Annotated in this window: 60 protein-coding genes and 1 pseudogene (2 of these 61 running past the window's edge); 39 read left to right on the forward strand and 22 right to left on the reverse strand. The window is 70.9% G+C overall.

From position 1 onward, the window contains the following. On the forward strand, positions 1–276 hold the 3' portion of the coding sequence (locus ACIA5G_RS07105; protein ID WP_395921269.1) for an Lrp/AsnC family transcriptional regulator. Its footprint begins 201 nt before the window's first position; the window shows 276 of its 477 coding nt (coding positions 202–477); the start codon falls outside the window, past its left edge; it ends in the stop codon at positions 274–276. Between the two features lie 40 nt (positions 277–316). On the opposite strand, the gene helR is transcribed toward ACIA5G_RS07105, so the two are convergent. Further along, positions 317–2521 (reverse strand): RNA polymerase recycling motor ATPase HelR, encoded by a 2205-nt coding sequence (gene helR / locus ACIA5G_RS07110; RefSeq protein WP_395921270.1) that lies wholly within the window; start codon positions 2519–2521, stop codon positions 317–319. A gap of 126 nt (positions 2522–2647) precedes the next feature. Here helR and ACIA5G_RS07115 point away from each other — a divergent pair, with 126 nt between their 5' ends. After that, positions 2648–3040 carry a VOC family protein gene (locus tag ACIA5G_RS07115; protein WP_395921271.1) on the forward strand — a complete coding sequence of 131 codons (393 nt, stop codon included), beginning with the start codon at positions 2648–2650 and terminating at the stop codon, positions 3038–3040. On the opposite strand, the gene ACIA5G_RS07120 is transcribed toward ACIA5G_RS07115, so the two are convergent. Beyond that, positions 3016–3519, reverse strand: a complete 504-nt coding sequence (locus tag ACIA5G_RS07120; RefSeq protein WP_395921272.1) for a DUF6328 family protein — start codon at positions 3517–3519, stop codon at positions 3016–3018. The two genes, ACIA5G_RS07115 and ACIA5G_RS07120, sit on opposite strands and share 25 nt — an antisense overlap. A 126-nt stretch (positions 3520–3645) precedes the next feature. On the opposite strand from ACIA5G_RS07120, the gene ACIA5G_RS07125 reads away from it, so the two are divergent. Further along, positions 3646–4173 (forward strand): superoxide dismutase, encoded by a 528-nt coding sequence (locus ACIA5G_RS07125; protein WP_395921273.1) that lies wholly within the window; start codon positions 3646–3648, stop codon positions 4171–4173. Here ACIA5G_RS07125 and ACIA5G_RS07130 read toward each other — a convergent pair. The 3 genes from ACIA5G_RS07130 to ACIA5G_RS07140 form a co-directional block, all read right to left on the reverse strand. Then, entirely contained in the window at positions 4170–4562 is a 393-nt protein-coding gene (locus ACIA5G_RS07130) for a TIGR03667 family PPOX class F420-dependent oxidoreductase (RefSeq protein ID WP_395921274.1), read from the reverse strand. The two genes, ACIA5G_RS07125 and ACIA5G_RS07130, sit on opposite strands and share 4 nt — an antisense overlap. Positions 4563–4629: 67 nt before the next feature. After that, a complete protein-coding gene (locus tag ACIA5G_RS07135; RefSeq protein ID WP_395921275.1) occupies positions 4630–6477 on the reverse strand; it encodes a DUF2339 domain-containing protein in 1848 nt (615 codons plus the stop codon). A gap of 60 nt (positions 6478–6537) precedes the next feature. After that, positions 6538–7503 (reverse strand): Gfo/Idh/MocA family protein, encoded by a 966-nt coding sequence (locus tag ACIA5G_RS07140; protein ID WP_395921276.1) that lies wholly within the window; start codon positions 7501–7503, stop codon positions 6538–6540. A gap of 130 nt (positions 7504–7633) precedes the next feature. On the opposite strand from ACIA5G_RS07140, the gene ACIA5G_RS07145 reads away from it, so the two are divergent. Both ACIA5G_RS07145 and ACIA5G_RS07150 read left to right on the forward strand, forming a co-directional pair. Continuing rightward, positions 7634–8026, forward strand: coding sequence for a hypothetical protein (locus ACIA5G_RS07145; RefSeq protein WP_395921277.1), 393 nt, complete (start codon positions 7634–7636; stop codon positions 8024–8026). Between the two features lie 49 nt (positions 8027–8075). Next, a pseudogene (locus ACIA5G_RS07150) lies at positions 8076–8423 on the forward strand (tRNA-dihydrouridine synthase); the annotation flags it as partial. Between the two features lie 16 nt (positions 8424–8439). Here ACIA5G_RS07150 and ACIA5G_RS07155 read toward each other — a convergent pair. Continuing rightward, on the reverse strand, positions 8440–8856 hold the full coding sequence (locus ACIA5G_RS07155; protein ID WP_395921278.1) for a hypothetical protein: 417 nt from the start codon (positions 8854–8856) through the stop codon (positions 8440–8442). A 170-nt stretch (positions 8857–9026) separates the two neighbouring features. On the opposite strand from ACIA5G_RS07155, the gene ACIA5G_RS07160 reads away from it, so the two are divergent. After that, the gene (locus tag ACIA5G_RS07160) at positions 9027–9440 is read left to right on the forward strand and encodes a hypothetical protein (protein WP_395921279.1); all 414 of its coding nucleotides are present in this window, start codon (positions 9027–9029) and stop codon (positions 9438–9440) included. 92 nt (positions 9441–9532) lie between these two features. Here ACIA5G_RS07160 and ACIA5G_RS07165 read toward each other — a convergent pair whose 3' ends face one another. Beyond that, positions 9533–10051, reverse strand: coding sequence for a hypothetical protein (locus ACIA5G_RS07165; RefSeq protein WP_395921280.1), 519 nt, complete (start codon positions 10049–10051; stop codon positions 9533–9535). 71 nt (positions 10052–10122) lie between these two features. Between ACIA5G_RS07165 and dusB the strand changes: the two genes are divergently transcribed. Further along, complete coding sequence (gene dusB / locus ACIA5G_RS07170; RefSeq protein ID WP_395921281.1) at positions 10123–11262, forward strand: tRNA dihydrouridine synthase DusB; 1140 nt, start codon at positions 10123–10125, stop codon at positions 11260–11262. Here the strand turns inward: dusB and ACIA5G_RS07175 are convergent. After that, complete coding sequence (locus tag ACIA5G_RS07175) at positions 11183–11584, reverse strand: hypothetical protein (RefSeq protein WP_395921282.1); 402 nt, start codon at positions 11582–11584, stop codon at positions 11183–11185. The genes dusB and ACIA5G_RS07175 overlap by 80 nt on opposite strands. A 92-nt stretch (positions 11585–11676) precedes the next feature. Between ACIA5G_RS07175 and ACIA5G_RS07180 the strand changes: the two genes are divergently transcribed. The 12 genes from ACIA5G_RS07180 (at position 11677) to phoU (ending at position 25914) form a co-directional block, all read left to right on the forward strand. Beyond that, positions 11677–12336 (forward strand): VC0807 family protein, encoded by a 660-nt coding sequence (locus ACIA5G_RS07180; protein WP_395921283.1) that lies wholly within the window; start codon positions 11677–11679, stop codon positions 12334–12336. Between the two features lie 32 nt (positions 12337–12368). After that, the gene (locus ACIA5G_RS07185; RefSeq protein ID WP_395921284.1) at positions 12369–13061 is read left to right on the forward strand and encodes a GntR family transcriptional regulator; all 693 of its coding nucleotides are present in this window, start codon (positions 12369–12371) and stop codon (positions 13059–13061) included. After that, entirely contained in the window at positions 13058–14059 is a 1002-nt protein-coding gene (locus ACIA5G_RS07190) for an ADP-ribosylglycohydrolase family protein (RefSeq protein WP_395921285.1), read from the forward strand. Before ACIA5G_RS07185 ends, ACIA5G_RS07190 begins: the two co-directional genes overlap by 4 nt. After that, positions 14056–14928 carry a PfkB family carbohydrate kinase gene (locus tag ACIA5G_RS07195; RefSeq protein ID WP_395921286.1) on the forward strand — a complete coding sequence of 291 codons (873 nt, stop codon included), beginning with the start codon at positions 14056–14058 and terminating at the stop codon, positions 14926–14928. The genes ACIA5G_RS07190 and ACIA5G_RS07195 overlap by 4 nt, the downstream gene beginning before the upstream one ends. Further along, complete coding sequence (locus tag ACIA5G_RS07200; RefSeq protein WP_395921287.1) at positions 14925–16364, forward strand: purine-cytosine permease family protein; 1440 nt, start codon at positions 14925–14927, stop codon at positions 16362–16364. Before ACIA5G_RS07195 ends, ACIA5G_RS07200 begins: the two co-directional genes overlap by 4 nt. Beyond that, positions 16361–16885, forward strand: a complete 525-nt coding sequence (locus ACIA5G_RS07205; RefSeq protein ID WP_395921288.1) for a cysteine hydrolase family protein — start codon at positions 16361–16363, stop codon at positions 16883–16885. Before ACIA5G_RS07200 ends, ACIA5G_RS07205 begins: the two co-directional genes overlap by 4 nt. Positions 16886–16895: 10 nt before the next feature. Further along, the gene (locus tag ACIA5G_RS07210) at positions 16896–20042 is read left to right on the forward strand and encodes an NACHT domain-containing protein (RefSeq protein WP_395921289.1); all 3147 of its coding nucleotides are present in this window, start codon (positions 16896–16898) and stop codon (positions 20040–20042) included. Between the two features lie 37 nt (positions 20043–20079). Next, on the forward strand, positions 20080–20913 hold the full coding sequence (locus tag ACIA5G_RS07215) for an alpha/beta fold hydrolase (protein ID WP_395921290.1): 834 nt from the start codon (positions 20080–20082) through the stop codon (positions 20911–20913). Between the two features lie 87 nt (positions 20914–21000). Beyond that, positions 21001–21564 carry an isopentenyl-diphosphate Delta-isomerase gene (gene idi / locus ACIA5G_RS07220; protein WP_395921291.1) on the forward strand — a complete coding sequence of 188 codons (564 nt, stop codon included), beginning with the start codon at positions 21001–21003 and terminating at the stop codon, positions 21562–21564. A 120-nt stretch (positions 21565–21684) separates the two neighbouring features. After that, complete coding sequence (locus ACIA5G_RS07225) at positions 21685–22380, forward strand: GGDEF domain-containing protein (protein WP_395921292.1); 696 nt, start codon at positions 21685–21687, stop codon at positions 22378–22380. Between the two features lie 1375 nt (positions 22381–23755). Next, positions 23756–25165, forward strand: a complete 1410-nt coding sequence (locus ACIA5G_RS07230; protein WP_395921929.1) for an LCP family protein — start codon at positions 23756–23758, stop codon at positions 25163–25165. Positions 25166–25248: 83 nt separating this feature from the next. Further along, the gene (gene phoU / locus ACIA5G_RS07235) at positions 25249–25914 is read left to right on the forward strand and encodes a phosphate signaling complex protein PhoU (protein WP_395921293.1); all 666 of its coding nucleotides are present in this window, start codon (positions 25249–25251) and stop codon (positions 25912–25914) included. A gap of 163 nt (positions 25915–26077) precedes the next feature. Here the strand turns inward: phoU and pstB are convergent, their stop codons facing one another. The 6 genes from pstB to ACIA5G_RS07265 all read right to left on the reverse strand — a co-directional run bounded on the left by pstB (position 26078) and on the right by ACIA5G_RS07265 (position 31991). Further along, on the reverse strand, positions 26078–26854 hold the full coding sequence (gene pstB / locus ACIA5G_RS07240; protein ID WP_395921294.1) for a phosphate ABC transporter ATP-binding protein PstB: 777 nt from the start codon (positions 26852–26854) through the stop codon (positions 26078–26080). 10 nt (positions 26855–26864) lie between these two features. Continuing rightward, a complete protein-coding gene (gene pstA / locus ACIA5G_RS07245; protein ID WP_395921295.1) occupies positions 26865–27782 on the reverse strand; it encodes a phosphate ABC transporter permease PstA in 918 nt (305 codons plus the stop codon). 2 nt (positions 27783–27784) lie between these two features. Beyond that, positions 27785–28849: a phosphate ABC transporter permease subunit PstC gene (gene pstC, locus ACIA5G_RS07250; RefSeq protein WP_395921296.1), complete on the reverse strand. Its 1065-nt coding sequence runs from the start codon at positions 28847–28849 to the stop codon at positions 27785–27787. 51 nt (positions 28850–28900) lie between these two features. Further along, the gene (gene pstS, locus ACIA5G_RS07255) at positions 28901–30031 is read right to left on the reverse strand and encodes a phosphate ABC transporter substrate-binding protein PstS (protein WP_395921931.1); all 1131 of its coding nucleotides are present in this window, start codon (positions 30029–30031) and stop codon (positions 28901–28903) included. Between the two features lie 225 nt (positions 30032–30256). Then, complete coding sequence (mshD, locus tag ACIA5G_RS07260) at positions 30257–31162, reverse strand: mycothiol synthase (protein ID WP_395921297.1); 906 nt, start codon at positions 31160–31162, stop codon at positions 30257–30259. Between the two features lie 70 nt (positions 31163–31232). Beyond that, positions 31233–31991: a winged-helix domain-containing protein gene (locus ACIA5G_RS07265; RefSeq protein ID WP_395921298.1), complete on the reverse strand. Its 759-nt coding sequence runs from the start codon at positions 31989–31991 to the stop codon at positions 31233–31235. A gap of 152 nt (positions 31992–32143) precedes the next feature. Here ACIA5G_RS07265 and ACIA5G_RS07270 point away from each other — a divergent pair, with 152 nt between their 5' ends. The 11 genes from ACIA5G_RS07270 (at position 32144) to ACIA5G_RS07320 (ending at position 39597) form a co-directional block, all read left to right on the forward strand. Next, positions 32144–33043: a DUF2993 domain-containing protein gene (locus ACIA5G_RS07270; protein ID WP_395921299.1), complete on the forward strand. Its 900-nt coding sequence runs from the start codon at positions 32144–32146 to the stop codon at positions 33041–33043. A gap of 10 nt (positions 33044–33053) precedes the next feature. Next, entirely contained in the window at positions 33054–33479 is a 426-nt protein-coding gene (locus tag ACIA5G_RS07275; RefSeq protein WP_395921300.1) for a TlpA family protein disulfide reductase, read from the forward strand. 133 nt (positions 33480–33612) lie between these two features. Beyond that, on the forward strand, positions 33613–33708 hold the full coding sequence (locus ACIA5G_RS07280) for a putative leader peptide (protein ID WP_395921301.1): 96 nt from the start codon (positions 33613–33615) through the stop codon (positions 33706–33708). 81 nt (positions 33709–33789) lie between these two features. Continuing rightward, on the forward strand, positions 33790–34224 hold the full coding sequence (locus ACIA5G_RS07285; protein ID WP_395921302.1) for a DUF4395 domain-containing protein: 435 nt from the start codon (positions 33790–33792) through the stop codon (positions 34222–34224). 29 nt (positions 34225–34253) lie between these two features. Then, positions 34254–35090, forward strand: coding sequence for a sulfurtransferase (locus ACIA5G_RS07290; RefSeq protein WP_395921303.1), 837 nt, complete (start codon positions 34254–34256; stop codon positions 35088–35090). After that, positions 35090–35401, forward strand: coding sequence for a DUF1416 domain-containing protein (locus ACIA5G_RS07295; RefSeq protein ID WP_395921304.1), 312 nt, complete (start codon positions 35090–35092; stop codon positions 35399–35401). Before ACIA5G_RS07290 ends, ACIA5G_RS07295 begins: the two co-directional genes overlap by 1 nt. Before the next feature lie 121 nt (positions 35402–35522). Continuing rightward, positions 35523–36881, forward strand: a complete 1359-nt coding sequence (locus tag ACIA5G_RS07300; RefSeq protein WP_395921305.1) for a DHA2 family efflux MFS transporter permease subunit — start codon at positions 35523–35525, stop codon at positions 36879–36881. 127 nt (positions 36882–37008) lie between these two features. Continuing rightward, on the forward strand, positions 37009–37623 hold the full coding sequence (locus ACIA5G_RS07305) for an FABP family protein (RefSeq protein WP_395921306.1): 615 nt from the start codon (positions 37009–37011) through the stop codon (positions 37621–37623). Positions 37624–37627: 4 nt separating this feature from the next. Next, positions 37628–38224, forward strand: coding sequence for an allophanate hydrolase subunit 1 (locus ACIA5G_RS07310; protein ID WP_395921307.1), 597 nt, complete (start codon positions 37628–37630; stop codon positions 38222–38224). Continuing rightward, a complete protein-coding gene (locus ACIA5G_RS07315; RefSeq protein ID WP_395921308.1) occupies positions 38221–39078 on the forward strand; it encodes a biotin-dependent carboxyltransferase family protein in 858 nt (285 codons plus the stop codon). Before ACIA5G_RS07310 ends, ACIA5G_RS07315 begins: the two co-directional genes overlap by 4 nt. A gap of 99 nt (positions 39079–39177) precedes the next feature. Continuing rightward, positions 39178–39597, forward strand: a complete 420-nt coding sequence (locus ACIA5G_RS07320) for a hypothetical protein (RefSeq protein ID WP_395921309.1) — start codon at positions 39178–39180, stop codon at positions 39595–39597. Here ACIA5G_RS07320 and ACIA5G_RS07325 read toward each other — a convergent pair. Further along, the gene (locus ACIA5G_RS07325) at positions 39576–40424 is read right to left on the reverse strand and encodes an aminodeoxychorismate lyase (RefSeq protein ID WP_395921310.1); all 849 of its coding nucleotides are present in this window, start codon (positions 40422–40424) and stop codon (positions 39576–39578) included. The genes ACIA5G_RS07320 and ACIA5G_RS07325 overlap by 22 nt on opposite strands. A 31-nt stretch (positions 40425–40455) precedes the next feature. Here ACIA5G_RS07325 and ACIA5G_RS07330 point away from each other — a divergent pair, with 31 nt between their 5' ends. The 3 genes from ACIA5G_RS07330 to ACIA5G_RS07340 are packed head-to-tail and all read left to right on the forward strand — an operon-like array spanning position 40456 to position 43137. Next, on the forward strand, positions 40456–41586 hold the full coding sequence (locus ACIA5G_RS07330; RefSeq protein ID WP_395921311.1) for a YgfZ/GcvT domain-containing protein: 1131 nt from the start codon (positions 40456–40458) through the stop codon (positions 41584–41586). Between the two features lie 49 nt (positions 41587–41635). Beyond that, a complete protein-coding gene (locus tag ACIA5G_RS07335) occupies positions 41636–42205 on the forward strand; it encodes an aerial mycelium formation protein (RefSeq protein ID WP_395921312.1) in 570 nt (189 codons plus the stop codon). Further along, a complete protein-coding gene (locus ACIA5G_RS07340; protein ID WP_395921313.1) occupies positions 42202–43137 on the forward strand; it encodes an asparaginase in 936 nt (311 codons plus the stop codon). The genes ACIA5G_RS07335 and ACIA5G_RS07340 overlap by 4 nt, the downstream gene beginning before the upstream one ends. On the opposite strand, the gene ACIA5G_RS07345 is transcribed toward ACIA5G_RS07340, so the two are convergent. Beyond that, a complete protein-coding gene (locus tag ACIA5G_RS07345) occupies positions 43134–44030 on the reverse strand; it encodes a hypothetical protein (RefSeq protein WP_395921314.1) in 897 nt (298 codons plus the stop codon). The genes ACIA5G_RS07340 and ACIA5G_RS07345 overlap by 4 nt on opposite strands. Positions 44031–44237: 207 nt before the next feature. On the opposite strand from ACIA5G_RS07345, the gene ACIA5G_RS07350 reads away from it, so the two are divergent. From ACIA5G_RS07350 to ACIA5G_RS07360, 3 genes are all read left to right on the forward strand, one after another. Next, entirely contained in the window at positions 44238–44426 is a 189-nt protein-coding gene (locus tag ACIA5G_RS07350; RefSeq protein WP_257923485.1) for a DUF3073 domain-containing protein, read from the forward strand. A 122-nt stretch (positions 44427–44548) separates the two neighbouring features. After that, the gene (locus tag ACIA5G_RS07355; RefSeq protein ID WP_395921315.1) at positions 44549–45403 is read left to right on the forward strand and encodes a 3-hydroxybutyryl-CoA dehydrogenase; all 855 of its coding nucleotides are present in this window, start codon (positions 44549–44551) and stop codon (positions 45401–45403) included. Positions 45404–45506: 103 nt separating this feature from the next. Next, positions 45507–46517, forward strand: a complete 1011-nt coding sequence (locus ACIA5G_RS07360) for an alpha/beta fold hydrolase (protein WP_395921316.1) — start codon at positions 45507–45509, stop codon at positions 46515–46517. Here the strand turns inward: ACIA5G_RS07360 and ACIA5G_RS07365 are convergent. The 4 genes from ACIA5G_RS07365 to ACIA5G_RS07380 form a co-directional block, all read right to left on the reverse strand. Then, positions 46499–47344 carry an ECF transporter S component gene (locus ACIA5G_RS07365; protein WP_395921317.1) on the reverse strand — a complete coding sequence of 282 codons (846 nt, stop codon included), beginning with the start codon at positions 47342–47344 and terminating at the stop codon, positions 46499–46501. The two genes, ACIA5G_RS07360 and ACIA5G_RS07365, sit on opposite strands and share 19 nt — an antisense overlap. A gap of 553 nt (positions 47345–47897) precedes the next feature. Next, entirely contained in the window at positions 47898–49496 is a 1599-nt protein-coding gene (locus ACIA5G_RS07370) for an ABC transporter ATP-binding protein (RefSeq protein WP_395921318.1), read from the reverse strand. Further along, positions 49493–50572 carry a CbiQ family ECF transporter T component gene (locus tag ACIA5G_RS07375; protein WP_395921933.1) on the reverse strand — a complete coding sequence of 360 codons (1080 nt, stop codon included), beginning with the start codon at positions 50570–50572 and terminating at the stop codon, positions 49493–49495. The genes ACIA5G_RS07370 and ACIA5G_RS07375 overlap by 4 nt, the downstream gene beginning before the upstream one ends. Beyond that, positions 50562–51191 (reverse strand): hypothetical protein, encoded by a 630-nt coding sequence (locus ACIA5G_RS07380; protein ID WP_395921319.1) that lies wholly within the window; start codon positions 51189–51191, stop codon positions 50562–50564. The genes ACIA5G_RS07375 and ACIA5G_RS07380 overlap by 11 nt, the downstream gene beginning before the upstream one ends. Positions 51192–51268: 77 nt before the next feature. On the opposite strand from ACIA5G_RS07380, the gene ACIA5G_RS07385 reads away from it, so the two are divergent. From ACIA5G_RS07385 to ACIA5G_RS07395, 3 genes are all read left to right on the forward strand, one after another. Beyond that, positions 51269–52174 (forward strand): Gfo/Idh/MocA family protein, encoded by a 906-nt coding sequence (locus ACIA5G_RS07385; protein ID WP_395921320.1) that lies wholly within the window; start codon positions 51269–51271, stop codon positions 52172–52174. Positions 52175–52440: 266 nt separating this feature from the next. After that, complete coding sequence (locus ACIA5G_RS07390) at positions 52441–53097, forward strand: VanZ family protein (protein WP_395921321.1); 657 nt, start codon at positions 52441–52443, stop codon at positions 53095–53097. Positions 53098–53277: 180 nt separating this feature from the next. Further along, complete coding sequence (locus ACIA5G_RS07395) at positions 53278–54030, forward strand: GNAT family N-acetyltransferase (RefSeq protein WP_395921322.1); 753 nt, start codon at positions 53278–53280, stop codon at positions 54028–54030. On the opposite strand, the gene arfB is transcribed toward ACIA5G_RS07395, so the two are convergent. Together arfB and purM are read right to left on the reverse strand one after the other, a co-directional pair. Beyond that, positions 54027–54458: an alternative ribosome rescue aminoacyl-tRNA hydrolase ArfB gene (arfB, locus tag ACIA5G_RS07400; RefSeq protein WP_395921323.1), complete on the reverse strand. Its 432-nt coding sequence runs from the start codon at positions 54456–54458 to the stop codon at positions 54027–54029. The two genes, ACIA5G_RS07395 and arfB, sit on opposite strands and share 4 nt — an antisense overlap. A gap of 32 nt (positions 54459–54490) precedes the next feature. Next, positions 54491–55396 carry the 3' portion of a phosphoribosylformylglycinamidine cyclo-ligase gene (gene purM, locus ACIA5G_RS07405; protein ID WP_395921324.1) on the reverse strand. Its footprint extends 165 nt past the window's final position, so 906 of the gene's 1071 nt are visible here — the last part of the coding sequence; the start codon falls outside the window, past its right edge — the gene reads right to left on this strand; its stop codon occupies positions 54491–54493.

A 55396-nucleotide genomic window follows, 5' to 3' on the forward strand; every position in this document is an offset into this window, starting at 1 on the left:
GATCTGACGCGGCAGGCCATGGTCGGCATCAGCGTCGACGGCGCTGATCCCCGCGAGGTCGCGAACAAGCTGTCGGAACTGGCGAACGTGCACTACGTCGTGCTGTGCGCCGGGCGGTACGACCTGCTGGCCGAGCTGGTCTGCCGGGACGACGACCACATGCTCGAGGTCCTCGGCGAAGAGATCCGCAAGATCGAGGGTGTCTCCGGCACCGAGCTGTTCGTGTACCTCAAGCTGGCCAAGCAGAACTACGCCTGGGGCCGCCTCACGGCCTAGCCGCCGGGGATGACGGGTCTCGCCCGCCATCCCCGGCCGGCTACAGGAACCGGCGGTGCCCGGCTCGCGCGGGGACACCCGCTTCGGCGAGCCCGGTCAACACCGCCGGGAGCGGGTCCCGGTGCAGCACCCCGAGGCGCTGCGTGGCGCGGGTGAGCGCGACGTACAGCTCGGCCGCGCCACGCGCGCCTTCGGCCAGGATCCGCTCCGGCTCCACGACGAGCACGGCGTCGAACTCCAGCCCCTTGGCCGCCGACGGCGGGATCGCGCCCGGCACGTCCGCCGGGCCGAGCACGACGCTGGTGCCTTCGCGGCCGGCTTCGTCGCGGGTGAATTCGCCGATGGCGTCCTGCAGTTCGCCGTCCGCAACTCGTCTGGACCAGGGCCGGACCCCGCACGCGCGCACGGACTCCGGCCGCCGCGCTTCCGGCGCGAACTGCGCCAGCAGGGCACCGGCGACCACCATGATCTCCGCCGGCGTCCGGTAGTTGACGGTCAGCTCGCGGTACACCCACCGGTCGGCGACGTACCGCCCCAGCATCGACCCCCACGACGTCGCCCCGGCCGCGCTTCGCCGCTGCGCGAGGTCGCCGACGATCGTGAACGACCGGCTCGGGCACCGCCGCATCAGCACCCGCCAGTCCATTTCGGACAGTTCCTGCGCCTCGTCGACGACCACGTGCCCGTACGTCCAGTCGCGGTCCGCGACCGCGCGCTCGGCGAGGTCGCGCGTGTCGCGCTCGGCGAACCGGCCGGCCAGGTCCTCGGCGTAGAGCAGGTCCGTGGCCACCAGCTGGACGTCTTCGTCCAGCTCCTCGCGATCCAGCTTCATCAGGTCCAGGACCCCGGCGGAGTACTCGGCGTCCTCCTCCGCCTGCCGCCGCGCGGCGGCGCGTTCGGCGGACTCGTCCCGGCCGAGCAGGTCGGCCAGCTCGTCGAGCAGCGGCACATCCGACACCGTCCAGTCCGCGCCGTCCGCGCGGAACAGCGCCGGGTCGGCGCCGGCGGTCTCGAGCCGGCGCGGCGACATGTACAGCGGCGCCAGCAGCGTCTCCGGCGTCAGCTCGGGCCAGAGCCCACCGAGGACGGCGTCGAGGTCTTCATGGGCCGCCAGTTCGTCGAGGACGTCGGCGCGGAGGTTGGCCCACGCATCGCCGTCGTCGCCGGTCAGCCAGCCTTCGCCGATCTTCGCCACGGCCCGCTCGGCGACGGTCGCCACCACCCGCTCGCGGAACACCGCGCGGGCCTCGTTGTGCGGCAGCCCCGACCGGCGAGCTTCGAGACGGGCCTCGTCCGCGACGCCGGCGTCGAACTCCACGGTGACGTCGGACAGCTCGACCGGCACCGGCTCGTCCGGCACCCGCTGCCGGTCGGCGACCGCGGCCGCGAGGACGTCGAGCATCTTCAGCGATCCCTTGAGCGCGGCCACTTCCGGAGGATCTTCGGCGGTGACACGCAGCCCGGGCACGAGGTCGCCGGTGGTCAGGAAGACGACGTCCGACTCGCCGAGCGAGGGCAGCACGCGGCCGATGTGGTCGAGGAACCGCGGGCTGGGCCCGACCACCAGCACACCGCTGCGCGACATCCGCTCGCGCTGGGTGTAGAGCAGGTACGCGACCCGGTGCAGCGCGACCGCGGTCTTGCCGGTGCCGGGGCCGCCCTCGACCACCAGCACACCCGCGTGCGGGAGCCGGATGATCTTGTCCTGCTCGGCCTGGATCGTCGCGACGATGTCCCGCATGCCCGCACCACGCGGCGCGTTGACGGCCGCCAGCAGTGCCGCGTCCCCGCGGTCGCCCGCTTGAGGCCGGCCGAGCACCTCGTCCGTGAAATCGACCAGCTTGCGCCCTATGGTGTGGAACTGGCGACGGCGGCGCATGTTTTCCGGCGTCGCCGCGGTGGCGACGTAGAACGGCCGCGCCGCCGGCGCCCGCCAATCCAGCAGCAGGGGTTCGTAGTCGTTTTTGTCGTCGAAGAGACCGATCCGGCCGATGTAGCTCCGTTCCCCCGAAAGCGCATCCAACCGGCCGAAGCACAGCCCGTTGTCGGCGACGTTCAGCCGGGTCGTCTCCCGCGCCCGGATCCGCACGTCGGCGTCGCGCTCGACGAGTGTGCTGCCGGTTTCCCCCAGTGCAGTGCGGAAGCGGGTCTGCGCCTGTGCTCGTTCGCGGTCCAGACGCGCGTACAGCCCGGCCGTGTACGCGCGCTCGTCCCGCAATTCCTCGTCGTACCCCTGGTTTGACAAGTTCCCCTCACAGCGGTTAGACTAATGGCAGATTCGGCGAGTTCTCCTATTGTTTTTCGGAGAGCACGTCGATTTTTTATTGTCCACCCGCTGTCAAGTCCCCCGGTCGAGCGGTACTGTTCGCCCATGAGTGGTCCGCGGGTGTTCCGGTTGATCCAGCCCGTCGACGACATCGAGCTCGCGGTCGCCTTCTACGCGGCCGTTTTCGGGGATCCCGGCGAGCGGATCGCGGTCAACCGGCACTACTTCACCTGCGGTGGGGTGGTGCTCGCCTGTGTCGAGGCGCCGCTCGAGCACCGCGAACCGCGGCCGCAGAAGGACCCGCGGATCGTCTACATCGCGGTCGAAGACGTCGACGAGACGTTCCGGCGGGTGCGCGCCGCCCACCCGCGCTGGATCGACGACACGATCGAAACGCAGTTCTGGGGTGAACGCTCTTTCTACGCGGACGACCCGTTCGGCAACCCGCTCTGCTTCGTCCAGGAGGACACGCTCTACTTGGGCGGGCCCGTCGGCTGATCACCGTCGAGCTGCTCGTCGTCCGTCGGGTTCAGCCGCAGCGGCATGACGAACCAGAGGATCCCGAAGATCAGCACGGCCAGCGCGGCCATGACGATCATCGCGGCCTGGCCGTAGACGACCTTCGCGATGAGTGCGACCGTGGAGGTGATCGCGAGCGCCAGGCAGACCAGCCCGACCAGCACGAGCCGGTTGCCGACGGTCAGGATCCGCTCCCGGCTGCCGGTGCGGAAGAGCAGGCGGTGCCACGCCGCGGGCGCGGTCAGCAGTGCCGTCGCCGCCACCGCGAGCACCACCGCGGCCAGGTGCAGCGACTTCTCGAACCCGCTGGCGTCGTGGAACCGGTCGGTGAACACGACCGACAGCAGGAAACCGAAGAGGATCTGCACACCCGCCTGCGCCACCCGCAGCTCCTGGAGCAGCTCGCCGACGTTGCGCGTCAGCTGCTCGTTGCGGGTTTCGCCAGTGTGTTCGGGCACGGGGAAACCATAACCGGGCGCGAGACCTCCCACCGGCTGGGACAAACGTGACTTTCCCACCCGAACCGGTCACTCGTTCGCATGAAGATCATGGCGGCTCCGGTTCGTGCTGGTTAGAGAAGGACCATGCGCTTACTCCCCGCTCTCGCCCTCGCCGCTGTAGCCGCGGTGATCGCTCCCGGTGCCGCCTCGGCTTCGCCCGTGCACGTCATCACCGCGCGCGGCGAGCTCACCACGTACCGCTCCGACCTCGTCCCGGTCGGCGCCCACGCGCACGTGTTCGGCGTTTCGGCCACTCCGGGCACCACGACGGCGCTCGTCCTCACCGGCCTGCTCCCGGGACGGGCCTATGGCGCCCACGCGCACGAAAAGCCGTGCGGCGCCGCCGGCGACGCGGCCGGGCCGCACTTCCAGCACCTGCCGGACCCGGTCAAGCCGTCGGTCGACCCCGCGTACGCCAACCCCCGCAACGAGATCTGGCTCGACTTCACCACCGACCACCTGGGCACCGGCTTCGCGCGGTCCACAGTGGACTGGACGTTCGGCGAACGGCGCGCCCGGTCCGTGGTCGTCCACGAGACGCACACGCACACCGGCCCGGGCCACGCGGGCACCGCCGGCGCCCGGCTGGCCTGCCTGGACGTGGACTTCTAGAACCCCCAGGAGCGCTCGGGCACCACGCGGATGCGGACGGAGTACTCGGCGTCGAAAGCTTCCGGCGTCTGGAAGCCGATGCCGGCGTAGTGCGAGCTGTACTTGTCGAGGTATCCGGGCGCCTCCGAAGCCTTGCCCGCCTCGACCTGCGCCTTTCCGTTCACGACGAGGATCGCGCCGCCGTGTTCGTCACTGTTGAGGTGGAAGCTCACGTCGGCGTTCGCCTCGATGTGCCGGAGCTTGGCGGTGCCGGGCTGGCTGAACACCAGCACGTCGTCGCCGTCGAGGACGAACCACACGGGCCGTGGTGCGGGCCGCCCTTTCGGCGTGACGGTGGTGAGCCAGCCGATCGGCTCGCCGGCGCGGTCGCTCAGTTTCGGTGGTGCCATGTCGGTGCCCCCTGGTGCTCGGTCTGTGACCCAAGCCAACCACGAGGCACCGACAATTCTTCCCGGCTCAGCGTGAAGCCACGCGCCGCGCGTAGCGGGAACCGGCTCCCAGCAACACCAATCCCGCGCCGAGGAACGCACCGACCCGCGCCAGCCCGTCCAGCGCCGACAGGTCGAACAGCACCAGCTTGAGCACCGCCGCGCCGACCAGGACCAGGCCGGTCACCCGGAGCCCGACCACCTCGATCCCGCGCAGCAGCAGGACCAGCGCCGCGATCGTCCAGGACACCGTGATCAGCGCGTGGCCGACCAGGAAGCCCGTGCGGCCCGGGATCGCCAGCAGCGACGCGCACAGCACCACCCCGGCCGCGCCGTACAGCGCCGAAACCCCGGCGAGCAGCCACACCGGCAGGTCGTCGGACGGCCCGCGGAAGACCTCCAGCCGTGTCGCCGCCCAAGGCAGGGCGACCGACACCGCGAGGATCAGCGCGGCGACCGCGAGCGCGCCGGCCAGGTCGCCGGCCGACTGCGTCCGGTAGACCATCAGCAGCGCGGGCGTGACGTCGAAGACCACGCCGATCAGGCCGCCGAGCGCGGCGAACCCGAGCGCGGCACCCAGCGCGAACCGGTTGCGACCGCCCAGTGCGGCCACGACCAGCAGCAACGCCTCGCCGAGGAGCACCGCGGCGCGGGCGGGGCCGTCGAACTGCGTGACCGTCGCCTGCAGGATCGCCAGCAACCCGGCCAGCCCGGCCAGCTGCCCGGCGAGCCCGGGCCACCACCGGCGGGTCGCCCACACGGCGAGCAGGACCACACCCGCGCCGGCCGCGATCGGCACCGCCTGCGTCTTCGGCAGCAGCGCCGCCGCGATGAGCGTCGGGAGCACGGACGTCGCCAGCACCGAGAGCGCAGCGGGGTCGTTTTCACGACGGCGAACCACGATCAGCGCGAGCGTGACGCCGACGAGCGAAGCGCCGCAGGCCGCGGCGGTGTTGGCCCAGCTGCCGCCCCCGCCCACCACCGCCGTGCTGATCACGGCCGCGAACAGCGGCGGAATGCCGGCGGACAGCGTCAGCGACGACCAGTCACGGCGCAGCTGCACCGGCGCCGTCGCGAGCTGGACCATCAGCAGGAACGTGACCAGTTCGGGGGTGAACCCGCGGGTGATCATCGGCGCGCACACGACGCAGCCGACCACCACGGCGGAAGCCAGCAGCGGCGACTCCCAGCGCACGGCCACGAGCAGCCCGCCGACGGTGATCACCAGCCCGGCGGCGAGCCCGGCGAGCACCGGCAGGAACTCGTACAGCGTGGTCGCCGCGACGGCGTCCAGGTAGAGCGTCGCGATGCCGGTGGCGGCCAGCGCGAAGGCCCCGGTGCGGCCGGCGGGCTTGCGGTGCAGCCACACGCCGGCGCCGGTCAGCGCCAGCCCGAACGCGGCGCCGACGAGCACCCGCGGCAGCGGCCCGAGCCAGCCCCGCTGGACGGCCAGCACCAGCAGCAGCACCACACCGAGCAGCGTCACGGCGCCGCCTACCCAGGCCAGGACGCGGCTGCCCGCGCCTTCCTTGCCGAGCTTTTCACCGAGCGTCTGACGCGGAACGGGCTGGTACGGCGGCATCTGCGGCATTTGGGGCGGCGGGAAGTACTGCTGCTGGGGCGGCGGCTGCCACTGGTACTGCGGCCACGGCATCTGCTGCGGCGGAGGCGGCATCGGCTGGGGTTGTGGTTGTGGCTGAGGCTGGGGCTGCGGCTCCGGCGCGGCTTGCTGCGGCGCGGCTTGCCCGGTCTGCGGCGCCTGCTCAGGCTGCTCGGCCTGGACGGTCCGCAGTTCGGAACCCACCCGGGCGAGACGACGCCCCAGGTCGTCGATCTCGCCGGCGAGCCGGAGGAGCACATCTGCTTCGGTGGTCATACCGGACAGCGTCACGCACCCGCGCCCACCTGCGGATCCGTAGCACTACTCAAACCCGGGTCACGTCCTGGTCGCGGCGAGCACCTCGTCCATCGTGACCATGATCGAGACGGTCTCGTCCAGCGGCATGAGCGCGCTCTCGGTCTCGCCGGCGGCCAGCAGCCGGGCGACCTCGTCGGCCTCGTGCCGCAGGCCCAGGCCCTCGTCGACGTACTCGAAGCGGGCTCGCTCGCCTTCACGCGGGATGAGCGTGAACGACGCGGGCGCGTAGAACGGCCCTTCGATCTCGATGCGCGCGTCCGTGCCGACGATCGACGCCGTGGTCGGCGACACCGCGCTCAGCGTGCAGCCCAGCAGGGCCTGTGCCCCGCCCGGATAGCCGAACAGCATCGACATCTGCGCGTCGACGCCGGTGAAGGCGGGCGTGGCCATGGCGGCGACGCGGTCGGGCGCGCCGAGGACCATCGACGCGAACGAGACGGGGTAGATCCCCAGGTCGAGCAGGGCGCCACCGCCGAGTTCGGGGGCGAACAGCCGGAACGCGGCGTCCTCGGCGAACCACTGCCCGTGGTCGGCGGTGACCGTGACGACGTTCCCGAGCCGCGGCAGCAGCTCACGCACGTGCCGGATGTGCGGCAGGAAGCGTGTCCACATCGCCTCCATCAGGAACAGCCCGCGCTCCCGGGCCAGCGCGACGAGGTCACGCGCCTCTTCGGCGTTCATGGTGAACGGCTTCTCGACGAGCACGGGCTTCCCGGCCTCGAGCGCCAGCCGCGCGTTGGCGTGGTGCAGGGGATGCGGCGTGGCGACGTAGACGATGTCGACGTCGGGATCGTTGACGAGCGCTTCGTAGCTGCCGTGCCCGGTCGGGATGCCGAGCCGGCCGGCGAACCGGTCCGCGCTTTCGGCCGTGCGCGACCCGACGGCCGTGACAACGCCGGAGTCGGTGAGCTTCAGGTCTTCCGCGAAGGCGCCGGCGATGCCGCCGGTGCCCAGGATTCCCCAGTGCAAGGGCTTCTCGGTCACGTCGTCTCCGTTCTCCTGCCGCGACCCTACGTGCCGCCGAAGGGGTTGTCGGCAAAAGCACGGTGGAGGTCCGGCTCCGGGTGGGGCAGAGTGGCTGTTCCAGAACGTTCGAGTCGAGCGGAGGCTTGCCGTGCCCCGTCGTCGTGCACCCGAACGCGCCACCCCGGCCGGCGCCGGGCGGATCTTCCTGCCGGTGATGCTGGTCGTCTTCGGCCTGGGCACGATCGCGCTCCTGATCGCCGAGATCATCGTCCTGGCGGACGACCTCGAGCACGGCGGTGACCCGTCACCGTGGTTCGTGCTCGCCGTGTTCGCCACCGCGGTCCAGCTGATCGCCGTGGCCGCCCTGGGCTTCCGGCGGCGGTGGGGCGCGAAGGTGCTCGGCGTGGCGTTCGTCGCCGGCGCGATGCTCGACCTGTCGTCCCTCATCAACGCGAGTGCCGCGCTGATCATCGTCAAGATCATCGTCGCCGGCCTGCTCGCCGCGGCCATCCTGGTCCGCTGGGACGACCTCGTCGCCTGAGGCCGGCCGATCCGGCCCCTGGTCGACGTGATCGACACCACAGGCGACAATGGAGAACGTGACCGCCCTGCTGAGCAAGCCCGCCCTGAAGATCGGCCCCTACGAGGTCGATCCGCCGGTTGTGCTCGCGCCGATGGCCGGGATCACCAACGTCGCCTTCCGGCAGCTGTGCGCCGAGTATGGCGCCGGGATCTACGTGTGCGAGATGATCACCGCGCGGGCCGTCGTCGAACGGCATCCCGGGACCATGCACATGATGACCTTCGGGGCCGACGAAAAGCCCAGGTCCATGCAGCTTTACGGCGTCGACCCGAAGACCATGGCCGAAGCCGTCCGGATCATCGTCGGCGAAGGCCTCGCGGACCACGTGGACAGCAACTTCGGCTGCCCGATGTCAACACAGTGACAACTTCTCAACCCTTCCCCTCGGTTCGACCCTCCAATTCATCGACCCTGGAGGCAAGACCCGCGATCGCCCGATGAGCGACCGCGAGCGCTGCTTCCAAATCTGCAACACGATCTTCGAGCTGATCAGGTCTGCCATCCGCAGCGACCCACGCAGGGGTGCCGTCCGGCAGGGTTCCAGCGGTGCGGCAGACGAAGCCGAGCCGGGTCAGGACACGCTGCGCTTCCGCTGTTGTAAAGGAGGTTCGATCCCACCCAGTAACCGTCGCAAGAACCTGCTTTGGCGGGTACACCGTCCCACCAAGTTCGACCACGTGCTTACGGATCGTTTCCACGGGGGCGTCGCGCATCGCCCTGATGATGTCTTCCTTCTCGATGTCCAAGTCGCGACCACCGACCACCATCCGCACCATCTTCGCCTCCACGTCCGCTTACTGTAACACCTAGTAAGTTACAGTAAGTCGATGCGTAGCGCCACTTGCAGCTGCCACGGGACGCGCCAGTCCCGCGTTTCTACCTGCGACGATGCGGCAAATCCCCCGCAAGTCGAGAACCTCGACCGGCCGTAGGTGCGAGGCTTACCGTCATGTCAGACATGAGCATCGAACCAAATTTCTACCTCGCAGTTGAGTCCGGCTGGGAGGCCAACGACCTCGCTCTCCGGATTTCCGAAGGCCACCGCGAGACGCTTGAGCTTGCGCTCGACGAAGCCGGGATTCAGCACAACCTCGGCGCTGAGTTCTCTAACACCACGACCGAGATCGTCCACGCCGTGATCACCAACGAGGCATTCTGGCCGTCCCTGGCTGCCGTCATCCGGATGATCCTGCGGCGCCACGACGGGAAGCGAGTGAAGTTTCGGATCAACGGAGCAGATGTCGAGCTTGATGGATACTCGGCCGACGACGCAACGAAGCTGATCGAGGCCCTGATGCGTGAAGGGCACGCGAAACGCAACGCGAACTGGGCCAGGGGCAAGAAGCTCGACAAGGGCGACTCGAAGAAGTAGCGCCTGAGCGGCCAGCCGGGGGCGCGTACGGGCTCATGCGCGCCCCGAGCAGACCCCACTGACTCCTACTACTGCCGATTCAGGCGCCGCACTTAAGTCGAGAGCTCGGCAGACACTTGGTCAGCAATCTGTTCGCGCCGTTCGGATTCTTGCTTCAGCAGCCCACGAAGCCGCTCCCACTGCTCGGGCTCATTCACGCCAGCATCCCGCCCGGACTGCAGCGCCAAGCCAATCAGGAGATCTGCGTTGATGATCTCGCCGATGGTCTCGTTGTAGCTCTTGTACAAGCCCTTGATGGCATCCGAGCCATACGCCGCGACGAGAGCACGACATCGAGCCTGCTGCTCGGCTGACGGCATGGGACGGCGCTCATGACCCGCCGGCTCATACAGGGGACGCAGGGTGTGTGCCCACTGGCCGAAATGTTCAAGGTAGGTCACCAGGTCCAAGTAGGCCTCAGCAAAACGTTGCTGCTGACGGTCAGCACGCGCCAACTCCAGCGCGTGGTCGCGGGTTCCCTTGGCCGTCAGCCATGTGGTTACGGCACCTACCCAAGCACCAAGCACAGCTCCACCAGCCGCCGAGACCGGCGGTACCCACTCCCAAGCCACGGCAGCTCCTTCGATCGCTCTGAGATCCTACAAACCAGCCCGACTCGAAGTGACCGACACCACAAGCGACAATGGAGGACGTGACCGCCACCCTGAGCAAGCCCGCCCTGAAGATCGGCCCCTACGAGGTCGATCCGCCGGTGGTGCTCGCGCCGATGGCCGGGATCACCAACGTCGCCTTCCGGCAGCTGTGCGCCGAGTACGGCGCCGGGATCTACGTGTGCGAAATGATCACCGCGCGGGCCGTCGTCGAACGGCATCCCGGGACCATGCACATGATGACCTTCGGGGCCGACGAAAAGCCCAGGTCCATGCAGCTTTACGGCGTCGACCCGAAGACCATGGCCGAAGCCGTCCGGATCATCGTCGGCGAAGGCCTCGCGGACCACGTGGACAGCAACTTCGGCTGCCCCGTCGCGAAGGTCACGCGCAAGGGTGGCGGGGCGGCGCTGCCGTACAAGCGGAAGCTGTTCGAGGCGATCGTCCGGGAGTCCGCGAAAGCCGCCGGCGACGTGCCGTTCACGGTGAAGTTCCGCATCGGCATCAACGACGACCACCGCACCTTCCTCGACGCCGGCCGCATCGCCGAGGCCGAAGGCGCGGCCGCCGTCAGCCTGCACGCGCGCACCGCCGCCCAGCGCTACTCCGGCCAGGCCGACTGGACCAAGATCGCCGAGCTGAAGGAAGCCGTCACCAGCATCCCGGTGCTCGGCAACGGCGACATCTTCTCCGCCGCCGACGCCCTGCGCATGGTCGCCGAGACGGGCTGCGACGGAGTGGTCGTCGGCCGCGGCTGCCTCGGCCGGCCGTGGCTGTTCGGCGAGCTGGAGGCGGCTTTCGCCGGCCGCCCGCTGCCGACGCCGCCGACCCTGGGCGAGGTCGCCGCCGTGCTGCGCCGCCACGCCGAGCTGCTCATCCAGCACGACGGTGAGACCAAGGCGTTGCGCGACCTGCGCAAGCACATGGCCTGGTACTTCATGAACTTCCCGGTCGGCTCCGAACTCCGTCGTGGCTTCGCGATGGTGTCCGGCCTGCCCGAGCTCGACGACCTCATCGGCCGCCTCGACCACGACGCCCCGTTCCCCGCCAACGCCGACGGCCCGCGCGGCCGCCAGGGCTCACCGGGCAAGGTCACGCTGCCGCACGGCTGGCTCGACGACCCGGACGACGACTGCGTTCCCGAAGCGGAAGACATGCACTCGGGCGGCTGAGCTGCAGCAGGCTGAACCCGAACAGTGCCACGCCGAGCGGAACGTGCACCACCGTCACGTGGGCGATGCCGAGCAGCACCTGCGCCAGCACGAGCCCGAGGAACACGGCCGCGGAGCCGATCGGGCGGGGTGAGCCGCCGCCCGGGCGCCACGCCAGGACCGCCGCCAGCACGTGCACCATTGCCAGCACGAACACCGTGTACGCCGCGGCGCTGTGCAGCACGTGCCCGTTCGGCGTGGTCATCAGCAGGCCGGCGGTGACCGGCGACAGGAACACAGCGAAGGTCTGCAGGCCGATCGTGACGCGCAAGAACGTTGTCATGCAGACCTGACGACGCAGCCATGACACATGTCAGGCCGGAGTCGTGGCGGATCGCATCTCCGGGAAGGCTCTCCCGGCGACAAGCTCTTCCCATGACGAAGACCAGCGCCCCCGCCTCCCTGATCCAGACCCTCGGTGTCGAGATCGCCGTCCCGCTCGGCGTCTACTACGGACTCCACTCGCTCGGTGCGAGCGACTTCACCGCGCTCGCCCTCTCCGGCGTCTTCCCGCTCGCGCGGACGCTTTACCAGTTCGCCAAGAACCGCACCATCAACGGCCTCGCGCTGGTCGTGCTCGTCACGAACGTCGTCGGGATGCTGCTGACCTTCGTCTCCGGGGACGCCCGCATGATGATCGCCAAGGACTCGATCGGCAGCGGGATCACCGGGGTGGTCATCCTGATCTCGGCGTTCACGGCACAGCCGATCATGACGAAGGCGATGCGCCCGTTCCTCACCCACGGCAAAGCCGATCACGAAGCCGCGTGGGAGCTGCTGAGCGGGACGCGGGAGTTCGACTCGATCGTGCGCCGCGCCAGCTACGTCTGGGGCATCGGGTTCGTGCTGGAAAGCACCGCGCGGGTGATCGGCGCCTTCACGCTGCCGATCTCGACCATGGTGTGGCTGAGCACCGTCCTCTTCGTGGCCTCGTTCGCGGTCATCATGGTGGTCGCCGGCGCGGGCGCGAAGAAGGCCGGCGCGATGATCGCCGAAGCGGCGAAGGCCGAGGTCAGGCCGCTCGTGGCCGCTTGACCAGCACGAACGCGGGGTGTACAGGTGTGTACATGTACAGCAAGCGGGAACAGCTCGTCGGCGACCTCTCCGACCTGATCCGCACCGGACGCCTCGCGCACGGGGAGCGCCTCCCCGGTGAGAACCAGCTCGCCCTCCAGTACCAGGTCAGCCGCGGCACCGTCCGCAGCGCGCTGTCCGAGCTGCAGCAGCTCGAGCTCATCTCCACCCAGGCCGGCGTCGGGTCGTTCGTCACCTTCGACGGTGTCCAGCTCGACCAGCGGATCGGCTGGGCCCGCGCGCTCGCCGACGCCGGGTCGCCGGTCACCACCGAGCTCCTCGGCATCAAGACCGTCGAAGACCAGGCCCTCGAAGAGGAGTTCGGCGAGAAGACCTACGTCGCCGTCCGGCGGCTGCGGCGGGAACACAACCGCGGCGTCTCGCTCGAAACGGCCACCGTGCCCGCCGTCGGACCGCTCGCCGAGCTTCCCGGGACCGGCCTGCGGGACGGCTCTCTGACCAAGACGCTCGAAGCGGCCGGCCGGGTCTCCGTCGGCGGTGACCAGTGGATCAGCACCGAACGCCTCGACGAAGGCAGTGCCGAACTCCTCGGCCGGGCCGTCGGCGAGCTCTTCCTGCGGGCCGAACGCACCTCCGTCGACGTCGAAGGTGCGCTGGTCGAGCGCGTGGTCAGCCTGCTGGACCCGGACCGCTTCCAGTTCCACCTCACCTTCGGACACCGGTGAACGCGCGGGACCGGGCGCTCGGCGCGTTCACCGGGCTGGCCGTCGGCGACGCGCTGGGCATGCCGACGCAGTCGATGTCGCGCGCCGCGATCGCCGCCGCCTACGGGCCGGTCACCGGCCTGCTCACCGCCGTCGCCGAGCAGCCGGTCGCGCCGCTGATGCCCGCCGGCTCGGTCACCGACGACACCGAGCAGGCGATCCTGCTGGCCCGGCTGCTCATCGACGGCCGCGGCACCGTCGAGCCGCACGTCTTCGCCGACGCGCTGCTCATCTGGGAAGCCGACATGGTCCGCCGCGGCTCCGCGGACCTGCTCGGCCCGTCGACCAAACGCGCGCTTTCCCGGCTGCAGGACGGCGTTCCGGCCGAGGAAGCCGGCCGCACCGGCACCACCAACGGCGCCGCCATGCGGGTCACGCCGGTCGGCATCGCCACCCCCGCGGACGACCTGCACCGCCTGGTCGACGCCGTGGTCGCGACCGCGCGCGTCACGCACAACACCAGCTTGGGCATCGCGTCCGCCGCCGCGGTCGCGGCCACCGTCTCGGCCGGGGTCGACGGCGCGAGCCTGACCGAAGCGCTCGACGCGGGTGAGCGCGCCGCCGTGGTCGGCGGGGAACGCGGGCACTGGTCGGCCGGCGGGGAGATCGCCGCCCGGATCCACTGGGCGCGCGGCTGGGTGCGGAGCATGGCGCCGGACGCCGTCGCCGACGCGGTCGCCCGGGTGATCGGCACGTCGGTGGCGTCGCAGGAGTCCGTCGTGGCCGCCTTCGCGCTGGCCGAAGTCCTGGGTGACGACCCGCCGGCGGCGCTGCGCCTGGCCGCCGGGCTCGGCGGTGACACCGACACCGTCGCCGCGATCTGCGGCGCGATGCTCGGCGCCACGCACGGTGTCGGCGCGTTCCGCCCCGACGTCGTCGAGACCGTGCTCGCGGTGAACCGGCTCGAGTTCGGCCCGCTCGTCGACGAGCTCCTCACGCTGCGACGGCGCGCGCGGTGACCGGGCGGCTGGTGCACACCGGCCAGGTCGTCCTCGACCTGGTGCTGGCCGTGCCCGCCCTGCCGCCCCGAGGCGGCGACGTTCTGGCGTCCTCGACGAACCTGCTGCCCGGCGGCGGTTTCAACGTCATGGCCGCGGCCGCCCGGTCCGGCGCCCGCGTGCTCTACGCCGGCAGCCACGGCACCGGCGGTTTCGGCGACCTCGCCCGCACCGCGCTGGCCGCCGAAGATGTTGAACTCGCCCACGAACCGACCCCGGGGATGGACACCGGCGTGGTCGTCGTGCTGGTCGACGCCGCCGGCGAACGCACCTTCGCGACCGGCACCGGCGCCGAAGGACGGCTGACGTCCCTCGACCGCGTCCGGCCCGAGAAGGACGACGTCGTCTACGTGACCGGTTACAGCCTCCTGCACGAAGCCAACCGCTCGGCGCTGTTGGCGTGGTTGCCCCGGTTGCCCGGCTCGACGGTGCTGTTCGACCCCGGCCCGCTCGTCGCCGAGATCGACCCCGGCGCACTGCGCGCCACACTGTCCACAGTGGACATCCTGAGCTGCAACACGCGCGAAGCCGACGTGCTCGGCGAGCTGCCGCCGGTCGCCGTCGTCCGCGACGGCGCGAAGGGCTGCCAGGTCCACGAGCACGGCCGGACCACCGACGTCCCCGGCTTCGCGGTCGACGCCGTGGACACCAATGGCGCGGGCGACACGCACTGCGGCGTTCTGGCCGCGGAGCTGCTGCGCGGCAGTACCCTCCTCGACGCCGCCGTGCGCGCCAACGCGGCGGCCGCGCTCTCGGTGACCCGCCCGGGCCCGGCGACCGCGCCGGACCGGGCGCCGATCGACCGCCTACTGACCAGGGACGGGCCATGACCGATACGGGCAGCCGCAAGCTCAAGGTGGAGACCAACGGCCTCGACGTGATCAACGACGCCGAGCGCCGCGGCCGGCCGCGGCAGCTGTTCTGGCCCTGGTTCGGCGCGAACGTGTCGGTGCTCGGGCTGAGCTACGGCTCGTTCACCCTCGGCTTCGGCATCTCGTTCTGGCAGGCGCTGGTCGCCGGTGTGGTCGGCATCCTGTTCTCGTTCCTGCTGTGCGGGTTCATCGCGATCGCCGGCAAACGCGGCTCGGCGCCGACGATGCTGCTGTCGCGCGCTGCCTTCGGCATCCGCGGCAACCGGCTGCCGTCGGCGATCTCGTGGCTGCTGACGGTCGGCTGGGAAACCGTGCTGACCGCGCTCGCGACGCTGGCGACGTCGACGGTGTTCGAACGCCTCGGCTGGGGCGGCGGGACCGCGACGAAGGTGGTCGCGCTGATCGTCGTCGCCGCGCTGACGGTCGCGGCCGGTGTGCTCGGCTTCGACGCGATCATGAAGCTGCAGACGTGGATCACCTGGATCACCGGCGTGCTCACCGTCGTCTACGTGATCCTGGTGGCCGGCGACGTGCACTGGGACGCGGTGAGCGCGCTGCCGTCCGGCTCGGCGCAGCAGTGGGTCGGCGCGCTGGTGTTCCTGATGACCGGCTTCGGCCTCGGCTGGGTCAACGCGGCCGCGGACTACTCGCGCTACCTGCCGCGGTCGTCGTCGAGCCGCGGGGTGGTCGGCTGGACGACGTTCGGCGCGTCGGTGGCGCCGCTGGTGCTGCTGGTGTTCGGGCTGCTGCTGGCCGGGTCGTCACCGGACCTGAACAAGGCGGTCGCGGCGGACCCGATCGGCGCGCTGACGACGTTGCTGCCGCTGTGGTTCCTGGTGCCGTTCGCGATCGTCGCGGTGCTCGGCCTGGTCGGCGGCGCGGTGCTGGACATCTATTCGTCCGGGCTGGCGCTGCTGTCGGCCGGCCTGCGTGTGCCACGCCCGGTGGCGGCGCTCGTCGACGGCGTGATCATGATCCTCGGCACGGTCTACATCGTGTTCTTCGGCGGTGAGTTCCTCGGCCAGTTCCAGGGTTTCCTGGTGACGCTGGGCGTGCCGGTCGCGGCCTGGTGCGGCGTGATGCTCGCGGACGTCCTGCTGCGCCGCCGCGACTACGCCGAGCAAGAGCTGTTCGACCCGGCCGGCCGCTACGGCGACGTCCGCGTCGTGCCGATCCTGCTGGTCCTGGTGGCGACCGCGCTCGGCTGGGGCCTGGTGACCAACACGTCCGCGGACTGGCTGAAGTGGCAGGGATACCTGCTCGAACCGTTCGGGCTGGGCGGCCGTGACGGCTCGTGGGCGTACGCGAACCTCGGTGTGCTGCTGGCGCTGGCGCTGGGCTTCCTGGTGACGTTGCTGTCCCGGCGCCGGATCCGCGCTCAGGAGGCCGCGTGAGGTCGGTGCTGGCGGTCATCGACCTGCAGAACGTGTTCGCGGACCCGGCGAGTCCGTGGTTCACGCCTCGGTTCGCCGAGGTGGTGCCCCCGATCCGGCGCTTGGTGTCGGCGTTCGGCAACGACGTGGTGTTCACCCGGTTCGTCGCGCCTTCACGGCCGGAAGGCGCGTGGAAGCAGTACTACGAGCAGTGGCCGTTCGCCTTGCAACCGCCGGACACGCAGCTGTACCAGGTGATCAACGCCTTCCAGCCGCCGTCCACTGTGGACGCGACGACGTTCGGCAAGTGGACCCGCATGGCGACGCGTGTGGGTGGCGCGGGGCTGGTGCTGGCGGGCGTGTCGACGGACTGCTGCGTGCTGTCGACGGCCCTGGCGGCGGCGGACGCGGGTGTGTCCGTGACGGTGGTGTCGGACGCGTGTGCGGGTGTCGACGACGAGAGTCACACGAAGGCGCTGGACATCATGCGGCTGTACGGCCCGCTGGTGAAGGTGGCCACGACGGACGAGGTGCTCGGCTAGGCTCGACGCGGTGAGCCTCGAAGCCTCGGCGATCGCACTGACCACGGCGGTCGTGAAGGCCGCCGCCAAGGTGTGGCTGGGCGATCGCCCGATCGCCGCGGACGCCTCCGCGAAGGTGTTCGACCTGCTGGAGAAGCAGGTCACGGGGCTGAACGACCGCCGGAAGCTGCGGTTGCTGTTCACGAATCTCGAGTCCCGCGTCGCCGACCGGCTGCTGCCGTTCCTCGAAGTCGAGTTCCGCGCGCTGCCGGAGAACGAACGGGCCGCCGCGGTGGACGCGGTCCGCGAGACGTTCGACCGCGCCGCGCTCACCGACGACGACCTGTTCGCCGCCGACCTGGACGCCGGTTACCTGTACCGCTACCTGCTCCGGACGGTCCCGGGTGTCACTTCTCTCCTCTCGGCCGATGCGACCGAGCTGTACCAGCGGGTCCTGCGGGAGTGTTGCGCGTACCTCGTCCAGCTCACCAGCACGCTGCCGCGCTTCCAGCCGGGCGCGCTGGTCGAAGTGCTCCGGCGCGAAACGGAAATCCTCGAGACGGTCCGGAACGTGCTGGCGGCACTGCCGGAGCGACGGCACCCGGACGATTTCGCGGCCGACTTCCGCCGCCAGGTGGTGACGGCGCTGGACCGGATGTCGCTGTTCGGCGCGGGCCTGTCGGACGCGACCCGGCTGTACCCGCTGTCGGTCGCGTACCTCAGTTTGAGCGTCACCTCCGAGGACGACGTCGCCGCCGGTGACCGGATCGAGCACGTCCTGCCGCGGACGTCGCGGATCCTGCTGCGCGGCGAGGCGGGCTCCGGCAAGACGACACTCCTCCAGTGGCTGGCGGTCCAGTGCGCGAGCGGGCAGCTGAAGGACGTCGAAGGCTGGACCGGCCTCGAGCCGTTCCTGGTGCGGCTTCGGCGGTTCAGCCGGGCACCGCTGCCCGCGCCGGAACGTTTCCTGGACGAAGTCGGCCGGCACATCGCCGACGAGATGCCGCGGGGCTGGGTGCAGAAGCGCCTGCGTCGCGGCCAGGCGGTGCTGCTCGTCGACGGCCTCGACGAGCTTCCGGACGAACGACGCCGTGAAGTGCGCGAGTGGCTCCGTGAACTCGTCGGCGCGTTCCCGCTCGCGCGGTTCGTCATCACCACCCGCCCGGCGGCGGTGGCCCCCGACTGGCTGCGCGAGGAGGGCTTCACCGAGGTCCGCCTCCAGCCGATGACGCCCCGCGACGTCCGGACCTTCGTCACGCGCTGGCACACGGCACTGCCGGGCGCGGCGCTCGAAGAACAGCGCGACGCCTTGATCGCGGCGATCGGCGCGCGGAGTGCGTTGCGGCGGCTGGCCGAGAACCCGTTGCTGTGCGCGCTGCTCTGCGCCCTGCACCACGAGGGCAACGGGCGGCTGCCGGACAACCGGATGGAGCTCTACGAAGTCGCGCTGCGCATGCTGCTCGACAGCCGCGACATCGAACGGCGGATCGAAGCCACCGTCCGGCTTTCGCTGACCGAGAAGCTCGTGCTGCTGCGGAACCTCGCGTACTGGCTGGTCCGCAACGGCCACACGGACGTCCCGGCGGCGGACGCCGAAGCCCGGGTCGCCGCCAAGCTGCGCTCGATGAGCCAGATCGACGTCACCCCGCGCACGGTGTTCCGGCATTTGCTGGATCGCGGCGGCGTGCTGCGCGAGCCGGTCCCCGGCCGGATCGACTTCGTGCACCGCACCTTCCAGGAGTACCTGGCAGCCCAGGCGGCCGTCGAAGAGGACGACATCGGTGTCCTGACGGCGAACGCGCACCTCGACGAGTGGCGCGAAGTGGTGGTGCTGGCCGCGGGGCACGCCCATCCCGCGCAACGGGAACGCCTGCTGGACGGGATCCTCAGCTGGAACGCGGACGAGGCGCACCGGCTGAAGCTCGACCTGGTTGCGTTGGCCTGCTTGGAAACCTCGCCCGTACTGAGCGAACGGCTGCGCAACGAGATCGAGGACCGGGCCAGCGCCCTGATCCCGCCGAAGGGCAACGAGGAGGCATACGCGCTGGCGGCGGCCGGGGATTTTGTGCTGGACCTGCTGGCCGACTGCGATCCCGCGCCCGGCGAGGCCGGACCGACGGTCCGCGCCGCCGGCCTGATCGGCGGTCCGGTCGCCCTCGACCTGCTCGCCCGATACGGCCCGAGCGAGGACGCATCCGTCGCGATCGAACTGATCGCGGCGTGGGAGCAGTTCGATCCCGTCGAGTACGCAAAACGGGTGCTCGCGGATTCGCCGCTGCTCGACGGCGCCGTGGTGGTGACCGCACCGGCGATCCTGGCCGGCCTCGCGCACCTGCCGCACCTCACCTGGCTGCGCTGCCGGTTCGACGACGGTCACGGGCGGCTGGACTTCGTCCGTGGCCTGCCGCGGCTCGAGCAGCTCGAAATCGCCGACATCGCGGGCTACGACCTGCCGGCCCTGGCCGGCACGGGACTGACCCGGGTGGCGCTCACCGGGCCGCCGCTGCCGGAGTCGGTCGACCTCACCCCGCTCGCCGCCGTGCGCGGGCTGCGGTCGATCGAAGCCCGGGTCGCCACCACCGGCTGGGCCGCGCTGGCCGAGTTGCCCGACCTCCGCGACCTCAAGCTGAGCTGGATCGACGATCCGCGCCACCTGGCGGAACTGGTCGCGTTGAAGAGCCTGCGTTCGTTGTCGCTGAGCCACGTCTTCCGGCTCACCGATCTGGCGCCGCTCGTGTTCCTCACCGGACCGGTCTCCCTGGAGTTCCTGGGTTGCAAGGCACTCGAGGACATCACGCTGCTCCGCCGCTGGGCGCCCCGGCTGGGCATCCTGCGCCTGATCGACTGCCCGCCGGTGGACCCCGCACCGATCGGCGACCTGACCGAGTTGCGGCTGCTCGACCTGACCGCCACCGACCTGCCCGACCTGTCACTGCTGTCCGGGTTGCGGCACCTGCGAACCCTGCGGCTGCGGGATCTGCGTGGCATGCCCGACCTGACCCCGCTGACCGGCCTCGACCAGCTCGGCTCACTGACGATCACCGGGATGGGCCGGCTCGACCTGCGGCCGCTCGCCGGCCGGACCGGTCTTCGGATCCAGGTGAGCGAACTCGTCGAGCCGGTCGGAGCGGAGCTGCTCGGGCCGGACTGCACGGTGGAGTCCGTCCAGGACCGCTGACACCGGACGTTCAACCGGGCGAAGTAGATTCGGGCCCGTGATCGACCACATCAGCATCCCCACCGAGGCCGGTTCCTTCGACGCCATCGCCGCCGGGCCCGAAGACGGGCGGCCCGTGCTGCTGCTGCACGGCTTTCCCGAAGCCGCGATCGAGTGGGAACATCAGGTCGCCACGCTCGGGGTGCTCGGGTACCGGGCCGTCGCGCCCGATCAGCGGGGTTACTCGCCCGATGTGCGGCCGGAACGGGCCACCGACTACTCGATCGATCACCTCGTCGGGGACGTCGTCGCGATCACCGAACAGCTCGGCTGGCCGGCCTTCGACCTCGTCGGCCACGACTGGGGTGGCGCCGTCGCCTGGTGGACCGCCGACGCGCACCCCGAGCGGCTGCGCAGCCTCACCGTGGTGTCGACGCCGCATCCTGCCGCGCTCGCCGATGCCATGAAGAACGACGAAGACCAGTACCTGCGGACCCAGTACATGACCGAGTGGCGGCAGACCCGCGTCACCGAGCGGAAGATGCTGGAGAACGACGCCCGGGCGCTGCGCGACATGTTCGAACGGCGCATCTCGCCGAGCAAGGTCGACGAATACGTGCGGCGGCTGTCCGAGCCGGGGGCGCTCACCGCCGCCCTCAACTGGTACCGCGGCGGCCGGCCGGGCGGGAAGATCGGCAAGGTCGCCGTGCCGACGCTGTACGTCTGGAGCACCGAGGACGTCTCGTTCGGCTCGACCGCCGCGCTCGACACCGCGAACTGGGTCACCGGGCCCTACCGCTTCGAAATGGTCGAAGACGTCACGCACTGGGTGCCGGAAGAGGCGCCGGAAGTCGTCACCACACTCATCGTCGAGCACCTCGACGCGCGGTAGCGGCCCGTCACCCGGGCGAGCGGACCGCCGGTAACCCACCCGCCTTGCGGTACGAAGCGGTCCGGCCCGTCGTGTTCACTGGGACGCGTGGATACCGCGACCGAACCCGAAACCGAGCAGGTCGTCTTCGTCACCGAGGACGGCGTGCCCACCGGCGAGACCGGCCCGAAGCTCGCCAGCCACCACGAGCACACCCGGTTGCACCTGGCCTTCTCGTGCTACGTCCTGCGGCGCAGCGACAACGCGCTGCTGATCACCCAGCGCGCCTACGAGAAGAAGGTCTGGCCGGGGGTCTGGACCAACAGCGTCTGCGGGCACCCCGCGCCCGGCGAGCCGCTCGAGGACGCCGTCGGCCGTCGCGCCGCCTACGAGCTGGGGCTGCCGTCACTGTCCGGGCTGCACTGCGTGCTGCCGAAGTACCGGTACCGGACACCGCCCTTCGAGGGCATCGTCGAGAACGAGTTCTGCCCGGTGTTCGCCGCGTGGGCCGACGCCGAGCCGTCGCCCAACCCGGCGGAGGTCGGCGACTGGCAGTGGGTCAGCTGGAGCGACTACCAGCAGTTACTGAAGGACAAAACGGCTAATGTGAGTTACTGGGCCAAAGACCAGTACGCGCAGCTCAAGGACATCGAGCCGTTCGCCGGACTCTGACGACACAGTTCCGCAGAGTAACCATCGTCGTCCCGTTGAGCGAAATTCGCTTTCCGGCCGGACCGACACCTCAAGCGCGGCCTCCACTGCGACGACAACCAATGCGTGGTGGAGGTGGGCATGGTCGCCGAGGACGGAGGCGCGCTGCGCCGGCGCCCGCAGCCGCCGGACCTGCTCCGCCTCCACGAGGCCATCGCCGGCCTCTTCGCCACCCAGGGCGACTGGCGCCGCGCCTACCAGCACCTCCGCTCCGCGCTGGACATCGCCCGCGACGGCAGCCTGCGTGACGCGCTGACGTCGAGCTACAACCGCCGTTACCTCGACGAGCGGCTGTACGGACCGTTCGCCGACCGGCAGACCGCCCGGCCGCGGCCGGCGCTGGGCATCGCGCTCATCGATCTCGACCGCTTCAAGCGCGTGAACGACACGTACGGTCACCTCGTCGGCGACCGCGTCCTCCGCCGGGTGGCCGACCTCCTCCAGGAGGAGCTGCCGCCGGACGGCTTCTGCGCCCGCTACGGCGGTGAGGAGTTCGTGCTGTGGCTGCCGGACGTCGACGCCGGGCACGCCGTGCGCATCGTCGACGCCGCCCGGTTGCGGGTCGCCCGTCATCCCTGGTCAGAACTTCAGCCCGGACTGCACGTGACCATCAGCGCCGGCCTGGCCCACCAGAGCCCGGGCGCGGACGCGACGACGTCCCCCGAGCGGCAGCTGCGCAGCGCGGACTCCTTGCTTTATGCGGCGAAACGTGCGGGCCGGAACAAAGTCGCCTATCACGACGCGCAAAGCACGCAGTTAATAACACACTCTGAGTAACGTAAACGCTGCATTACTCCGGATTGCCTAGGGCGTCCTTCACCCGTTTGTCGACGCCGAGCTGCCGTTCGTCGACTCAAGGTGAAGAAAATTCCGGGAGGGTGTCGTCACGAACGGGGGGTATCCGTACGATAACGAAAACCTCCGGGGGAACGATCACCTCCTGCGGGGGAAGACGGCCAACCAGAGCCGGACCCTCGACCGTGCGAAAGGAGACCGAGTGCCGGACGAGCACGACAGCCCGGGAACCGGTCGCCGCACCGATGGCCCCGCGCGTCCCCGGACCGGCAGACGCCGGTCGATGGAGGACCAGGGCGGGATCAGCGTTTCGGACGTCGTCGCCAAGACCACCGGGGTGCGCCCCACCCCGCAGGACCGTCCTGACCAGCCGGGACGCCGCGCCGCCGAACCGCAGGCCCGGGCCGCGCAGCCACCGCGCGCGCCGCGGCCCACCCCGGCAGAAGACCCAGTACCCGCGGACGCCACTCGTCAATCGCGCCCGCCGCGGCCGCGGCAGCCGCGCCGCACGACCGCCGCCGCCCCGCAGCCCGAGGCCCCGCTCCAGCGCCGCCCGCCGGCGGCCAACCCGGGCCCGCAGCAGACGTCGGCCGCGCCGCAGCCGCCCCGCCGGCTCCGTCGCCCCGCACCCGAGGGCCCCGACGCGGCTCAGCGCGCTCCCGAAGGCAACGCGCCCCAGCGCCCGGCGCCTCGCCGCGCCGCGGCCGCCGAAGAGCCCCAGCGGCCTGCCGCGGACGGGCCCGCAGCTCGCCGTGCTGCCGCCCCCGAAGGCGCCGACCCCGCGCCTCGCCGGCCCGGAACGGCCCCGGACGGGCCCGCGGCCCGCCGTGCCGCCCCCGACAGCCCAGCACCTCGCCGGCCGGGGACCGCCCCCGAAGGCGCTCCCGGCCGCGCCGCGGCCGACGGCACTCGCCGCGCCGACGGCCCCGCACCTCGCCGCCCGGGCACCGCCGCCGAAAGCGCCGCCGCCCAAGCCGACGCGCCTCGCCCCGCACCTCGCCGAGCCGGCCCTGCCGCTGAAGGCGCCGAAGGATTCGCACCTCGGCGGCCGGGAGCCGGCGCCGAAGGGGCTGCGACCCGGCGTCCCCAGGCCACCGAAGGGGCCCGCCGCGCGGCCGCCACTCCCGAGAGCGGCCCCGCGCCCGACGGCCCGGCCGCCCGCCGCGCGCCCGACGGCGCCGCACCCCAGCGGACCCAGGCCGTCCCCACTCGCCGGGGCGCAGCCACACCCGACAGCCCCGCGCCTCAGCGACCCGCGGCCGACAACGCCGCGGTGTCCCCGGACGCGCCGACGCAGCTGCGTCCGCCGGCCATCGGCGCGGGCGCGCCGCCGCGTGCCGAGCTCGACCCGCTGACCATGACCGACGAGATGGAAGCGATCGACGAGGCGACCCAGTACCGCCGCAAGATCGACCACACGCTCGCCCGGTTCTCGGCCGCGCACGACGAGGGCAACGCCGAAGAGGCGAAGCGGCGCGAACGCCGTGAACGCCTCTCGCCGGCGTCACTGATCGAGAGCACGCGTACGGCGCTTCAGCGCGTCGTCACGACGGTTCCGTCACCCGAGGAAGAAGCCGACTCCGCCGAGCAGGCCGCGCAGACCCGGCTCCAGGAGAAGAAGCAGCAGAAGATCGAGCGCACGATCCGGTTCGGCCGGATCGCCGCCGCCGTCATCGCCGGGCTCGTGTTCCTCGGCATCGGCGGCGCGTGGGGCGCCCAGACCTACTTCGACGCGAAGTTCACCCAGGTCTCGGCGCTCGACGAGAACTCGTCCGACATCCAGGACGCCGACGCGCAGGCCAACGACGAGAACTTCCTGATGGTCGGCTCCGACACCCGCGACGGCGCGTCCGCCGAGGAAGGTGTCGGCACCGCGGACAGCACGCCGGGCGCCCGCTCGGACACCGTGATGGTGGCGCACATCCCGGCCGACCGGAAGCGGGTCGTCGTCACGTCGTTCCCGCGTGACCTCGAGATCAACCGGCCGGACTGCCAGAAGTGGGACCCGACGCAGAACAAGACGACCGACGAGGTCTTCCCCGGCCAGAAGATCGCGAAGCTCAACACTGCTTACGCGGTCGGCGGCCCGGCCTGCGTCACCAAGGTGATCCAGCAGATCACCGGGCTGCGGATCAACCACTTCGTCGGCATCGACTTCAACGGCTTCAAGGAGATGGTCGACGCCGTCCACGGCGTGACCGTGCACAACGAGAAGCCGATCGACGACACCATCCTCGGCAAGGTGCTGCTGGAGACCGGCGACGTCACGATCTCCGGTGACCAGGCGCTGAACTTCGTGCGGGCGCGGCACGTCAAGGGCGACCCGACGTCCGACTACGGCCGGATCAAGCGCCAGCAGGAGTTCATCGGCGCGCTGCTTAAGAAGGTCATGTCGTCGGACGTCGTGCTCGACCCCGGCAAGCTCAGCGACTTCATCACCGCCTTCGCGAAGGCCACCTTCGGCGACAACCTCGGTGTCAAGCAGATGATGACGCTGGCGCAGTCGATGAAGGGCCTGGACCCGTCGCGGATCTCGTTCCTCACCGTGCCGACGACCGGCGAGTCCAACAACCGCGGCAACGAGGTTCTCGTCCGCAGCAAGACGAAGGCGCTCTTCGACGCGCTGCGCAACAACACCCCGCTGCCCGACCCGAACGCGCCGATCCCGGTGAGCGAGCAGGCTCCGCCGACGAGCACGTCGAAGTCGTCCTCGGGCAAGACCAGTCCCAAGACGACGACCAGCAAGAAGACGAGCACCACGGGCTGAGCAGCGAGGATCGTTAGTCCGGGTTCACGTGCGGTTCACCCGGCGATGCGGTGTTTGGCCACGGTTGGCCGTAGGGTTGGGCCATGCGTGAGGCTTACCATGTCGAACTCGAACAGCTCGCCGACAACCTGGCCGCGATGTCGGTGCAGGTCGCCGACGCCATGGAGCGCGCCACCCGGGCACTCCTGGAGGCCGACCTCAGTCTCGCCGAGCAGGTGATCAGCGACGACGCCAAGGTCGACGACGCCCGCGCCCAGTGCGAGGAGCAGGCGTATGCCCTGCTTGCCTTGCAGGCGCCCGTGGCGACCGATCTCCGCACCGTGCTGGCGGCGATCCACGCCGCGGAAAGCCTGGAGCGGATGGGTGATCTGGCCCTGCACGTGGCGAAGGCCGCGCGGCGCCGGCACCCCGACCCGGTGCTGCCGGACGCTGTGCGGCCGTACTTCGCCGAAATGGGCGAGGTCGCGGTGAAGCTGGCCCGGTCGACCGAACAGGTCATCAAGTCGAAGGACGTCGAGGCGGCGAAGACGCTCGAGACCGACGACGACCAGGTGGACGACATCCACCGCCACCTCTTCACCGTCCTGATGGACCGCGAGTGGCCGCACGGTGTGGCCGCGGCGGTCGACGTCACCCTGCTCGGCCGCTTCTACGAGCGCTACGCCGACCACGCGGTGTCGGTCGCGAAGCGGATGATCTTCGTGGTCACCGGCAAGATGCCGGGTTACGGCTCCGACGACGACATCTGAGCCACGTCCGACAAAGCCCCCGGCTGCGGCCGGGGGCTTTTCTTTGTGGACCACCGACTTCGGAAAGATCCATTTAGGACACTGTGCCGCCCGCCAAAAAGAAGAAGGCCTTTCTCGCCGACCCCGAGCACCGGCGAGAAAGGCCTTCGACCACAACGACGACTCAGCCGAAACGGCCGGAAATGTAGTCTTCCGTAGCCTTTTCGTCCGGGTTGGAGAAGATCTTCTCCGTGTCGTTGAGCTCCACCAGCCGGCCCGGCTGCCCCACGCCCGCCAGGTTGAAGAACGCCGTCTGGTCGGAAACCCGCGCCGCCTGCTGCATGTTGTGCGTCACGATGACGATCGTGTAGTCCTTCTTCAGCTCCCCGATCAGGTCCTCGATCGCCAGCGTCGAGATCGGGTCCAGCGCCGAGCACGGCTCGTCCATCAGGAGGACGTCCGGCTGCACCGCGATCGCGCGGGCGATGCACAGGCGCTGCTGCTGCCCGCCCGAAAGCCCGCCGCCCGGCTTGTTGAGGCGGTCCTTGACCTCGTTCCACAGGTTCGCACCGCGCAGGGCGCGCTCGGCGATCTCGTCGAGCGTCTTCTTGCCCTTGGTGCCGCCCAGCTTCAGGCCCGCGACGACGTTGTCCTTGATGGACATCGTCGGGAACGGGTTGGGGCGCTGGAACACCATGCCGATCGTGCGGCGCACCTGCACCGGGTCGACCGTCGACGCGTAGATGTTCTCGCCGTCCAGCAGGACGTCACCCTCGACGCGGGCGCCGGGGATGACCTCGTGCATGCGGTTCAGCGTGCGCAGCACCGTCGACTTGCCACAGCCCGACGGGCCGATGAACGCGGTGACGTTGCGCGGCGGCACGGAAAGGGTGACACCGTCGACGGCGTGGAACTTGCCGTAGTAGATGTCCACGTCCTTGACGTCGATTCGCTTTGCCATGGCTTACAGCTCACTTCTTCTTCGGGGCGACAAGGCGCGCGAACACGGTGGCGAGGAGGTTGATGATCGCGATGATGAGCACCAGCGTCAGTGCGGCGCCCCAGATCCGGTCGAAGCCGACCGAGCCGGGATCCATCGAGTTGGTGACGCGCTCGTTGTTCATCAGCAGCGGCAGCGCCGCCTGCTCGCCGCTGAAGATGTCCCAGTTCGTGTAGGCGGAGTAGCCGACCAGGACCAGCAGCGGCGCGGTCTCACCCATCACGCGGGCCAGCGCCATCATGATGCCGCCGATGATGCCGGACAGGGCCGTCGGCAGCACGATCTTCACGATCGTCTTCCACTTCGGCACGCCCAGCGCGTACGACGCCTCGCGCAGGTCGTCCGGGACGATCCGCAGCATCTCCTCCGACGAGCGGACGACCACGGGGATCATCAGCAGCACCAGGGCCAGCGACACGGCGAAACCGCTGCGCGGCAAGCCGAACGTGGTGATCCAGAGCGCGTAGATGAACAGCGCGGCGACGATCGAGGGGACACCGGAGAGGATGTCGACCATGAAGGTGGTGGCCTTCATGAGCTTGCCCCGGCCGTACTCGACCAGGTAGATCGCGACGAGCATGCCGATCGGCACCGCGATGACCGCGCAGACGAGGCCCTGCAGCAGGCTGCCGATGATCGCGTGCAGCACACCGCCGCCGACCTCGTCGGACAGGTAGTTGCCCAGGTCCTGCGACCACCAGTTGGAGTACGGGATGCGCTTGATGCCGTTCGCGACCACCGTGTACAGCACCCACACCAGCGGGACGACGGCGATCAGGAACGACAGCCAGACCAGCGTGGTCGCCAGGCCGTTCTTGAATTTGCGAGCCAGGCTCACCTGCTGGAACGCCGGTGTTGTCGCGGGAGCTTCGAGCGTGGACGTGGACATGCTCAGTCCCCCTTCTTGCCGATGACGGACCGCGCGGCGAAGTTCACGAGGAACGTGAGCACGAACAGCACCAGGCCGGCCGCGATGTACGCGCCCGCCGAGATCTCGTTGTTGAACTCGCTGTAGTTGGCGGCGATCTTCGAGGCGAAGGTGGAACCGCCGTCGAAGAGGCTCCAGTCGAAGTTGCGACCCTGCGGGATGAGCAGGATGACGGCCAGCGCGATCGTCTCGCCCAGCGCGCGACCGAGGCCGAGCATGGACGCGCCGATGTAGCCGGCCTTGCCGAACGGGAGCACGGTGGTGCGGATGACTTCCCAGCGCGTGGCGCCGAGGGCCAGCGCGCCCTCGAGGTGCGGGGTCGGCGTCCGCTCGAACACCTCGCGCGAGAGCGAGGTGATGATCGGCAGGATCATCACGGCCAGCACGATGCCGGCGGTGAAGATCGTGCCGCGCACGCTCGGCGCGACGTTGCCGGGCGCCAGCAGCGGGAACCACGAGAACGTGGTGTTGATCCACTGCGAGAACGGCTCGATCGCCGGCGCGAAGACCAGGATGCCCCAGAGGCCGAAGATGATCGACGGCACCGCGGCGAGCAGGTCGATGACGTAGGCGAACGGCCGCGCGAGCCGCTTCGGCGCGTACTGGGTCAGGAACAGCGCGATGCCCAGCGAAACCGGCATTGCGATGATCAGCGCCACGAGCGACGTCGCCACCGTGACCTCGAGGAGGTCGAGGATGCCGAACGACATGTTCGCGGGGTCGTTGGTGGACCAGCCGTGGTTGGTCAGGAAGTTGGCCTTGTTGGCCTGCAGCGCGGGGATCGCCTGGATGAGCAGGAAGAGCCCGATCAGGCCGATCAGGGCGACGACGAAGATCCCGGCCCCGGTGGTCAGGTTCTGGAAGATGCGGTCACCGGGCCGCTTCTTCGGTTTGTCACTCGCGGGCGGCTCGGGTGCCGCCGTCGAGGTGGGTTGCTCCGAAATCGGATCCTCCGGGGGCGTCGTGGCGGACGACGAACGCCCACCGGGGTCGCCGGTGGGCGTTCGCGTCGAGGATGACTCGCTCATCAGCTACTTCTGACCAGCCTCTATCACTCGGATGTCAGTCGCAATGCCGGTTCAGGAGATCGCCTTGACGGCGTCCAGGACCTTGGTCTGCAGCGACTGCGGGATCGGCACGTAGCCCTTGGCGGACAGCGGCTGCTGACCGTCGGTGGCGGCCACCGTCAGGAACGCTTTGACGGCCTTCGCGACGTCCGGGTTCGCGTACTTCGAGCAGACGATCTCGTAGGTCGTCAGCAGCAGCGGGTAGGCACCCGGGGTGTTGCTGGCGTAGATGCCGTTGAGGTCGAGCGCGAGGTCGTTCGAACCCTCCTTGAGGAACTTCGCCGCGTCGAGGGACTTGGCAACGTTCGCCGCGTTGAGCTCGACACCGCCGGAGCCGCTGTCGATGAGGGCCGGGGTCAGGCCGTCCTTGGCGAACGCGCCTTCGACGTAGGTGATGCCACCGTCGGCGGCCTTCACCGCGGTCGCGACACCGTTGGAGCCCTGCGCACCGTTGCCGACACCACCGTTGAACTTCTTGCCGGCACCCTTGGTCCAGTCGGCCTTCGCCGCCGCACCCAGGTACTTCTGGAAGTTGTCGGTGGTGCCCGACTCGTCGGCGCGGGAGACGACCTGGATGGCCTTGTCCGGCAGGTTCAGGCTCTCGTTGCCCTTGACGGCCTTGATGGCCGGGTCGTTCCACTTGGTGATGCCGCCGCTGAAGATCTTGGCGGTGACCGACGGGGTCAGCGTCAGCTTGTCCACGCCGGACAGCTTGTAGGCGACCGCGATCGGACCGACCACGAGCGGGATGTTCCAGGCGTCGCTGGCACAGCGGGCCTTGGCGGCGGCCGCGTCGGCGTCCTTGATCGGCGAGTCCGAGCCGCCGAAGTCGATCTGGTTGGCGTTGAACTGCTTGACGCCGGCACCCGAACCGCTCGGGTTGTAGTTGACCTGCTGGCCCGAGCACTTCTTGCTGTACTGCTGCGTGAAGATGTCGATGGCGTTCTTCTGGGCCGACGAGCCTTCGGCGGACAGCGGGCTCTTGCCACCGCACGCCACGTCGGCGGTGCCGGTGGCGGCCGGGGCGGCAGCCGAGTTCGAGCTGCTGCTGTTGGACGCCGCGGGGTCGGAACCACAGGCGGCGAGCACGAGGGCGGCGCTCGCGACGATGCCCACCGCGCTCAGGGGCCGCATGATCTTCACTGCTGTTTCCTCCATCAGGAGCTTGACCGGGTCGTCGCGGCGTGGTGCCGCGCCGGATCCGGACATTAGGCAGCTGTGGTGGACGGTCGGCCGTGAACAAATGAACGCGAAGTGAACAAGGCCCAGGATGTGAGCAGTGCTACTAGCCCGATAGGGTGCCGTGTCCCGGCCGTGACCTGCGCGTTCGCACACCGTGACGAGTCGTTTGCGCGGCGTCCATCGTGGTCACCGACCGTACTGGACGTCGGTTTCGTGACGGGCAAACCCGAGCTTCGTGTAAACGGCGAGTGCCGGCGCGTTGTCACCCTCGACGTACAGGATGATCTGCCGCAACCCGAGGCCCGCGAGGTGCCGCAACCCGGCGAGCGTCAGCGCCCGGCCGAGCCCGCCGCCCTGCGCGGCCGGGTCGACCCCGACGACGTAGACCTCGCCGACGCGCTCGCCGTCGAACCGGCCCGGCGTCGGCTCGTGGACCTTCGTCCAGTGGAAGCCGATGACCTCGCCGTCCTGTTCGGCGAGGAAGAAGCCGTCCGCGTCGAACCACGGCCGCCGTTCGTCGGCGCGGACATCGTCGGCGGTCAGCGCGCCCTGTTCGGGGTGCCAGTCGAAGGCCCGCGCGTTGACCCGGACGACGGCGTCCTCGTCCTGGCCCGGCACGAACGTGCGCAGCGAGACGCCTTCGCGCAGCACCGGCTCCGGCCAGTCCGCGCCTTCGACGGCGGTGTGCAGGATCAGCAGCTCGCGCTTGCGCTCCAGGCCGGCCTTCACGGCCAGCCGCTGCGCCGCGGGGTGGTCACCGTGTGCCCAGACGCGGAACCCGACCGCGGCACGCTCGTCGAGCGCCTGAAGCAGCTTCGCGCCGTATCCGCGGCTGCGGTGGGTGGGGTGCACGAACAGCTCGGCCACCTGGTGGCCGAAGGAGTCACCGGTGGTGTCGAGGTGGGCGTAACCGACAACCTCGCCCTCGACGCAGGCGACGAGGTGCTCACCACCGTCGAACTCACCGGGCAGCGGCCCGTCGGGTGCGACCTCGGGCCGCCCGTCCGCCTCGCGCACGGCCAGCAGCAGCTCCCGCACGTCGTCGAGCTGCCGCTCGTCCAGTTCCTGCCGCCACTCCCCGTCTCCGCTCACCCTGAGACCGTACCCGGGCCGGACGCAACGCGACCGTTGTGCGAGACGTCTCCTGGTGGCGGAAGGGGAGTCAGTGCGCGAGTTCGGGAGTGTCGGCCGGAGCCTCGGCGGTCGGCTGCGCGGGCACGGCCGCCGGTCGCGCGGCGCCACCCTTGGCCGGCCGCTCGAACTTGTACCCGACGTTGCGCACGGTGCCGATCATCTGCTCGTGCTCGGGGCCGAGCTTCGCGCGCAGCCGCCGGACGTGCACGTCGACCGTGCGGGTCCCCCCGAAGAAGTCGTAACCCCAGACCTCCTGCAGCAGCTGGGCGCGGGTGAACACCCGGCCGGCGTGCTGCGCGAGGTACTTGAGCAGCTCGAACTCCTTGTAGGTCAGCTCCAGCGTGCGCCGCTTGAGCCGCGCGGTGTAGGTCGCCTCGTCGATGACGAGCTCGCCGACCCGCAGCTCGGCGTCGACCTGCGCGGACCCGCCGTCGCGGGTCGTGACCAGCCGCAGCCGGGCGTCGACCTCGGCCGGGCCGGCGGTCGGCAGGAGGATGTCGTCGGTGCGCCACTCGGCGCTCACGGCGACGAGCCCGCCTTCACCGACGACCGCGATGATCGGGGTGGACGCCTCGTCCTCGCTGGTGCCCTTGAGCAGCCGGCAGAGGCTCTTCGCCGAGGCCAGGTCGCTGCGGGCGTCGAGGAGGATGACGTCCCGGTGACCCGCGTCGAGCAGGGCCGTCACCTCGGGAGCGCGGACGCGTACGGTGTGCGGCAGCAGGTCCAGCGCGGGAAGCACCGCAGTGGCGTCGGCTTCCGCGGTCAGTACCAGAAGGTCCAGGCTCATGAGCCGCACCGCCTTCACAAGTCGTCGCCTCACGGTGGCGTTGTTCGGTGCTAAGTGAGAATAGCGGCTCGACGGCCCGGCACCTAACCCTTGCTGGATCGATCACACCTGGAGAAACCCCGGTGGACCCGACGAACAGGAGTACGGACGCGATGGTGAGCAGGCCCGTGACCCGGGACGACCGACCCGCACCGAGGCCCGACGCGCGGCGTCGCGGACGCCGCGCACGGCGCTGGGTGATCGCCCTCGTGGTCCTGGTGCTGCTGCTGGTCGGCGCCGATTTCGGGGCCGCCGCGTACGCGGAGCACATGATCTCGCAGAAGGCCCGCACGCAGCTCCAGCTGACCGACGACCCGTCGGTGACGATCCACGGCTTCCCGTTCCTCACGCAGGCGCTCGGCGGTGAATACGGTCACATCAGCGTGTCCGCCGCCGGGGTGCCGGTCGCCGACAAGCTCCAGGACGTCGCGGTGAACGCCGAGCTGGAGAACGTCACGGCGCCGCTGTCGGACATCACCTCGGGCAACACGAAGGCGATCACCATCGGCGAGCTGACCGGCTCGGTCACCATCAAGGCCGCCGACCTGGCCCGCCTCGCGCCGCTGGACAAGATCAAGGACCTGCGGATCGAACCCGCGAGCGCCGACTACGTCGAGAACGGCGACGCCGGGCAGAGCGAGCCCACGCCGACGCCCACCACGACCACCGAGGGCCAGGCCGAGCAGGACGAGTCGACCACCGGTGTCCGCATTTCGGGACACCTTCAGTTCGCGGGCAAGGATCTGGAAATCTTCTGCTTCGCGATGATCGAGGCCGACGCGAAGGGCGGAAAGATCAACTTCACGCCGAAGCGCCTGCAGTTCGGGAATGACCAGGAGACCACGGTCGTTCCCCAGGCGGTGCAGAAGGCGCTGATGCCGAACTTCGAGGCGTCGATCAACACGAAGGACCTGCCGCTGTCGGTCACCCCGACCGGCGTGCGCGTGCAGAGCGGATCGGTGACGATCAAGGGCAAGGCGACGAACGTGTCCTTCGCGGACCTGAGCAAGTAGGGAGCGGCCGGTGACCGGGTTGTGGGTGCTTCTGGCGACGCTGGTGGCCGCGGTGGCCGTCGGTGTGCTGCTGAAGGCCCGCAACGGGCGCGTGCGCGAGGCGAAGCCCGTTCGCGAGCTGCCCGGCCCGGTCGCCGCCGCGCTCGACCCGGCGTCCGCCGTGACGCTGGTCCAGATCTCGACCACCTTCTGCGCGCCCTGCCGGCACGCGAAGGCCGTGCTCGGCCCCCTCGCCGAGCGGACCGACGGCCTGCACCACGTCGAACTCGACGTCACCGACCAGCCGGAGGTCGCGCAGTCGCTGGCCGTGCTGCGGACGCCGACCACGATCGCGCTGACCCCGGACGGCCGGGAGCTGCTGCGCGTCGGCGGCGTCCCGAAGGGCCCCGAACTGCTGGACGCCCTGCGCCCGCATCTCACGGCTCGGACCCCCTGACTGTTCGCGTTCGCACATTCACTTTCGCTAGGAAAGATGCGTCCTGGGGCTGGTGATCTCCCACATAACGGGACTTCTCCCAGAGTGTGAACGTGGTTCCCACTCTGAGGGAGAGCTGGGTACGCTCGCACCCGTGACCAGGCTGACCAACTTCCTCACGCAGCGACGCGCAGTGGACCTCTGCCGCGTCCGCAGCAGCCTGTGTCGCCGTCCGTCCGACCGGCGCTGAACCACGCCCGGAACCAGCCAGCCCGAAGCCGCTGAAGCGTGCCGTTCGCACGCACCCCCCTCTGCTCCAGCTGGAGGAACCATGTCCGCCGGACCGGCCGTCGACCCGCGGGGCCCGCGGTTCGCCGCCATCCTGACCACGATCGTGCTGGCGGTCGTCCTGGTCACCCAGTGGTGGCCACTGCTGGCGATCCAGACCGTCGTGTTCGCGATCGGCGCGTTCGTCGGGCTCAAGCCCGCGCCCTACTCGATCGTGTACCGCGCCCTCGTCGCCCCGCGCCTCGGCCCGACCGACGAGCGGGAGGACGCGGCGCCGCTGCGGTTCGCCCAGGCCGTCGGGTTCGTGTTCGCGCTCGTCGGCACGATCGGCTTCGCGCTCGACGTCACCACGCTCGGCATCGTCGCGACGGCGTTCGCGCTGTTCGCGGCCTTCCTCAACGCGGCCTTCGACTTCTGCCTGGGCTGCGAAATGTTCTTGCTGATCAAACGCTTCAGTCCCGCCCGCGCGTCGTCCTGAAGAACAACCCAGAAAGAGAGTTCTGTCCCATGAGCCGTGAAGACGTCCTGGTCACCACCCAGTGGGCCGAGGAGAACCTGGACACCCCCGGCGTCGTGTTCGCCGAGGTCGACGAGGACACCACCGCCTACGACGGCGGCCACATCCGGGGCGCGGTGAAGTTCGACTGGCGCAAGGACCTGCAGGACGGGGTGCGCCGCGACTTCGTCTCCAAGGAGGGCTTCGAGAAGCTCCTGTCGGAGAAGGGCATCTCGAACGACGACCGCGTGATCCTCTACGGCGGCAACAACAACTGGTTCGCCGCGTACGCGTACTGGTACTTCAAGCTGTACGGCCACGAGAACGTCCAGCTGCTCGACGGCGGGCGCAAGAAGTGGGAGCTCGACGGCCGTGAGCTGAACTCCGACGAGGTCAAGCGCGACACGACCGACTACAAGGCCAAGGACCAGGACCTCTCCCTGCGTGCGTTCCGCGACGAGGTCGTCCAGTCCATCGGCGCGAAGAACTTCGTCGACGTGCGGTCGCCGGACGAGTTCTCCGGCAAGCTGCTCGCCCCGGCGCACCTGCCGCAGGAGCAGTCCCAGGTGCCGGGCCACATCCCGGGCGCGCTGAACGTGCCGTGGGCGAAGGTCGCCAACGAGGACGGCACCTTCAAGAGCGAGGACGAGATCAAGGAGCTCTACAAGGACGAGGGCATCGACGAGGGCAAGGGCACCATCGCCTACTGCCGCATCGGTGAGCGCTCCTCCATCGCGTGGTTCGCGCTGCACGAGCTCCTGGGTTACGAGGACGTCAAGAACTACGACGGTTCATGGACGGAATACGGCTCGCTCGTCGGCGTGCCGGTCGAGTTGGGAGCCAAGTGATGGCGGTTGACGACAGCTGCGGCGCACCGGCCCAGGAGGCCACGCCGGCGGATTACGACACCCGGGGCCAGGTAGTCCTGGCCGGCAAGGTGACCGGCGCGGACGGGCCGGTCGGCGGCGCGTTCGTCCGGCTCCTGGACGGCGGCGGCGACTTCACCGGCGAGGTCGTCTCGTCGGCCGACGGCGACTTCCGCTTCTACGCGGCGCCGGGCGACTGGACCGTGCGCGCGCTGCACCGCAGCGGCAACGGCGAAGCGTCCGTGACCGCGGAAGGCCCGGGCGTGCACCAGCTGGCCATCTCGGTCGCCTGAGTTTCGAGTGCCGTGAAGGCCTCCTTACCGGCTCTTATAGCCGGGAAGGGGGCCTTTACGGCGTTTCGGACAGCATGCGACGAGTTGACCTCGAGCCCGGTTGAGGTCGCAAACTGATTAGGTGATCCTAACCGCCCCCGCGACCCGCCGGACCGGCCTGCTCGCCGCCGTCTTCCTCGGCACCTTCATGGCGCTGCTCGACGTCAGCGTGGTGAGCGTCGCCCTGCCGACCATGCAGCGGACGCTGGGCACGACCTTCAGCGGCCTGCAGTGGATCATCGACGGCTACACCGTGGCGCTCACCGCCGTGATCCTCTCCGGTGGCACGCTCGGCGACCGCTACGGCCGCAAGCTCGTCTACCTGTGCGGGCTGACGCTGTTCACGATCGCGTCAGTCGGCTGCGCGCTCGCGCCGACCCTCGAACTGCTGGTCACCGCCCGGATCATCCAGGGCTTCGCCGCGTCCGCCGTCATCCCGGGCGCGGTCGCGCTGCTCGCGCACGCGTTCACCGAGCCGGCCGAGCGGGCGCGGGTGATGGGCCTGTGGGGCACCGTCGCGGGCTGCGCACTGGTGCTCGGCCCGCTGATCGGCGGCCCGCTGACGGACACCTTCGGCTGGCCGGCGATCTTCCTGCTCAACGTGCCGATCGGGCTCGTCGCCGTCGTCCTGGGCCGCCGTGGGATCAGCGAGTCCCGCGACCCTTCGCACGGCGCGCTCGACCTGACCGGGCAGGTGCTCGGCGCGCTGTGGATCGGCCTGCTGACGTTCGCCGTGATCGAGGCCGGACGGCTCGGCTCGAGCTCGTCCGTGCTGGTCACCGGGGCCCTCGGGCTCGCCGCGCTGACGGCGTTCATCGTGGTCGAGCTGCGGGTGCCGCACCCGATGCTGCCGGTGCGGCTGTTCGCCCGGACCCGGTTCTCGGTGGCGATCTTCGCCGCGTGGGGCCTCGGTTTTGCGGCCTACCCGGCGGTGTTCCTGATCGGCGTCTACCTGCAGCAGGCCCGCGGCGCGACGGCGACCGAGGCGGGCGTCCAGATGCTGCCGTACGTGCTGACGAACGTCGCCGCGGCCTTCACCGCCGGCCGGCTCTCCGCACGCTACGGCGCGGAACGGCTCCTGCCGATCAGCTACTTCGTCGCGGCCGTCGGCTCCTTCGCGTTCCTGCTGCTGGACGCCACGAGCCCGTACTGGCTGGTGGCGATCGCGTTCGCGCTGGCCGGCGCCGGGGTCGGGCTGTCGGTGACACCGTCGAACATCGTCGGGCTGGCCGGGCTGCCGGGCAACCGCAGCGGGATCGCGTCGGCGACGGTCAACGCCGCCCGCCAGACCGGCACCGCGCTCGGTGTCGCCGCGCTGGGTGCGCTGCTGGCCCGCGGCGACACGCTGCCGAGCGGCCTGCACGCGGCGATGGGCGTGGCCGGTGTGGTGCTGCTCGCGGTGACCGTGCTCACCGCGGTGACCCTGCGCCGGGCCGGGTGAGCGGGGGCGGACTATTCTGCTGGGCGTGGAAGCTCTGTTTACGACCTTGCTGGTGCTGGCGGGCGTTGCCATCACCTGGTTCGCCGTGTACGTCGTCTACCGGCTTTACGCGGACCAGCGCTGACCCATGACCGCCAGCGGCGACGACGCCATCGCAGCAGCGGAGATGCGCGCGGAGAGCACTCGCGAGCGCAATCTTCCGCTGTGGGACGACCTGCCCATCCCCAACGACACCGCGAACCTGCGTGAGGGGCCGAACCTCAACGACGCCTGCCTCGCGCTGCTGCCGCTCGTCGGCGTCTGGCGCGGTGAAGGCGAGGTCGACTACCCGACCATCGAAGGCCCGCGCAAGTTCGCGCAGCAGCTGACGATCTCGCACGACGGCCGCCCGTTCCTCATCCACGAGGCGCGTGCGTGGCTGCTCGACGACGACGGCAACGTCATCCGTCCCGCCGCCCGCGAGTCCGGGTTCTGGCGGCCACAGGAAGACGACACGCTGGAGCTGTTGCTCACGCACAACACCGGCATCGTCGAGCTGTACTACGGCAAACCGCGCAACCAGACGTCCTGGGAGCTCGGCACCGACGCGGTGGTCCGCACGTCCACCGCGAAGGACGTCACCGCGGCCCAGCGGCTGTACGGCCTGATCGAAGGCTCCCTCGGCTACGTCGAGGAGCGCGCCATGATGGGCCAGGAGATGCAGCCCCACACTTCGGCACTGCTGCGCCGCGTCGCCGGCTGACGCCGTGCGCTGGCGGCGGTGTGGCGAGGACGCCGCCCTGCTCGACTGCGATTCGCTCGACCAGATGCGGGCCGCCCACGCAACCGTCTGCGCGGCCCGCCCCGACGGTGTTGTCGACCTGGTGCCGGGCGCACGCAGCCTGCTGGTCGTCGGCGGCGTGGCGGCGGTGCGGGCATTGCTGGACAACGCCGACCTGACGCACCCACCCGCCGGCGAGCCGCGCGAAGTGACACTGGACGTCCACTACGACGGCGAGGACCTCGCCCTGGTCGCTGACGACGCCGGGGTGTCCACGGACGCCGTCGTCTCATTGCACACCGAAGCGGTCTACACGGTGGCGTTCACCGGGTTCGCGCCCGGATTCGGCTACCTGACCGGGCTTCCTGCGTCGTTGCAGCAGCCACGGCTGGAGTCACCGCGGACCCGCGTCCCAGCCGGTTCTGTCGGGCTTGCGGGCGAATTCACCGGCGTCTACCCGCGCGAATCCCCGGGCGGCTGGCGGCTGCTCGGGCACACGACGGCGACGCTGTTCGACCCGCACGCGGACCCGCCCGCGCTGTTCGCGCCGGGTGACCGGGTCCGCTTCCGGGCCGTCCGATGAGGGCCCTGGAGGTCCTCACGCCGGGTCCGCAGGCGCTGGTCGAGGACCTCGGCCGGCCGGGTTACGCCCACCTCGGCGTCGCGCCTTCGGGTGCGCTGGACGTGTCGTCGTTGCGGCTGGCGAACCGCCTCGTCGGCAACCCCGCGGAGGCCGCGGGAATCGAAGCCCTGCTCGGCGGTCTCTCGGTGCGGTTCACGACGTCGGCGACGGTGGCGGTGACCGGCCCGCCGGTTTCGGTCGTCGTCGACGACCGTTCCTTCGGCTCCCACACGCCGGTGCCGGTCCGGGCCGGGCAGACACTGACGCTGGGGACGCCGTCCACCGGGCTGCGCTGCTACCTGGCGGTGTCCGGCGGGCTCGTGGTGGAGCCGGTGCTGGGCAGCCGCTCGAGGGACGTCCTGTCCGGCATCGGGCCCGCGCCGCTCAGCGCGTCGGACGTGCTTCCGCTCGGCCCGCCCACGGGAATCCCGACGGGCGCGGACGTCGTCGTGCCGGCTTCGGCGCCCGGCGACCTGGTGGTCCCGGTGACACTCGGCCCCCGCGACGACTGGCTCGTCTCGCCGGGCAGCGGTCTGGCCGCGTGGTGGACGGTGACGTCGGAGTCCAACCGCGTCGGCCTGCGCCTCGAAGGCACGGCGCTGCGGCGCGCGGCCGAGTACGCGGAAGGGGAACTGCCCAGCGAAGGCGTGCTGACGGGCGCGATCCAGGTGCCGCCGAACGGGCTGCCGGTGGTGTTCCTGGCCGACCACCCGACCACCGGCGGTTACCCCGTGGCGGCGGTGGTCCGGCCCCGCGCGCTGGGGGCGCTCGCCCAGGCCCGGCCCGGCACCCGGGTGCGGTTCCGGAGGTCCTGAGCAACGCTGTACCGCCACGCGGGTGAGACCCCGATCACGCCGTGCACCCGTCCGGGTAGGGGCTGGAACCATGTCGCGCCGTCGCCCGTCCTGTTAGGCGTGGAACAGGTGACGATCAGCGGTGGCACGGGTTTCCTGGACGTGAACAAGCGTGCGCGGGCGGAGCTGCCCCAAGCGCTGCGGATCGCCCTCGCCACCGGGCAGCTGCGGCGCCCGCTGGCCACCACGCTCGGCCCGGTCTTCGAGCTGCTCGTCGACGGCGACTACCGGGTGAGCGGCCCGGAACGGCTCTCGGACGACCAGCTGCTCAGCCCGACCGACACCTGGCCGCCGTCCGACGAGGCGCGGGTCGGCTACTACCGGACCGCCATCCGCAGCGGCCACCGGCCGGTCGCCGTGGTGCTGGCCGACGGTGAGCGTGAGCTGATCATCGACGGCCACCACAAGATCGCCGCCTACCGCGCCGAGGCGGTCGCGCCCGCGATCGTGCGGATCACTCAGGCGTATTCGCCCTCGTAAGCCGCCACCAGCTCGGCGTACACCGCCGACGAGTCCGGCAGCGGCGAGCCGTCCAGCGTGTGGACCCGGGTCAGCTTGCGCACCGACGACGCCATGAACACACCGTCACCCTCGACCAGGTCGGCCACCCGGAGCGGCTCCACCTTGACCGACCAGCCCGCCTTTTCGGCGCCGCGGAACAGCGCGGCCTGGGTGGTGCCCGGCAGGATCCCGATGCTCGACGGCGGTGTGTAGAGCGTCCGGCCCTTCGCGAGCACCACCGTCGACGTCGGGCCTTCGAACACCGAGCCGTCGGCGGCGGTGAAAATCACATCTTCGGCCCCGCGGCGGCCGGCTTCGCGCACCGCGGCCATGTTCATGGCGTACGACAACGGCTTCGCGCCGAGCAGCAGCCACGGCGCGCGCTCGGCGAGGTCCGGCGGGAAGCCGCGGTCCAAGGTGACCGCCGCGACCCCTTCGGCGCGGGCGCGCAGGATCGACGGCGGGACCTCCGAGCCCACCGCGAAGCCGGTCGGCACCGCGTCGGGATCACCGTCGGAACCCCTGGTGTACACCAGTTTCAGCACCATTTCGGGGCTGCCGGCCCACCGTTCGAGCACCGTCGAAACGACGTGCTCCCAGGCCGCGAGGTCGGGCTCCGGCAGGTCGAGCATGGCCGCCGACCGCACCAGCCGTTCGAGGTGGGGCCGCAGCTCACGGGGCTTGCCGTCGACGACCAGGATCGTCTCGAAAACGCCGTCTCCGCGCAGCAGCCCGAGGTCGTCGACCTTGATCTGGGCGACGTCGGGGTCAGCCTGGGTTCCGTCGAGGAAGACGAGCACGCGCATGCCGACACGGTACTCACCTAGGCTGGGCGGTATGCCGTACCGCTCGCCGCTGCTGGACGTGCCCGGATCCATCCCGCCGCCCGACGACCACCCCGAAGCCGGTACCCCCTGGCACTGGGGCGACCCGTTCGCGGAGCAGCGCACAGCCTCGCGCGGAGTCGTCGTCATCGACCGCTCGCACCGGGAGTTCCTCGCCGTCACCGGCGAAGAGCGGCTCTCGTGGCTCCACCTGGTGATCTCGCAGCACGTGACCGAGCTGGCCGAAGGCTCCGGCACCGAAGCGCTGGTGCTCGACAGCCAGGGCCGCGTCGAGACGCACATGGTCGTGGCGCACCTCGACGGCACCGTCTGGCTCGACACCGACCCGGGCACGAGCGTGACCAGCGCGCTGCCCAAGGGCGGCCCCCAGACGCTGCACGAATACCTCGAAGCCATGAAGTTCTGGTCCAAGGTGGACATCCGGGACGCGACCGAAGAGCTCGCGCTGCTCACCGTGCTCGGCCCGGACGCCGAGCGCGTGCTGAGCGCGGCCGGCGTCGAGGTCGGCCCGGAGCCGTACGCGGTCGCCGCGCTGCCCGGCGGCGGCTTCGCCCGGCGGATGCCGTGGCCGGGCCGGTCCAGCGTGGACCTGGCGGTGCCGCGCGCCGAGCTCGTCACCTGGTGGCAGCGCCTCACCGACGCGGGCGCCCGGGCGGCCGGCAGCTGGACGTTCGAGGCCCTGCGTGTCGAGTCGGTGCGGCCGCGGCTGGGGGTCGACACCGACGACCGCACGATCCCGCACGAAGTGGGCTGGGTCGGCTCGGCCGCGCACGTCGCGAAGGGCTGTTACCGCGGCCAGGAGACGGTGTCGAAGGTGCACAACGTCGGCCGTCCGCCGCGGAACCTGCTCCTGCTGCACCTCGACGGCTCACCCGAGATCCGGCCGGAGCCCGGCGACCCGGTGCTGCTGGACGGCCGGACGGTCGGCCGCGTCGGCACCGTGATCCAGCACCACGAGCTCGGCCCGATCGCGCTGGCGCTGGTCAAGCGGTCGACGCCGGTGGGCGCGGAGCTGCTGACCGGGTCCGAAGACAACCTCGTCCAGGCGTCGATCGACCCCGACTCCGTGCCGTCCGAACTCCCTGCCCCGGGGCGGGCGGCGGCGGCCCAACTTCGTGGCTGAACAAAAGCCCCTGACAGCGACATCACCCTCAACCGGGATAAACTGCGCTGTGATCGAAGTGCGGCCCGGCGGCAGGCGGCGAATCGACCGCGTGCTCGGCCCGGGGTACCTCAGCGGCCTGGGTGAACTGCCGCTGAAGGTGCTGCGCGAGCGGCGCGACGAAGCCGCGCAGGAAGAGACGGACCTGTCCTACCTGCGGCGGCTCCTCCACGCCCGGATCGACATCGTGCGCGCGGAGCAGTCGCGGCGCAGCTCGGGCGGCGGGGAGTCCAGCATCGTCGACCAGCTGGCCACGATCCTGGCCGACAACGCGCTGGGCCCGGCCGCCGGCTCCGGACGGCACCAGCAGCTCGAACCGTCGCGGGCCGGGGAGCACCGGCGCCACGCCGAGGCCCTGATCGGCGACACCGACCTGACCGACGTCGGGACCCTTTCGGACGAGAAGCTCGCCTCCGCTTTGGACACCTACGCCCGCGAAGAGCTGTCCGTGTCGTCCTTCCGGCGCGAGGTCCAGGGCGTGATGGACACGTTCAACGCGGAGATCGCGAAGCGCTACCAGCAGGGTTCGGCCACTGTGGACGAGCTGCTGGAGAGCGAAGGCGGGCACGAAGTTCAGTGACCGACCCCGTCCTCGCCGAGGTTGTCCGATCCGGTTTTGTCGAAAGTGTCCACCGCGGCGCGCTCGTGATCACCGGCCCCGAAGGTGACGTCCGGATGGCGCTCGGCGACGTCACGTCACCGGTCTTCCCCCGCTCGTCGAACAAGCCGCTGCAGGCCGTCGGCATGCTGCGGTCGGGGCTGGGCTTCACCGGCGAAGACCTCGCGCTGGCGTGCGCGTCGCACTCCGGCGAGCCCGGGCACGTCAAGCGGGTCCTCGAGCTGCTCGAAGAAGCCGGCCTGCACGAAGACGACCTCGCTTGCCCGCCGGACTTCCCGCTGCACGTCCCGAGCATGCGCGACGCCGCCGAGCCGCGGCGCGTGATGATGAACTGCTCCGGCAAGCACACCGCGATGCTGACCACCTGCGTCCGCGCCGGCTGGCCGACCGCGGGGTACGAGGCGCCGGACCACCCGCTGCAGCAGGCGATCGCCACGACGGTGACCGAGCTGACCGGCGAGCCGATCGCGCACACCGGCGTCGACGGCTGTGGCGCGCCGCTCTTCGCGTTCTCACTGACGGCGCTGGCCCGCGCGTTCGGCCGCTTTGCGACCGCGGCGGACGGACCAGAGCGGACGGTCGCTTCGGCGATGCGCGCGCACCCGTGGCTGGTCGCCGGCACCGGGCGCGAGGACACCGAGCTGATGTCCGCCGTGGACGGTCTGGTCGCCAAGGGTGGCGCCGAAGGTGTCCAGGCGTTCGCGCTGCCGGACGGGTTCGCGGTGGCGATCAAGATCGACGACGGCGCGAAGCGGGCCTGCGCGCCGCTCGCCGTCGAAGCGCTCAGGTACCTCGGCGCCGACGTGTCCGGTCTCGGCACGCTGGCCCGCGGCTCGGTGCTGGGCGGCGGCCGGCCGGTCGGCGAGATCCGCGTGCCGGAGCTGCGCGGTTAGTTGGAGCGTTCGCGGGCGGCCAGGTCGCCCCAGAACTCCCGCAGGTCGGAGAACAGTTCGGCAAGCTCCTCGACGTTTCCGGAGCGCAGCGCGTCCAGGATGTCGTGCACCTCGTCGGCGGTGTTGTCGGCCTCCAGGACCGCGTCCGCGAACAGCTGCACCAGGCCGCCGTAGTCGAGCTCGACGACGGAGTCCGCGTGGAAGTTGTCCAGCCACCGGCGCGTCTCGAACAGCACGCGCCCCGGCCCGGAGTCGCCGAACGTCTGCTCCAGCAGCTCGCCGGCCTCCCGCGCCCGGTGCTGGGCGTCGGCGAGGGTGGTGCGCCAGGACAGCTCGCGCTCGGGATCGTCACGGCCGCTGCCGAGCACGAGCCGCCGCTCCTCCGGGTCGACCAGGACGAACCACGGCAGCGGGACCGTCCACGTGGTGGAGAGGGTGTGCGCCGCGGTGGTGCTCAGGTCCGCCATCGCCGACTTCGTCCGGGCGCGGATCGCTTCCTGGGTGAAACCGCCCTCGTCGAGGACGACGTTCTTGAGCGCCGGGTGCGCGTCACCGATGAAGGTGACCAGCGCGGCGGCCGAGCGCGACCGCAGTTCGAGGGGGCAGACGAGCGGCCCGTTCGCGACCTTGCCACCCGGCACGTCCTTGGGATCCAGCACCAGGACGTCGGTCAGCAGGCTGGGCGCCGGACGGCCGTCGGCGAGCTCGGCGGGCAGCAGTCGCCGCGGCGCAGCGACCTGTGACTTGAGCCACATGGCCTGCTCGCGGGCGCCCGCGTCCGTCCGCCGGAGCTTGGCCGCCGCGACGGCCGCACGCAGCCGTTCGTCCGGCGGGTCGCCCAGGGCGAGCAGGGGTTCATACACCCGCAAGTAGGCCACGAAGGGACGGAGCACGGGTAGATCGTGGCACGTCTACCTGCGCCGATCGCCACCGACCGGCCGGTAACCGGTGTCCGGCGGACACTGTCACGACCAGCACACCGTGCCACGTCGCATCGAACCCCCCGGACACGGTACGGTGTGAGCAGGAAAGAATTGTCGAGACGATGCGGGGCCGCCGATTCCCCCGGCCGCCCCGCCCCTGTGCGAGGGGGTCGAGCCATGGGGCGCGGCCGGGCTAAGGCCAAGCAGACGAAGGTGGCGCGCGAGCTCAAGTACAGCTCGCACGAGACCGACTTCGATGCTTTGCAGCGCGAGCTGTCGAGTGGTTCCTCTAACAGTCATTACGAGGAGCCCGATAGCGATGATCAAGACCCGTACGACGACGGGTACGACGAGTACCGTCGTTGAGCACGCGTAACCGCGCGAGGGCGTAGCCGGGCACAACCCGGTCACCGCCCTCGCGCGCTGCGTGCTGCCCAAAAAGTGCTTACCCAGAGCGCGGGGCTGCGAGCGGACGAAGGAGTGAGCCGGTGGTAAGTCGGGTTGGGGTCGTCGGGGCGGGACTGATGGGTTCCGGCATCGCCGAGGTGCACGCACGGTCCGGGTTGGACGTCGTGGTCACCGAGGTGAACCAGCCGGCGCTCGACGCGGGCAAGGCGCGCATCGAGAAGTCGCTCCAGCGCGGCGTCAAGAACGGCAAGCTCTCCCCTGAGGACGCGGAAGCGGCCCTCGGCCGGCTCCGCTTCACCACGGACATCGCCGAGTTCGCCGACCGCGAACTGGTCGTCGAGGCGATCCTCGAGCAGGAGCAGGCGAAGGTCGACGTCTTCCGCCAGCTGGACAAGATCGTCGAGGCCGAGGACGCGCTGTTCGCGTCCAACACCTCGTCGATCCCGATCATGAAGCTGGGCATGGCGACGAGCCGGCCGCAGCAGGTGGTCGGCATCCACTTCTTCAACCCGGTGCCGGTGCTGCCGCTGGTGGAGCTGGTGCCCTCGCTGCTGACCAGTGAGGACACCGCGCGCCGTGCGGAGGAGCACGCGACGACGGCGCTGGGCAAGACCGTGATCCGCTCGCAGGACCGCGCCGGGTTCATCGTGAACTCGCTGCTGGTGCCGTACCTGCTCTCGGCGATCCGGATGATCGAGTCGGGCTTCGCCTCGGCCGAGGACATCGACCGCGGCATGGAGCTGGGCACGGCCCACCCGATGGGCCCGCTGCGGCTGTCCGACCTGATCGGGCTGGACACCATCAAGGCCATCGCGGACTCGATGTACGCCGAGTTCAAGGAGCCGCTGTACTCCTCGCCGCCGCTGCTGCTGCGCATGGTCGACGCGGGCCTGCTCGGCAAGAAGACCGGCCGCGGCTTCTACTCCTACAGCTGATCGACTTTTATCGACTTCGGTCGCCGCCCGGTCCACTTTTGGTGGTCGGGGCGGCGACTTTGTCGTCTTGGGCCACGCTCCGCGGCTCGCTTCACTGACAGGCATGCCTGAACTGACTCGCCGCACCGCCTTGGCCGCCGCCGGTCTCGGAGTCGTGTCGCCTGCCGTGCTGGCCGCCGCCTCGCCCGCTGCTGCCGCGTCACCTGGTGCTGCCTCACCTGCCGCCGCGCTGGGCGCCGCTGCCTCGCCCGCTTCGGCCGCCTCCTCCGCCGCGGGCCGTGCTTCGTGCGGCCGGGTGACCACGTTCGTCTTCGCCGCGGGCGCCAACGGCGTCTCGGCCGCCCCGAACGAGCTGGTCCTGCGCGGCCACCGCGGCGTCGGCATCGACCAGCCCGGCCAGCAGTTCCGGCTGTCCTACCAGGCACCCCAGGACCTGGCCGCGTTCGCGACGGAACCGTCGGCCCTGGCCGGCGTCACGGTCGCCGACCAGGTCGCGGCCACGGTGGAGACGGTCCGCCGCGCGGCCGCGCACGGCCCGGTGGTGCTGGTCGGCGCGAGCATCGGCGGCGCGATGATCAGCCTGGTCGCGGACGTCGTCCCGCACCTGATCGACCTCCTCGTTTACGACACGGCGTTCTGCTGCGTCGACCTGGCGACCCCGGACGAGTACATGGTCACCCCGGAAGCGGCGACGTCCCGGGTCGGCGACCTGCTGGGCTTCGTCGCGGCCGACCCGTCGGTGATCGGCGCGGTCCGCTTCAACTGGCGCACCGCGGACCCGAAGCTCCTCGCGGCGGCGAAGGAGGCGTTCCTGGCCGAGGCGACGGACGCCGAGTTCTACGCGTTCCTCAACACCATGGCCCCGGACGACCTCCTCACCAAGGGCGCCACCCCGGCCCGCGGCAACCGCACCCGGTGGGGCCGCGTCCCGCGCGTCTACGTCCGGCACCTGCGCGACCGGATCGTCCCGCTCCCGTTGCAGGACCGCATGATCCGCGAGGCCGACAAGGCGACACCCGGCAACCGCTTCCGGGTCGTCGACCTCGACACGAGCCACGTCCCGGACGCACGCAAGATGGCGGAGCTGGTCGACCTCTACGACGCGCTCGTCTGATCGAACACCGCGGGCGCGTCGAAGGCCGCCCGGCGGGCCGCGCGGCGCAGGACCGCCAGGACGGCCGGGCCCAGCAGGAGGATCGCCACCGCATTGGTGATCGCGCGGCCGGTGTCCCAGCCGAGCGTCGACGTCAGGACGGTGAACACCGCGAACCGGTGAAGGTTGTCCAGCAGCGGCGCGCCCGGCACGAACCCGAGCCCCTCGTGCGAGCCGCTGAACGACGAGCCGGCGAGGAACGGCCACGTCCACAGGCTCATCAACAGCCCGAAGAAGTAGGCCGCGACAACGCCGTAGACCACCAGCATGGTGATCTCCGCCTTGCCACGCGGTTTCCGCGGCAGCAACCCGGCCCCGAGCCCGATCAGCGACGAAGCCAGCATCTGGAACGGCAGCCAAGGTCCGACACCCGCGGTGAGCAGCGCCGACGTGAACAGCGACGTCGAGCCGAGCACAAACCCGAACCCGGGCCCGAACACCCGCCCGGCGAGCACGAGCAGGAAGAACACCAGCTCGATGCCCCCGGTCCCCGCCCCGAGCGGCCGCAGGCCCGCATTCACCGCCGACAGCACCCCGAGCAGCGCAAGTGCCTTGGCGTCGATGCCCCCGCGCGACAGCTCGGCCAGGACGACCAGGATCAGCACGGGCAGGGTCGCCATGAACACGAACGGAGCGTCCGTGGTGTGCGCGGCCCCGCTCGGCTGCGGGTGCGCGAACAACGGCCAGCAGAACATGGCGATGCCGAGGAGGCTCGCGACGCCCAGGACGAGCGCAGGCCGCAGTGGCAGCCGGACAGCGCGTGGCGGTGGGCCGAGGAAGTCGCTCATGCCGCGCTCGCTCCGCCGGCACGGGGTGGCCGTGCGGGGCCGCCGGGCCGGTGCCCGCGGAGTGCGGCGCCGCCCAGGCAGCCGCGGAGGGCACCGCCAGCCGGGCACGCAGACCTGCCGGACAGGCAACCGCGGAGCACGGCGCCACACAGGCAGCCACGCAGGGCGCCACCGGGCGGCCGCGACGGGCCGCCGGACAGGCGACCGTGCCGTACCAAGCCACCCACGCAGCCGCGGTGTGCGGCGCCGGACAGGCGGCCGCGGTGTGCGGCGTCGCCGGACAGGCGGCCGCGGAACGCGGACCCAGGCAGCCAACCGTGGTGCGCGGCGTCGCCGAACAGGCGGCCGCGGAGCGCGGACCCACGCAGCCAACCGTGGTGCGCGGCACCACCGGAAAGGCGCCGGCGGATCGCGAGACCGCCGGGCGGGCACCTGCGGAACGCAGGGCTGCCCCCACGGACCGCGAAGCCGCCAAGCGAACCCCGACCCAACTCGCCGGGCGCGCGCCGACGGGCCGGATGGACTCGCAGCGAGCCGAAGCCGAAGGAGCCGGTCATGCCAGCGCCTCCGCGACCTCGTCCACCGTCAGCCACCGCTCCGGCGCGAGGATCTTCGCCACCTGCGGCGCGAACGCCGGCGAGGCGACGATCACCTCCTTCGTCGGGCCGTCCGCGACCACCTCGCCCTCGGCCATGACCACCACGCGGTGGGCCACCGTGGCCACGAACTCGACGTCGTGGGTGGCCAGCACCACGGCGCGGCCCTGCGAGGCCAGCTCTCGCAGGATCGCGGCGAAGCGCCGTTTCGCGTGGTAGTCGAGGCCGCGCGTCGGCTCGTCGAGCAGGACGACCGGGGGTGCCGCCGCCAGCTGGACGGCCAGCACCAGTGCCAGTCGCTGCCCTTCGGACAGGTCGCCGGGGTGCGCTGCACCGGCGATCCCGGGGGCGAGGCGATCCAGCAGCTCGCGCGCCGTTCCTGCCGGGACCTCGGATTCGGTGTCGGCCTGTACGCACTCGGCGTCGACCGAATCGAGGTACAGCAGGTCGGCCGGGGTCTGCGGAACCAGCCCGACGCGCTGACGGGCCACTCGTGGCTTGAGCGACGCAGGATCCGCACCGCCGACGTCGACCTTCCCCGCCGATCGTGGCCCGCTGCCCTGCACCGCCCAGAGAAGCGACGACTTGCCGGAGCCGTTGCGTCCCATCAGCGCGACAATCTCCCCCTGCCCGACGCGCAGGTCCACCCCGCGCACCGCCAGGACATCTCCGTAGCGGACCACCACCCCTCTCACGTCCAGTGCTTGACCGGTCACGGAGAGAGTAGAACCCACCACCGACAATTTCTGGAGCCGAGACCGCAGGGGTCCGGCAACACGCCGCGCGTCCCGCACCGAAAGCGGCAACGGCGACCACCCCGCCAGCCGCCCCAGCTCGGCGATCGGCGGCGCGATCTCGGACGTCGCCAGGATCTCCGCCGGCGGCCCGGACCGCACCGATCCGTCACCCGGCAGGTAAAGCAGCCGGTCGGCGTACTGCGCGACGCGCTCCATCCGGTGCTCCGCAACGACGACCGTCGTCCCGAGGTCGTGCACCAGCCGCGTGATCGCCGCCAGCACGTCTTCCGCGGCCGTCGGGTCCAATGCGGACGTCGGCTCGTCGAGCACCAGGACCCGGGGGTGCGCCGTCAGCACCGAACCGATCGCGACGCGCTGCTGCTGCCCGCCCGAAAGTGTCCGAAGTGGACGGTTGCGCAGTTCGGCGATGCCCAGCAGGTCCAGGGTTTCCTCGACCCGCTTGCGCATGACGTCCGGCGCCACGGCGAGCTGCTCCATCGCGTACGCGAGCTCTTCCTCGACGGTGTCGGTCACGAACCCGGCCAGCGGATCCTGCCCGACCACACCGACCACCGCCGCCAGCTCACGCGGCGGGTACAACGCCGTGTCCAGCCCGTCGACCACCACCCGCCCGGCCAGCCGTCCGCCGGTGAAGTGCGGGACGAGCCCGTTGATCGCGCCGAGGAACGTCGACTTGCCGGCCCCGGTCGGCCCGGCGACCAGGCAGAGCTCACCCTCCTCGACCAGCAGCGAGACCTTCGACAGCACCGGCCGCGCCGCGTCCGGGTAGGTCACCGTGACCTGGGAAAACTCGATCACCGGACAACCTCCGACAACAACGGGGGCGGCGGCGCGACGAACGCCGGCAGCACCGCGACCAGCAAGGACAACGCGTGCACGAGCGACACCTCGGGCCAGCGCAACGGGCTCAGCGACGGGTAGAGGTTCTCCGGATCGATGCGGGAGGTCACGACGAGCAGCACACACGCCCCGACCCCGGCCAGCACGACCGCCGTCTCGGGCCACCGCCACGGATCCGGCCGGTACGCCGTCCGCCGCACCCGCTTCCCGCCGAGGACAAAGCCCACCACGGCGACCGCGAGCCCGGCCGCCAGGAGCGGCACGCCGAGCCACGTCGACGTCCCGTCGAGCACCCCGTAGACGCCGACACACACGCCGACCAGCCCGAACAGGACACAGGAAGCGATCACCGCACGCACGCCGGCGCTCAGGTACGCCCGGCGGCCGTAACCGCGGGAGTCCATCGCGGCCGCAAGCCGCAGTGACCGGTCCATCGCGTCCTCCAGCACCGGGACCACGATGCCCTTGACCGCCCGCAGCCCGCGAGTCCGGCCCGCCCGCAGCCGCCGGGCCCGCCGCACGCGCTGGACGCTCTCGACCAGCTGAGGCGCCACGGTCAGCGCCACCGTGACCGCCGTGCCGACCTCGTACAGCGCCCCCGGCACCGCCTTGAGCAGGCGTTTCGGGTTGGCCAGGGCGTTCGCCGCGCCGACGCAGATCACCATCGTCGCCAGCCGCAGGCCGTCGTAGAAGCCGCCGAGCAGCTCCTCCGCCGACGTCGACCCGAGCAGCGACACCCCGGCCGCGAACGCCGGGAGCGGGATCCGCGGCAGCGTGAAGAGCACGTGGCCGCCGTCCTCGCCGCCGATCAGAATCCGGAACAGCACCCGTGACGCGACGATCAACGCGCCGACGTACGCGTACAGCCGGAACGCCAGCGCCCAGGGCGCGTCACTCCGCCGGTTCGCCACGACGAACCCGGCGACGGCGATGATCAGCCCGAGCAGCAGCGGGTTCGTCGTCCGGCTGGCCGCGACGGCGAGCGCGAGCGCCCAGGCCCACCAGGCGCCGGGGTGCAGCGCCCTACTGCGCACGCCGCCGGCGCGCGACGACGACGCCCGCGCCACCGACCACCACGATCACGACGGCCCCGATGACCACGCCCCACGGGAACGAACTGCCCGCTTCGGCGGGCGCGGGAGCGGGCGCCACGGCCTGGCGCACCGGCGCCACGCGAGGCGGCGTCGGCATCGCGTCCGCCGACGCGGGACGCACGTAAGCCCAGCCCTCGAAGCCGTTCGCCACCGGCTTGGCCGTCTGCGCGCCCTCCTGGCTCGACGTCCAGGCGCCGCCCGGCGCCGCGTGCCAGTAGCTCCAATAGGCCGTCGCCGACGGCATCCCCGCGCACGACTCGACGTCCGGACCCGGCTTGCCCTGGATCCGGCACGCCACGGCCAGGCCGTACTTCTGCGAGCCGGCGACCTCGATCCCGGCGTCCTGCAGCGCCGCGACACCGGTCGCGGGTGTCCCCGCGGCGCAGCGGACCAGCGGCTGCGGGGCCAGGTCGCCGAAGTCGACGATCACCGTCACGCCGCCACCCTCGGGGCACGTCCCCTCGGTGCCCGTCGCCGACGCGGGTGCGGCACCCACCAGGCAGGCGCCGAGCAGCACGGCGGAGACGGCGGAAAGACGGGCGAGACGAGAGGCGATCATGCAGGCACTTTATCCAGGTCGCCGCCCGCCGAAGGTGCGGTTCCGGCGCGACGCGGGACACACCTAGACTGCGGCGCGTGGGACAGCTCATCGCGGACGGACAGCTGCGCGTCGGCCTGATCGGCGCCGGCCCGTGGGCGACGACGGTGCACGCACCGGGCCTGGCAGATCATCCCGGCACCGCGCTGACCGCCGTCTGGGCCCGGCGGCCGGAGGCGGCGCAAGCGCTTGCGGAGACGCACTGCGCGGCCACCGCGAGCAGTGTCGAGGAGCTGTTCGAGCAGGTGGACGCGGTCGCGCTGGCCGTGCCGCCCGCGATCCAGGCCGAGCTGGGGGTGCGCGCGGCCGAAGCCGGGAAGCACCTGATCCTCGAGAAGCCGATCGCTGCCGACCTCGCCGGCGCGCGACGGCTGGCCGACGCGGTCGCGGCCGCCGACGTCGCCGCGCTCGTCGTGCTGACCCTGCGGTATTCGGCGCAGACCCAGGAGTGGCTCACCGGCCTCGCCCAGGCGGGCGGATGGGCCGGCGGGGGCGCGCGCTGGCTGTCCGGCGGCCTCCTCGGCGGCCAGTACGCGACTTCGGAGTGGCGCCACGAGGACGGCGGCGCCCTGTTCGACGTCGGCCCGCACGCACTCGACATGTTGGACGCCGCACTCGGCCCGATCACCGAGGTCGTGGCGGCGCGGCGGAGCCCCGGCGACCTCTGGCACCTGATGCTGGCCCACGAAGACGGCGTCGTCAGCACGGCCACGCTCTCGCTGCGGCTGCCGGTGCAGCCGACCGTGGTCGAGGTCGCCGTCTGGGGTCAGCACGGATACCGGACTCTCGGGCGCAAACCGGGCTCGACGCAAGAGGCCTACACCTCCCTGCTCGACGACTTCGCCGCGATGATCGCCAGCGGCACCACGACGCACCCCTGCGACGTCCGGCGTGGTCTGCACCTGCAGACCCTGCTCGAGCAGGCCCGCGAACTGGCCGAGTAGTACACAGGCCCCCTCGCCGGATTCACGTTGTGAAGTAAGACTTCTTCACAAACTCCCCGAATTCATCCACAGGGTTGTCCACAGGCTCCACTGTGGACAGTGCGCCTGCCGACCGAACCACGGGAAGCCTCGTCGCGCCACCGGAAAGATCACCGAATAGTGCGGCCCGCTCGTCATGCCGAGTCGATCTTGTGATGCGAAGGTGATCTTGGGAGGGCTGGTTCATCGCGCATCGAAGATCTTGAGGGGTTCGAGAGAGGAGGCGCATGGAAGCCCTGCTGCGCGCCTTCTGGGGGATGATTCCGGTTTCGGCCATCGCGCTGCCGTACGCGTTGCTCGGCTGGCCACTGCTCGCGGCGCGACGTCGCCGAAGACTGCCGGCCCGCTACGCGACCGCGACGGCCGGCGTCGACAGCGCCGCGCTGCTCGTCGCATTCCTGGTGTTCTGCCTGGTCATCATGCCTGTCGGCGGTTCCGGCGGGAGCACGCTCGACCTGGTGCCCGGCGCCGACATCACGGCGGCCTTCGGCGACGACGGCTCGCTTTGGCAGGTGATCGGCAACGTCCTTTTGCTGTCGCCGCTCGGCGCGTTGCTCCCGCTGCGGATGCGCCGCCTGCGCACGCTGGCCCGCGTCACTCTGGCCGCGTTGGCCGCATCGCTGCTGGTGGAAGGTACGCAATATCTGATCCACACCGGCCGGGTGACGTCCACCGACGACGTCCTGCTCAACACCGCGGGCGCGACGCTCGGCGCGGCATTGAGCCGCCGCGGCTGGCGCGCGCTGGACCTGCCGCCCCCGGTGCCGGTGGCCATCCCGCAACAACGGCGGCGGATCTGCGAATCCCCGGCACTCACGATGCGCGTCCCCCGATCGGTGTGGGACACGCGCTACGCCGCCATCGCGCACCCGGAACGGCAGTAAACCGGTTGCGGACCATGCAAAAATGGTCCGGAAGAGCCCCTTCGAGTCAAGGAATGACCGCCTATGCCTGGCGCCGCCCTCGGCGTCGGCCCCCGCTAGGCCCGACGCCCAGCGCTCCGCCCGCAGGCCCGCTCAGGGCTGCGGCTCCTTGACATGCTCTCGAAAGGCTCCAACCCAGCAATGTCTGCCATCCAGACCTATGTCCGCAAGACGGCGCCGCGCGGCCGCGACACCGAACAGGTCGGCCCCTTCCTGGCCACCTACGCGCGGGGCACGGACCACCCGATGCTCAACTACGCGATCCCGGACGACGGCGCGAAGCCGACGGCGGCCGAGATCAACGCGCTGACCGGCGCGTTCCGGCGGCGGGACCTGCTCCCGCGGCTGGAGTACTTCACCGACGTCGCCCCCGAGCTGGAGAAACTGCTGGTCGACGCGGGGTACGCGCTCGAACGGCGGGTGCCGCTGATGACGTGCGCCCCCGCCGACCGGGTCGACAAGCCGGTGCCGGCGGGGATCCGGCTGCGCGCGCCGGAGTCCGGCGAGGACGTCCGGCGCATGCGGTCAGCGCAGAACACGGCGTTCGGCGAGTCGCCGGAGGTCCCCGACGAGGAGGTCGAACGCCTGCAGTCCGGCGTCGAGTCCGGGGTGCGGCACCTCCTGGCCGAAGACACCGCCACCGGTGCGGTGGTCGGCGGCGGGCTCGCGCTCGAGATCGTCGACGGCACGACCGAGATCGCCGGCATCGCCGTGCTCGAGGCCTACCGCGGTCGCGGGATCGCCGCGGCGCTGACCGCGCGGCTCACCCGCGAAGCGCACGAAGCCGGCGCGAACACGGCGTTCCTCACCCCCGGTGACCTGGGGATCGGGAACGTCTACGCCCGCGTCGGCTACCGGCCGGCGGGCGAGTGTGTGCACCTGTCGATGAGCTAGTCGTTCAAGCGGCCGGAGCGGCCTCGCTTCACGTCGCTCCGGCGCTTCTTCGACGCCAGGCGGCGCTCCTTCGAACCGCGAGACGGCTTCGTGGGGCGCCGCTTGGCGGGCGGCGGGGCCGACGCGTCGAGCAGCAGGTTGGCCAACCGGCCGCGCGCCGCCTCACGGTTCTGCAGCTGGGAGCGGTGTTCGCTGGCGGCGATCGTCAGGACGCCGTCGACCAGCCGGGCCTCGAGCCCGGCCAGCACCCGGTCCCGCAGGTGTTCCGGGATCGACGGCGACGCGGCGACGTCGAACGACAGCTCGACCCGCGAGTCGGTGGTGTTCACACCCTGGCCGCCCGGGCCGGACGACCGCGAAAAGCGCTCGGTCAGCTCGGCTCCCGGAATCGTGAACCGGGAGCCGATCACCACGTCTCCGGCTGCCATGTCACCAGTGTGACAGCCGCGATCAAGTGCCTTTAGAACCGCGGGTGGTCACCCGAAAGCACCGCGCGCGGGCCATCAACGTCGTCCGCCGGCTGGACGTCGCCCAGCACCCACGCCGGGACGTGCCGCGCGGTCAGCATGGCCAGCGCCCGGTCGACGTCCTCGGGCCCGACGATCGCGACCATGCCGACGCCCATGTTGAACGTCTTCTCCAGCTCGGACCGCTCGACCTTGCCGCGCCGGCCGACCACTGCGAAGACCGCAGCCGGCGTCCAGGTGCCGCGGTCGAGCCGGGCGACCAGGCCACGCGGCATGACGCGGGCCAGGTTCGCCTCCAGACCGCCGCCGGTGATGTGCGCGAACGTCCGGACCTCGGTCTCGGCGGCGAGCGCCAGGCAGTCCTTCGCGTAGATCCGCGTCGGCTCCAGCATCTCCTCGCCGAGGGTGCGGCCGAACTCCTCGACGTGCCCGTCGAGCGGCATCCGCGCGATGTCCAGCAGCACGTGCCGGGCGAGGGAGTACCCGTTCGAGTGCAACCCGGACGAGCCGAGCGCCAGCACGACGTCGCCCGGACGGACCTTCTCCGGCGACAGCAGGGCCGACGCCTCGACCACGCCGACACCGGTGGCCGACATGTCGTAGTCGTGCTCGCCCATCAGGCCGGGGTGCTCGGCCGTCTCGCCGCCGAGCAGCGCGCAGCCGGCCTGGACGCAGCCTTCGGCGATGCCGCCGACCAGCGCGGCGATCTTCTCCGGGAACACCTTGCCGACGGCGATGTAGTCCTGCAGGAACAGCGGCTCGGCGCCGGTCACGACCAGGTCGTCGACCACCATCGCGACCAGGTCGATGCCGACCGTGTCGTGCTTGTCGAGCGCCTGCGCGACCGCGATCTTGGTGCCGACGCCGTCGGTCGACGACGCGAGCACCGGCTCCTTCCA

The organism is Amycolatopsis sp. NPDC051758 (genome assembly GCF_044453095.1).
Taxonomy (GTDB): Bacteria; Actinomycetota; Actinomycetes; order Mycobacteriales; family Pseudonocardiaceae; genus Amycolatopsis.

What these genes read in the sequence shown, in the direction of transcription:
- ACIA5G_RS07115 (WP_395921271.1), top strand. Translation starts at nt 2,648, where the DNA reads ATGAGTGGTCCGCGGGTGTTCCGGTTGATCCAGCCCGTCGACGACATC.
- ACIA5G_RS07125 (WP_395921273.1), top strand. Translation starts at nt 3,646, where the DNA reads ATGCGCTTACTCCCCGCTCTCGCCCTCGCCGCTGTAGCCGCGGTGATC.
- ACIA5G_RS07130 (WP_395921274.1), bottom strand. Translation starts at nt 4,562, where the DNA reads ATGGCACCACCGAAACTGAGCGACCGCGCCGGCGAGCCGATCGGCTGG.
- ACIA5G_RS07135 (WP_395921275.1), bottom strand. Translation starts at nt 6,477, where the DNA reads ATGACCACCGAAGCAGATGTGCTCCTCCGGCTCGCCGGCGAGATCGAC.
- ACIA5G_RS07160 (WP_395921279.1), top strand. Translation starts at nt 9,027, where the DNA reads ATGAGCATCGAACCAAATTTCTACCTCGCAGTTGAGTCCGGCTGGGAG.
- dusB (WP_395921281.1), top strand. Translation starts at nt 10,123, where the DNA reads ATGGAGGACGTGACCGCCACCCTGAGCAAGCCCGCCCTGAAGATCGGC.
- ACIA5G_RS07175 (WP_395921282.1), bottom strand. Translation starts at nt 11,584, where the DNA reads ATGACAACGTTCTTGCGCGTCACGATCGGCCTGCAGACCTTCGCTGTG.
- ACIA5G_RS07180 (WP_395921283.1), top strand. Translation starts at nt 11,677, where the DNA reads ATGACGAAGACCAGCGCCCCCGCCTCCCTGATCCAGACCCTCGGTGTC.
- ACIA5G_RS07185 (WP_395921284.1), top strand. Translation starts at nt 12,369, where the DNA reads ATGTACAGCAAGCGGGAACAGCTCGTCGGCGACCTCTCCGACCTGATC.
- ACIA5G_RS07200 (WP_395921287.1), top strand. Translation starts at nt 14,925, where the DNA reads ATGACCGATACGGGCAGCCGCAAGCTCAAGGTGGAGACCAACGGCCTC.
- ACIA5G_RS07225 (WP_395921292.1), top strand. Translation starts at nt 21,685, where the DNA reads ATGGTCGCCGAGGACGGAGGCGCGCTGCGCCGGCGCCCGCAGCCGCCG.
- ACIA5G_RS07230 (WP_395921929.1), top strand. Translation starts at nt 23,756, where the DNA reads ATGACCGACGAGATGGAAGCGATCGACGAGGCGACCCAGTACCGCCGC.
- phoU (WP_395921293.1), top strand. Translation starts at nt 25,249, where the DNA reads ATGCGTGAGGCTTACCATGTCGAACTCGAACAGCTCGCCGACAACCTG.
- pstB (WP_395921294.1), bottom strand. Translation starts at nt 26,854, where the DNA reads ATGGCAAAGCGAATCGACGTCAAGGACGTGGACATCTACTACGGCAAG.
- pstA (WP_395921295.1), bottom strand. Translation starts at nt 27,782, where the DNA reads ATGTCCACGTCCACGCTCGAAGCTCCCGCGACAACACCGGCGTTCCAG.
- pstC (WP_395921296.1), bottom strand. Translation starts at nt 28,849, where the DNA reads ATGAGCGAGTCATCCTCGACGCGAACGCCCACCGGCGACCCCGGTGGG.
- ACIA5G_RS07265 (WP_395921298.1), bottom strand. Translation starts at nt 31,991, where the DNA reads ATGAGCCTGGACCTTCTGGTACTGACCGCGGAAGCCGACGCCACTGCG.
- ACIA5G_RS07270 (WP_395921299.1), top strand. Translation starts at nt 32,144, where the DNA reads ATGGTGAGCAGGCCCGTGACCCGGGACGACCGACCCGCACCGAGGCCC.
- ACIA5G_RS07285 (WP_395921302.1), top strand. Translation starts at nt 33,790, where the DNA reads ATGTCCGCCGGACCGGCCGTCGACCCGCGGGGCCCGCGGTTCGCCGCC.
- ACIA5G_RS07290 (WP_395921303.1), top strand. Translation starts at nt 34,254, where the DNA reads ATGAGCCGTGAAGACGTCCTGGTCACCACCCAGTGGGCCGAGGAGAAC.
- ACIA5G_RS07295 (WP_395921304.1), top strand. Translation starts at nt 35,090, where the DNA reads ATGGCGGTTGACGACAGCTGCGGCGCACCGGCCCAGGAGGCCACGCCG.
- ACIA5G_RS07305 (WP_395921306.1), top strand. Translation starts at nt 37,009, where the DNA reads ATGACCGCCAGCGGCGACGACGCCATCGCAGCAGCGGAGATGCGCGCG.
- ACIA5G_RS07315 (WP_395921308.1), top strand. Translation starts at nt 38,221, where the DNA reads ATGAGGGCCCTGGAGGTCCTCACGCCGGGTCCGCAGGCGCTGGTCGAG.
- ACIA5G_RS07325 (WP_395921310.1), bottom strand. Translation starts at nt 40,424, where the DNA reads ATGCGCGTGCTCGTCTTCCTCGACGGAACCCAGGCTGACCCCGACGTC.
- ACIA5G_RS07330 (WP_395921311.1), top strand. Translation starts at nt 40,456, where the DNA reads ATGCCGTACCGCTCGCCGCTGCTGGACGTGCCCGGATCCATCCCGCCG.
- ACIA5G_RS07350 (WP_257923485.1), top strand. Translation starts at nt 44,238, where the DNA reads ATGGGGCGCGGCCGGGCTAAGGCCAAGCAGACGAAGGTGGCGCGCGAG.
- ACIA5G_RS07360 (WP_395921316.1), top strand. Translation starts at nt 45,507, where the DNA reads ATGCCTGAACTGACTCGCCGCACCGCCTTGGCCGCCGCCGGTCTCGGA.
- ACIA5G_RS07365 (WP_395921317.1), bottom strand. Translation starts at nt 47,344, where the DNA reads ATGAGCGACTTCCTCGGCCCACCGCCACGCGCTGTCCGGCTGCCACTG.
- ACIA5G_RS07380 (WP_395921319.1), bottom strand. Translation starts at nt 51,191, where the DNA reads ATGATCGCCTCTCGTCTCGCCCGTCTTTCCGCCGTCTCCGCCGTGCTG.
- ACIA5G_RS07390 (WP_395921321.1), top strand. Translation starts at nt 52,441, where the DNA reads ATGGAAGCCCTGCTGCGCGCCTTCTGGGGGATGATTCCGGTTTCGGCC.
- ACIA5G_RS07395 (WP_395921322.1), top strand. Translation starts at nt 53,278, where the DNA reads ATGTCTGCCATCCAGACCTATGTCCGCAAGACGGCGCCGCGCGGCCGC.
- arfB (WP_395921323.1), bottom strand. Translation starts at nt 54,458, where the DNA reads ATGGCAGCCGGAGACGTGGTGATCGGCTCCCGGTTCACGATTCCGGGA.